General features: G+C 62.8%; 47 protein-coding genes (1 of these 47 running past the window's edge). 13 read left to right on the top strand and 34 right to left on the bottom strand.

Going from position 1 to position 57,671, the window contains the following annotated elements; translation table 11 throughout:
• A partial coding sequence (locus AQ12_RS14490; protein WP_152682810.1) for an Ig-like domain-containing protein occupies positions 1-2,982 on the top strand: 2,982 nt, incomplete at its 5' end.
• A gap of 34 nt (positions 2,983-3,016) precedes the next feature.
• On the opposite strand, the gene AQ12_RS14495 is transcribed toward AQ12_RS14490, so the two are convergent.
• Both AQ12_RS14495 and AQ12_RS14500 read right to left on the bottom strand, forming a co-directional pair.
• A complete protein-coding gene (locus AQ12_RS14495; protein ID WP_048440651.1) occupies positions 3,017-3,379 on the bottom strand; it encodes a hypothetical protein in 363 nt (120 codons plus the stop codon).
• Between the two features lie 119 nt (positions 3,380-3,498).
• Complete coding sequence (locus tag AQ12_RS14500; RefSeq protein ID WP_048440652.1) at positions 3,499-3,990, bottom strand: YqaA family protein; 492 nt, start codon at positions 3,988-3,990, stop codon at positions 3,499-3,501.
• A 216-nt stretch (positions 3,991-4,206) separates the two neighbouring features.
• On the opposite strand from AQ12_RS14500, the gene AQ12_RS14505 reads away from it, so the two are divergent.
• The 3 genes from AQ12_RS14505 (at position 4,207) to AQ12_RS14515 (ending at position 6,812) form a co-directional block, all read left to right on the top strand.
• The gene (locus AQ12_RS14505) at positions 4,207-5,109 is read left to right on the top strand and encodes a hypothetical protein (protein ID WP_048440653.1); all 903 of its coding nucleotides are present in this window, start codon (positions 4,207-4,209) and stop codon (positions 5,107-5,109) included.
• 137 nt (positions 5,110-5,246) lie between these two features.
• A complete protein-coding gene (locus AQ12_RS14510; protein ID WP_048440654.1) occupies positions 5,247-5,579 on the top strand; it encodes a hypothetical protein in 333 nt (110 codons plus the stop codon).
• A gap of 492 nt (positions 5,580-6,071) precedes the next feature.
• A complete protein-coding gene (locus AQ12_RS14515; RefSeq protein WP_152682811.1) occupies positions 6,072-6,812 on the top strand; it encodes a hypothetical protein in 741 nt (246 codons plus the stop codon).
• Positions 6,813-6,832: 20 nt separating this feature from the next.
• Here AQ12_RS14515 and AQ12_RS14520 read toward each other — a convergent pair whose 3' ends face one another.
• The 8 genes from AQ12_RS14520 to mltG all read right to left on the bottom strand — a co-directional run bounded on the left by AQ12_RS14520 (position 6,833) and on the right by mltG (position 13,405).
• Positions 6,833-7,186 (bottom strand): hypothetical protein, encoded by a 354-nt coding sequence (locus tag AQ12_RS14520; protein WP_048440656.1) that lies wholly within the window; start codon positions 7,184-7,186, stop codon positions 6,833-6,835.
• 16 nt (positions 7,187-7,202) lie between these two features.
• Complete coding sequence (locus AQ12_RS14525) at positions 7,203-8,717, bottom strand: MerR family transcriptional regulator (RefSeq protein ID WP_048440657.1); 1,515 nt, start codon at positions 8,715-8,717, stop codon at positions 7,203-7,205.
• A 174-nt stretch (positions 8,718-8,891) separates the two neighbouring features.
• Complete coding sequence (locus tag AQ12_RS14530) at positions 8,892-9,551, bottom strand: ankyrin repeat domain-containing protein (protein WP_048440658.1); 660 nt, start codon at positions 9,549-9,551, stop codon at positions 8,892-8,894.
• Positions 9,551-10,354 (bottom strand): TatD family hydrolase, encoded by an 804-nt coding sequence (locus AQ12_RS14535; RefSeq protein ID WP_048440659.1) that lies wholly within the window; start codon positions 10,352-10,354, stop codon positions 9,551-9,553. The genes AQ12_RS14530 and AQ12_RS14535 overlap by 1 nt, the downstream gene beginning before the upstream one ends.
• A gap of 27 nt (positions 10,355-10,381) precedes the next feature.
• On the bottom strand, positions 10,382-10,744 hold the full coding sequence (locus tag AQ12_RS14540; protein ID WP_048440660.1) for a PilZ domain-containing protein: 363 nt from the start codon (positions 10,742-10,744) through the stop codon (positions 10,382-10,384).
• The gene (locus AQ12_RS14545) at positions 10,741-11,742 is read right to left on the bottom strand and encodes a DNA polymerase (RefSeq protein ID WP_048440661.1); all 1,002 of its coding nucleotides are present in this window, start codon (positions 11,740-11,742) and stop codon (positions 10,741-10,743) included. Before AQ12_RS14545 ends, AQ12_RS14540 begins: the two co-directional genes overlap by 4 nt.
• Positions 11,730-12,359 carry a dTMP kinase gene (gene tmk / locus AQ12_RS14550; RefSeq protein ID WP_369799026.1) on the bottom strand — a complete coding sequence of 210 codons (630 nt, stop codon included), beginning with the start codon at positions 12,357-12,359 and terminating at the stop codon, positions 11,730-11,732. The genes AQ12_RS14545 and tmk overlap by 13 nt, the downstream gene beginning before the upstream one ends.
• 26 nt (positions 12,360-12,385) lie before the next feature.
• Entirely contained in the window at positions 12,386-13,405 is a 1,020-nt protein-coding gene (gene mltG / locus AQ12_RS14555; protein ID WP_048440663.1) for an endolytic transglycosylase MltG, read from the bottom strand.
• A gap of 54 nt (positions 13,406-13,459) precedes the next feature.
• Between mltG and AQ12_RS14560 the strand changes: the two genes are divergently transcribed.
• Positions 13,460-14,389 carry a folate-binding protein YgfZ gene (locus AQ12_RS14560; protein WP_048440664.1) on the top strand — a complete coding sequence of 310 codons (930 nt, stop codon included), beginning with the start codon at positions 13,460-13,462 and terminating at the stop codon, positions 14,387-14,389.
• Here the strand turns inward: AQ12_RS14560 and AQ12_RS14565 are convergent.
• The 3 genes from AQ12_RS14565 to AQ12_RS14575 are packed head-to-tail and all read right to left on the bottom strand — an operon-like array spanning position 14,365 to position 18,198.
• A complete protein-coding gene (locus tag AQ12_RS14565; protein WP_048440665.1) occupies positions 14,365-16,380 on the bottom strand; it encodes an O-antigen ligase family protein in 2,016 nt (671 codons plus the stop codon). The two genes, AQ12_RS14560 and AQ12_RS14565, sit on opposite strands and share 25 nt — an antisense overlap.
• A gap of 5 nt (positions 16,381-16,385) precedes the next feature.
• Entirely contained in the window at positions 16,386-17,252 is an 867-nt protein-coding gene (locus tag AQ12_RS14570; protein ID WP_048440666.1) for a YbgC/FadM family acyl-CoA thioesterase, read from the bottom strand.
• Between the two features lie 4 nt (positions 17,253-17,256).
• The gene (locus AQ12_RS14575; RefSeq protein ID WP_048440667.1) at positions 17,257-18,198 is read right to left on the bottom strand and encodes an alpha/beta hydrolase; all 942 of its coding nucleotides are present in this window, start codon (positions 18,196-18,198) and stop codon (positions 17,257-17,259) included.
• 211 nt (positions 18,199-18,409) lie between these two features.
• Here AQ12_RS14575 and AQ12_RS14580 point away from each other — a divergent pair, with 211 nt between their 5' ends.
• Together AQ12_RS14580 and AQ12_RS14585 are read left to right on the top strand one after the other, a co-directional pair.
• Positions 18,410-19,546: an iron-containing alcohol dehydrogenase gene (locus AQ12_RS14580; RefSeq protein WP_048440668.1), complete on the top strand. Its 1,137-nt coding sequence runs from the start codon at positions 18,410-18,412 to the stop codon at positions 19,544-19,546.
• Between the two features lie 167 nt (positions 19,547-19,713).
• Positions 19,714-20,685 carry a hypothetical protein gene (locus AQ12_RS14585; RefSeq protein WP_048440669.1) on the top strand — a complete coding sequence of 324 codons (972 nt, stop codon included), beginning with the start codon at positions 19,714-19,716 and terminating at the stop codon, positions 20,683-20,685.
• Here AQ12_RS14585 and AQ12_RS14590 read toward each other — a convergent pair whose 3' ends face one another.
• Both AQ12_RS14590 and AQ12_RS14595 read right to left on the bottom strand, forming a co-directional pair.
• Positions 20,686-21,759, bottom strand: coding sequence for a phospholipase (locus AQ12_RS14590; RefSeq protein WP_048440883.1), 1,074 nt, complete (start codon positions 21,757-21,759; stop codon positions 20,686-20,688).
• Between the two features lie 5 nt (positions 21,760-21,764).
• The gene (locus tag AQ12_RS14595) at positions 21,765-24,104 is read right to left on the bottom strand and encodes a Tex family protein (RefSeq protein WP_048440670.1); all 2,340 of its coding nucleotides are present in this window, start codon (positions 24,102-24,104) and stop codon (positions 21,765-21,767) included.
• A gap of 158 nt (positions 24,105-24,262) precedes the next feature.
• On the opposite strand from AQ12_RS14595, the gene AQ12_RS14600 reads away from it, so the two are divergent.
• A complete protein-coding gene (locus AQ12_RS14600; RefSeq protein WP_048440671.1) occupies positions 24,263-24,706 on the top strand; it encodes a hypothetical protein in 444 nt (147 codons plus the stop codon).
• On the opposite strand, the gene AQ12_RS14605 is transcribed toward AQ12_RS14600, so the two are convergent.
• From AQ12_RS14605 to AQ12_RS14620, 4 genes are all read right to left on the bottom strand, one after another.
• Positions 24,691-25,656: a hypothetical protein gene (locus AQ12_RS14605; protein WP_152682814.1), complete on the bottom strand. Its 966-nt coding sequence runs from the start codon at positions 25,654-25,656 to the stop codon at positions 24,691-24,693. The two genes, AQ12_RS14600 and AQ12_RS14605, sit on opposite strands and share 16 nt — an antisense overlap.
• A gap of 96 nt (positions 25,657-25,752) precedes the next feature.
• Positions 25,753-26,718, bottom strand: a complete 966-nt coding sequence (locus tag AQ12_RS14610) for a glutathione S-transferase family protein (protein WP_048440673.1) — start codon at positions 26,716-26,718, stop codon at positions 25,753-25,755.
• 21 nt (positions 26,719-26,739) lie between these two features.
• Positions 26,740-28,362 (bottom strand): isovaleryl-CoA dehydrogenase, encoded by a 1,623-nt coding sequence (locus tag AQ12_RS14615; RefSeq protein WP_048440674.1) that lies wholly within the window; start codon positions 28,360-28,362, stop codon positions 26,740-26,742.
• Between the two features lie 57 nt (positions 28,363-28,419).
• The gene (locus AQ12_RS14620) at positions 28,420-29,061 is read right to left on the bottom strand and encodes a hypothetical protein (RefSeq protein ID WP_152682815.1); all 642 of its coding nucleotides are present in this window, start codon (positions 29,059-29,061) and stop codon (positions 28,420-28,422) included.
• 385 nt (positions 29,062-29,446) lie between these two features.
• Here AQ12_RS14620 and AQ12_RS23175 point away from each other — a divergent pair, with 385 nt between their 5' ends.
• Positions 29,447-29,884: a hypothetical protein gene (locus AQ12_RS23175; RefSeq protein ID WP_048440676.1), complete on the top strand. Its 438-nt coding sequence runs from the start codon at positions 29,447-29,449 to the stop codon at positions 29,882-29,884.
• Positions 29,885-29,929: 45 nt separating this feature from the next.
• Here the strand turns inward: AQ12_RS23175 and AQ12_RS14630 are convergent, their stop codons facing one another.
• The 8 genes from AQ12_RS14630 to AQ12_RS14665 all read right to left on the bottom strand — a co-directional run bounded on the left by AQ12_RS14630 (position 29,930) and on the right by AQ12_RS14665 (position 39,577).
• Positions 29,930-30,946 carry an NADP-dependent oxidoreductase gene (locus AQ12_RS14630; RefSeq protein WP_048440677.1) on the bottom strand — a complete coding sequence of 339 codons (1,017 nt, stop codon included), beginning with the start codon at positions 30,944-30,946 and terminating at the stop codon, positions 29,930-29,932.
• A gap of 33 nt (positions 30,947-30,979) precedes the next feature.
• Positions 30,980-31,408, bottom strand: a complete 429-nt coding sequence (locus AQ12_RS14635) for a PaaI family thioesterase (protein ID WP_048440678.1) — start codon at positions 31,406-31,408, stop codon at positions 30,980-30,982.
• 12 nt (positions 31,409-31,420) lie between these two features.
• Entirely contained in the window at positions 31,421-32,212 is a 792-nt protein-coding gene (locus tag AQ12_RS14640; RefSeq protein ID WP_048440679.1) for an SDR family oxidoreductase, read from the bottom strand.
• Positions 32,209-32,448: a hypothetical protein gene (locus tag AQ12_RS14645; RefSeq protein WP_048440680.1), complete on the bottom strand. Its 240-nt coding sequence runs from the start codon at positions 32,446-32,448 to the stop codon at positions 32,209-32,211. The genes AQ12_RS14640 and AQ12_RS14645 overlap by 4 nt, the downstream gene beginning before the upstream one ends.
• Positions 32,449-34,266, bottom strand: coding sequence for an acyl-CoA dehydrogenase (locus AQ12_RS14650; RefSeq protein WP_048440884.1), 1,818 nt, complete (start codon positions 34,264-34,266; stop codon positions 32,449-32,451).
• Positions 34,267-34,368: 102 nt separating this feature from the next.
• A complete protein-coding gene (locus tag AQ12_RS14655) occupies positions 34,369-35,814 on the bottom strand; it encodes a hypothetical protein (RefSeq protein WP_048440681.1) in 1,446 nt (481 codons plus the stop codon).
• A gap of 454 nt (positions 35,815-36,268) precedes the next feature.
• Positions 36,269-37,444, bottom strand: a complete 1,176-nt coding sequence (locus AQ12_RS14660; protein WP_048440682.1) for an acetyl-CoA C-acyltransferase — start codon at positions 37,442-37,444, stop codon at positions 36,269-36,271.
• 33 nt (positions 37,445-37,477) lie between these two features.
• Positions 37,478-39,577: a 3-hydroxyacyl-CoA dehydrogenase NAD-binding domain-containing protein gene (locus AQ12_RS14665; protein ID WP_048440683.1), complete on the bottom strand. Its 2,100-nt coding sequence runs from the start codon at positions 39,575-39,577 to the stop codon at positions 37,478-37,480.
• Positions 39,578-39,933: 356 nt separating this feature from the next.
• Between AQ12_RS14665 and AQ12_RS14670 the strand changes: the two genes are divergently transcribed.
• The 3 genes from AQ12_RS14670 (at position 39,934) to AQ12_RS14680 (ending at position 44,710) form a co-directional block, all read left to right on the top strand.
• A complete protein-coding gene (locus AQ12_RS14670; RefSeq protein ID WP_048440684.1) occupies positions 39,934-41,412 on the top strand; it encodes a hypothetical protein in 1,479 nt (492 codons plus the stop codon).
• A gap of 244 nt (positions 41,413-41,656) precedes the next feature.
• Positions 41,657-43,003, top strand: coding sequence for a hypothetical protein (locus AQ12_RS14675; RefSeq protein ID WP_152682816.1), 1,347 nt, complete (start codon positions 41,657-41,659; stop codon positions 43,001-43,003).
• 120 nt (positions 43,004-43,123) lie between these two features.
• Positions 43,124-44,710, top strand: a complete 1,587-nt coding sequence (locus AQ12_RS14680) for a hypothetical protein (RefSeq protein ID WP_152682817.1) — start codon at positions 43,124-43,126, stop codon at positions 44,708-44,710.
• A 3-nt stretch (positions 44,711-44,713) separates the two neighbouring features.
• Here the strand turns inward: AQ12_RS14680 and AQ12_RS14685 are convergent, their stop codons facing one another.
• From AQ12_RS14685 to AQ12_RS14710, 6 genes are all read right to left on the bottom strand, one after another.
• Positions 44,714-45,409: an ABC transporter ATP-binding protein gene (locus tag AQ12_RS14685; protein ID WP_048440687.1), complete on the bottom strand. Its 696-nt coding sequence runs from the start codon at positions 45,407-45,409 to the stop codon at positions 44,714-44,716.
• Positions 45,409-46,182 carry an ABC transporter ATP-binding protein gene (locus tag AQ12_RS14690; RefSeq protein WP_048440688.1) on the bottom strand — a complete coding sequence of 258 codons (774 nt, stop codon included), beginning with the start codon at positions 46,180-46,182 and terminating at the stop codon, positions 45,409-45,411. The genes AQ12_RS14685 and AQ12_RS14690 overlap by 1 nt, the downstream gene beginning before the upstream one ends.
• 85 nt (positions 46,183-46,267) lie before the next feature.
• Positions 46,268-47,584 (bottom strand): branched-chain amino acid ABC transporter permease, encoded by a 1,317-nt coding sequence (locus AQ12_RS14695; RefSeq protein WP_048440689.1) that lies wholly within the window; start codon positions 47,582-47,584, stop codon positions 46,268-46,270.
• A 2-nt stretch (positions 47,585-47,586) separates the two neighbouring features.
• A complete protein-coding gene (locus AQ12_RS14700) occupies positions 47,587-48,534 on the bottom strand; it encodes a branched-chain amino acid ABC transporter permease (RefSeq protein ID WP_048440690.1) in 948 nt (315 codons plus the stop codon).
• A 264-nt stretch (positions 48,535-48,798) separates the two neighbouring features.
• On the bottom strand, positions 48,799-50,031 hold the full coding sequence (locus tag AQ12_RS14705) for a branched-chain amino acid ABC transporter substrate-binding protein (protein ID WP_048440691.1): 1,233 nt from the start codon (positions 50,029-50,031) through the stop codon (positions 48,799-48,801).
• A 107-nt stretch (positions 50,032-50,138) separates the two neighbouring features.
• Complete coding sequence (locus AQ12_RS14710) at positions 50,139-51,395, bottom strand: branched-chain amino acid ABC transporter substrate-binding protein (RefSeq protein WP_048440692.1); 1,257 nt, start codon at positions 51,393-51,395, stop codon at positions 50,139-50,141.
• A 151-nt stretch (positions 51,396-51,546) separates the two neighbouring features.
• Between AQ12_RS14710 and AQ12_RS14715 the strand changes: the two genes are divergently transcribed.
• The gene (locus tag AQ12_RS14715; RefSeq protein WP_053076750.1) at positions 51,547-56,859 is read left to right on the top strand and encodes an AAA family ATPase; all 5,313 of its coding nucleotides are present in this window, start codon (positions 51,547-51,549) and stop codon (positions 56,857-56,859) included.
• Here AQ12_RS14715 and AQ12_RS14720 read toward each other — a convergent pair.
• Positions 56,856-57,671, bottom strand: the 3' portion of a protein-coding gene (locus AQ12_RS14720) for a 3-(methylthio)propionyl-CoA ligase (RefSeq protein WP_048440693.1). It continues 813 nt past the right edge of the window; the window shows 816 of its 1,629 coding nt (coding positions 814-1,629); its start codon lies beyond the right edge, outside the window; the stop codon is at positions 56,856-56,858. The two genes, AQ12_RS14715 and AQ12_RS14720, sit on opposite strands and share 4 nt — an antisense overlap.

The raw sequence follows: 57,671 nt of genomic DNA on the forward strand, positions 1-57,671 counted from the left end.
GCCGCGCAGCCCGTCACCGGCACGCTGGTGGTCACCGATGCCAACGGGCTGACCGACGGCAGTGTGTTTCTGGTGGAGGCGCAGCCTGCGCACGGACTAGCGAGCATCGACCCCGTGACAGGGGCCTGGAGCTACACGCCCCATGCCGACTTCAACGGCAGCGACGTCTTCACGATTTCCATCACCGACGACTTGGGCAACAAGACCTTGCAGGCGATCAGCCTGCTGACAACGGCGCAGGTCGATGTGGTGACCGACACCATCACCACAACCCAGGACACGATTGCAGCCTTCAACGTTCTGACCGGCTTGCCCGCCGGCAATGCGGACAACTTCGAAGACGCGGGCCGTGCAGTGACAGCCCACACCCATCCCTTGCACGGCAGCGTCGAGGTCGCTTCCGATGGAAGTGCGGTGTACACACCGGCCAGCGGCTATAGCGGCCCGGACTCGTTCACCTACACGGTCACATCGGGCGGTGTCACCGAAACAGCGGTGGTCAATGTTCAGGTCGAAAGCGCGCCTCCAGTCGATGTGCCCGCCATCGTCAGTGGCGCAACGACAGGCACAGGCACCGAAGATGCCGCGCAGCCCGTCACCGGCACGCTGGTGGTCACCGATGCCAACGGGCTGACCGACGGCAGTGTGTTTCTGGTGGAGGCACAGCCGGCTCACGGAGTAGCGAGCATCGACCCCGCGACCGGGGCCTGGAGCTACACGCCTCATGCCGACTTCAACGGCAGCGACGTCTTCACGATTTCCATCACGGACGACGCGGGCAACAAGACCTTGCCGGCGATCAACCTGCTGACAACGGCGCAGGTCGATGTGGTGACCGACACCATCACCACAACCCAGGACACGATTGCAGCCTTCAACGTGCTGACCGGCTTGCCCGCCGGGAATGCGGACAACTTCGAAGATGCGGGCCGTGCGGTGACAGCCCACACCCATCCCCTGCACGGCAGCGTCGAGGTCGCTTCCGATGGAAGTGCGGTGTACACACCGGCCAGCGGGTACAGCGGCCCGGATTCGTTCACCTACACGGTCACATCGGGCGGTGTCACCGAAACAGGATCGGTCGTCATCACGGTCACTGCAGACGCGCCGGAGCCGCAAAACGAGCCACCGTCCAACGTGTTCCTGGCCACCGTCGTTGCCACTGAAGACCTGGTCTTCAGCTTTACCGGCGTCAATGCGATTGGCGTAGCCGATGCAGACAACAACGTGACCCGCGTGGCATTGACCGTCACCCACGGCACGATCCAGGTGACGCCCGCAGGCGCTGCCGTCATATCTTCGGGCGCCAATGGCAGCGCGGCGTTTGCGATCAGCGGTAGCCAGGCCGATATCAACAGCACCCTGGCAAGCCTGGGGTATGCACCAGATGCCGATTACTACGGCATGGGCAGTGCGAGCGCCGCGCTTGTGATGACCACCACCGATTCAGCCAACGCGGCGGCGGTCAGTACGGTCAATATCGCGGTTGAACCGGTCACCGACATCGTCGCTGACACATTGGTCACCCAGTCGGGCGCACCCGTCACGGCCAACCTGCTGACGGGCGACAACGGATCAGGTGCCGATAGCTTCGAAGGCTCGCCGGTCATCAGCGCTGTCACGCAGGGCGCACATGGCGGCGTGACGATAGCGCAAGGCGGCGCAGTCACCTATACCCCTGAGCCCGGCTATAGCGGCGCGGACAGTTTCAGCTATACCGTGACCTCGGGCGGCGTCAGCGAGACGGCCCTGGTCGACGTCGCGGTGAATCCGCTTGTGCCATCGGTGCCGGTCAACAGTTCGCCAATCAACATCGTGGCGTTGGCAGTGGCCTCGAACGAAGACACGGCTTTCAATTTCATGCAGGCCCACACGATCCGGGTCGCCGACACCGACGGCAACGTGACGTCCGTGCGTCTGACCGTCACGCACGGCACGCTCGAGCTCACGCTGGCCGGCGGCGCGCGTGTCTCGGCCGGCAGCAGTGGCAGCGCCGTGCTCACCGTCAGCGGCACCCAGGGCGATATCAACGCCAGCCTGACCAGCCTTGGCTTTTTGCCGACCGCCGACGACAACCGCAACGCCACGCTGTCCATACTGACCACTGACGCCGGCGGCTTGACCGCCGAGAGCACCGTGGACATCGCGCTCGCACCAGTTGTCGATATCGCGCCCGATTCGCTATTGACCCCCGAGGGTGTCGCCATCGAGGCAAATCTGCTGCAGGGTGTGAACGGCGCGGGCGCAGACAGTTTTGAAGGCTCGCCGGTCGTCAGTGCGGTCACCCAGGGCGCTCATGGCAGCGTGACGACAGGCGAGGGCGGCAGTGTCATCTACACGCCCCATGCAGGCTTCAGCGGTGTCGACAGCTTCTCGTACACCGTGACCTCTGGTGGCGTGACCGAAACGACGACGGTCACTGTGACGGTCACTGTCAATTCCATCGCGCAGACAACAGCCACGGGCACAGGCACGGGCACGAGCCTTACCAGGTTGACGCCAGCCGGGACGGCAGCGCGCGCCGATCAACACCCCTTGCACAGCGGGTTGCACGGTGACCCGGTGCCCTTTGACCCGCAGCTGTTCGTGCTCCCTGCGGTCGAGCGTTCGCAGGAAGCCGCCATGCTGCAGGCGCAACACCAAAACGACGCGCTTGCGCCAGAGGCCGGCAGTCCGCTGGCCGATCCGTTTGGCCTGTCGGCACCGCAGACCTCGTTTGTCTCTCCTGTGCAGCAGGCCATGCAGGCGGCGATGGAGGCGTCAGAGAAATCCGCAGCAGAAAAATCCTCGCCAGTCGCGCGACCGCCTGCAACGCAGCTACCCGCGCATCGCGGGGCCGAAGGATTCACAACGCAATTGCGCAGCAGCAGCCAGTCGCTGCGAACCGCTGGTCATGCAAACGATTCAAAGTCGCAGCGAACGGTCCAGAACCTGACTGGCAGAAGTGAAAACACCATGAACATGCCTTCGAGGAAGCCGTAGCCGCGCTCTCAGGCACAACCTGTCATCTGTCAGCTCATTTCGGCGCGCATGCGCTCGCCAGCTTCACGCCCAGCGACATGCTCGAATTGGCCCTGGTGCAAGCGGCCATGTCGGCATAGTGGCCCACGACGTCCATGCCCGGCGGCTCGAATCGCAGGGTGGCTCGCGCCATCAATTGCGCCCCGGCCGAACTGGACTGGCAGCGCACATCGCCGGTCGCGATCGCCTCTGTCTTGCGGCAGAAATCCGCCGTCGGGTAGTCGAACTGCATGTAGGGTGCACCGGATGAGTTGCGATAGACCAGGTGCGTGCCTTCGCCCACTGGCTTGGTGGCACATCCGACGGCTGTAAATGCCGCTGCGACGCATGCAGCGACAAGGATCGATTGTTTGGACATGTCCAGGCTCCAGCTATGAATTCAGGATTGCGAATAAGTGGAACGACCATATCGCAGGTGTAAGCAAAGCAGGTGCCGGTGTAACTTTGTGTGGAGGAGGGCGGCGCGACCCTCGTGCTTCACGCGCCGTGCAGCGAAATGGTTCCGGGGAACAGTTGCATGAGCACGGTGGTCATGAAGAGATACCTGGCCGCCTTGCCCACCAGCATGTAGAGCGCGCATGGCCAGAACGGCAGGCGCAGCCAGCCCGCCACGGCGCAAAGCGGATCGCCGACCAGGGGAAGCCACGACAGCAGGCAGGCCTTCGGGCCCAGCCGCTCCAGCAGCTCGAGCGCCTTCAGCCGGGCGCGGCCCGCCGTCGCGCGCTGCGTGGCCACCTGCGCGCAACGGCCCATCCACCAGTCCACCATGCCGCCAACGGTGTTGCCCAGGGTCGCTACGGCGATCGCCGGCCAGAACAGGCTCGGATCGAGCTTGAGCAGCCCGAACAGGGCGGGCTCGGAGCCCACCGGCACGAGCGTTGCCGAAACGAACGAGACAATGAAAAGCGAAGACAAGCCAAACTCGGGAACGGCGAGTACGGTCAGCAGGGACGTTAACCAGGTTGGCAATGGGTTGGCTCAGGAAGTGAAGGGTGGTGACGGGTCCATCGGACCCAATTTAAAACGTCCATGCGCCGCGCTTTTGACATGGCGCAAAGGCGGCCCAAATTAACCGCGCGCCGCGCTTGATCTGGGTCAGCGCACGGCTTACCGTGTCTTTCCTGATTGGGTATTGATTCATTCGGAAAGAGACACCTGATGAAAAACGTTCATCAACATCAAGCCATGGCGCGGCGCGTCGCGCGCATCGCACGGGTTGCGCTGTGCCTGCTGGTGCCCGTGGCCGCGTGGGCGCAGACCACGGCCCCGGCATCGGCACCCAGCGGCGCCTCACTGCGCCAGCGCTATGCGACGCTGCAGCCCGCACTGGAGCGAAGCCAGTTTCGCGGGCCGGTGCACCTCGCATCGGTGGAGGGCGATCGCACGATACAGGGCGACGTCCACGCGGTCGTCGCGCAGCCGTTCGCCGCGGTGAGTGGGGCGCTTTCCAGGCCCGAGCAGTGGTGTGAAGTCTTGATCCTGCACCTCAATACCAAGTACTGCCGCGCCGCAAGCGATACCGGGGCGCCGCAGCTGGACTTGCGGCTGGGCAAGAAGTTCGACCAGCCGCTCAGCTCTGCAACGGCCGTCAAGTTCGCGTTTCGCACGGTGAGTTCAACGCCGGATTACCTCGCAGTGGAAATGCAGGCGCCCGATGGGCCATTCGACACCCGCGACTACCGCATCGTGCTGGAGGCGACGCCTCTGGACGGCGGGCGCACCTTCATCCACATGGGCTACTCGTTCACCTACGGCACGATGAGCCGGATGGCCATGCAGGTGTATCTCTCGACCATCGCGCGTGACAAGGTCGGGTTCACGCTGTCTGACAAGCAGGAGCCGGGCGCGACGCCGCGGCATATCGGCGGCATCCGGGGCCTGGTCGAACGCAACACGATGCGCTACTACCTGGCTATCGACAGCTATCTCGGCTCGCTGACATTGCCGCCCGCCGAGCAGCCTGAAAAGCGTTTTCGCAACTGGTTCGATGCCACGGAGAAATTTCCGGCGCAGCTGCACGAGATTGACCGCGAGCCGTATCTGGCGATGAAGCGGTCCGAGTACCAGCGCCAGCAGACGGCCCGTTGAACCGTTGTTGTCGACCGCATTCGTTTCAGTTGATTTGAATCAAGCCCGGAGCCCCAGCTCGATGAAATACTGCTCATCAGGATATGCAGTAACGATATCCCGCAACGAATGAAACCAACTTTCCAGGAGTAATTGCCATGTACAAGATCCTCGTTCCAGCCGGTATCGTGCTCGCACAAATGCTGGCCGTCGGCGCCTATGCACAACCCAAGGGCGAAGCCGATCCGGCCCAGTCCAAGGCAGCGCCTTCCAAGCCTGCTACGCCAGCTGAAAAGGCTGTGGCCAAGGCTGACCGCAAGGCCGAAGGCACTGCAGCTGCCAAATCCAAGCCAAGAGAAGATGCCGCCAACGCCAGCAAGGGCACTGCCAAGGCTGCCACGAAGGAAGAGCGCGCAGCAGCCAAGGCCAAGCGCAAGGCTGAAGCAGCGTCCGCCGTCAAGAAGGGCGAAATCAAGTCCGGCGAAAAGTGATCAGCAGGCAACTGCGAGACAAAGGCCCTTCGGGGCCTTTTTTTATGGGCGCGTGAACGCACGGTCGAGGTTTGATCGATTCCGTGTTCCGATGTTAGTTGACATAATATACATCGTATCAAGTGCAAAAGGCAGCAGAACAGAGACGTCTGTACAGATTGCCACGCCCCATCGTTGCGCATTTGATTCCTGCTCCCAACAATCGGCGGAGGCAATGCCATCGTGAAGTGCTGCAGGTCAAATAAGCCACCGGTGAAGCCACCGGTGCACCCGGTCGTTCAAGCAAATCAGGTGCTCGACAACATGGAACGCGGGGCGCTTCAATTGGGCCGGCCGAACACATCACCGCTGAATCAAGCACCGCCGCTGTCCCTTTCAACCGCACCGGCCACGCCGTATTACGGGCCGATGCGAAGCCGCGGCGCCCACGCAGAGCCGCGCGGGGACGCCATCTTGCTGGAGCAGCTTTTTTTGCAGCGATTCGAGATCCTGATGGACGAATGGGCCGAGGCCAATGCGGCCGCCTTGATCAGGATGATCCAGGCGTATCCAGGCATGCCCGACAAGGAAGCCGTTTTCCTGCGGCGACGGCATGTGGCGGGTGCCGCGCTCGAACGGATCAAGGACGACTTATGCCGCAAGGCCGATCCCCACCTTTTCAGCGTGTGCAAGGCGATCGAACAGACGCTGCTGGACCGACACGCACCGTTGGCCCCATCGCGCGAATCGGCGCACCTCGAATTCACCAGGAGGCTGGAAGCCCTGACCAGCGGGGCGAATCTCGATGAAGCGGTGGTCAATGCCAGAAAATCGCACCCGGACTGGAGCCGGGAGCAAGCCGTGAAATGCTGCGAGTGGTCGGCGACGTTCCACGCGTTAAAAGAAGTCAGGACCGCATGCTTGCTTCGCGGGGACCGCGAAGACCTTCGCAGCCTGGAAGCACTCGTCTTCCGTCAGATCGACTTGCATCCCCGCACCGATCCGTCCGTCACGTTCGCCTACGGCCTGCGGGTTGAATACGAGTGGTGCCATCGCTTCAGGCTGGGATGTCTCAAGCTGGTTCACGATCTCCATACGTCCAGGGAACAGGCCAACCCGGCCAGTGCTGAGGCCTACGACAGACTCGCCGCCGAGGGTCTCGTACGACTAAAACGGGACATCATCCGGACATTGCTGATCGAGGCGGGCGAAGACCAGGCGTTGCGGCAAGCGATCATGCGACATCCGCAGTAGTGAAGCGCCCTTTCAGCCGCTCAGCCGCCCAGCGGACTCGGCCGCGACCGGAGTCCCTCGGGCACCAGCCCGTCGAACAGCTGCGACACTTCGCCGATCAGCTCCCGCGCCACAGTCTCGCCGTGCAAATTGGCCAGCACTGCCATCAGTTCACCGCGAAGAAACCACAGGCCCTGGATTTCGCCGGCATACGCTATCCGGCGCCTGAGGCTGGGCACCCTCTCACCCTCCGCGCCGTCCAGCAGCGCCAGCATCTCTGCCCGAACGACTTCCATGTCGACCACATCGATGCGAGTCACTGACGGACCTTCCGGTAGCCCCGAGCCGAAGATCGCGTAGATGCTGCTCCTGAGGTTTGGTTTGAACCAACGCATGGGGTGCCTTTCAGATTCAAGCAGGGCTGGGACCGGCTGCGCGGTCGGTGTCCGGGACGCTGATCGCAATCAGCTCAGCGACCAGCGCGTCCGTGCCGCCGGCATATTCGACGCGCGCGAAAGTCGATGCCACCAGCACCATCTCGCCGGTTTCTGTTCGGTGACGCACGCCGAACTTCAGGCGCTCGCGGGTGGCGGCAGGTAGTTTTTCGACGAGGTTCTTGGTCAGCCAGACAGCGCCGTCCCGGGCAAATGCCGAGATTCGCAGCGCCCGGTGGACCGATTCGCCCAGCATCGAGAAGCCGGCGTCCGACCCTGCGCGAAGGCGCCCTCTCCACTCCTGGCCTTCGTCAATGCCGGTGTTCAGGTGCAGGTCGCGGACCCAGCCCTTGCGCAAGCGCCACTGACGGCTGATGTTCTCCACGGCAACGCGGATTTCCTGCGCTGCGGCGACCGCGCTCCAGAGGTGCGCGGGGCTCTCCTGCGCCAGGAAGTAGCAAACCAGACCCTCGCCGGGGTGCTTGCCGGTGGTGCCGCCATGCCTGCGAAAAATCGGCTCGACGGTGAGCCAGACCTCGTTGACCAGCTCGAAATATTCCCCGGCCGGAAGCTCGGCCCACAGGCCGCGTGCGTCCTGCAGATCGCAGGCCAGCACGGCCACATCGGTGAGCATCGGTGCGGCCTGGGCGGCAGGTTCCGGCGGTAGCCATTGCCCGAGGCTGAAGTGGCTGCCTTCGTCGGGCACATAAATGAAGAGCGTCGCCTTGGCGAAGGTCAGCGCGTACAGGTAAGCGTCACCGGGCGAGGGGCTTGTCGGTGCGGTCAGGTCGGCAGGGTCCACGCGGACACGCACGACCATGGGCAATTCCAGGGTGGTGGCCCTGTCGTACAGACTGGCGAGCAACGCGCCCTGCTCCGTCCGCACGCCCCGGCAGACATCGGCTACGGCCAAGCCACGCTGCCGGGCCAGGCCCAGGTGCAAGCCCAGGACCGCATCCGCAGCCTTGTCTGCCGCATCCCGCATCAGGAACTTGAAGACATTGGGCGCCTCCGGGCCGGCCGACAGCGGCACATGGTTCGGCCAGGTCCGGGCCCGCGCGCCTTCGTTGGCCCACACGACTTCAAACCGGCTGTTCACAAGGTAAGCCGGATGCGTGATCTCTTCCAGCGGCAAGGCCGGTGTGGCCGGGGCGGCGAATGAAATCGGTGCAGGCTGGCGCGGCGGGCGCGTCGGCTCGGGTGCGGGCTGTGCTGTCGGCAACGCAGTGGTCAGCGCAGGAACGGCCTGGGCGGGCTTGCCCGCAAACCGCGCGCTGATCTGGCTGATGCTCAGGCCGTCGCGCTTGAGCTGTTGAACCTGGGCGATCCGCTCGAGGATGTCGTCTGGAAAGTAACCGATGCGGGGCGCCGCCCCATCGTTGGCCTGGGGCGGCAAAACCTGTGGCTTCGGCACGAGCCCCCAACTGATGTAGTTGTTGAGCGTCGCGCGCGAAATCCCGGTTTTTTCCAATACCTCTTTGCTGGTGAACAAGTGGGCCTCGGCGTTTATCTGTCCAATCAATGTAATGGACAGACCGCCAGACTGTCTAATTTAAATTGGACATATGACCGCGAGCGCTGCAAATACGCCACACGAGAGCACTTAACAGATGGACAGACGACTTGGACAGTTATTTGGACAGTGGGTCCGAATCGCCGGGGTGCTCTACCACTTGCCCTTGGGTTGCCCTGCCCTGATGGCCGCCGCGACCAGCTCGGCCATGTCTTTTCGGTTCGCGCGATTGGCGAAATCCACAGCCGTCATGCCCAGCTGGTTCTTCAGCGACGGGTCAGCGCCGGCCTCCAGCAGGTGCTTGACCGCTTCCGCCGAGCCGTAATGCACCGCCATCATCAAGGGCGTCGTCTTGTTGGGCGACTCCGCATCGATGTACGCGTGATGCTCCAGCAACAACGCAATGATGGGCACATGCCCGCTCGTGGCGGCGTAATGAAGCGGTGTCCAGCCCGGTTTGTTGACATCGGCGCCCCGGTCGATCAGCTTGCGCACGACTTCCAGGTGGCCCCTGAGCGCCGCGATCATGAGCGGGCTCTCGTCCTGGGGCGTGCGCGACTCCACATTCGTCTTGGGCCAGTCGATCAGCGCCTGGGCGGCTTTCATGTTGGACTCTTGCAGCGCCAGGTAGAGGCCGTCCAGTTTCTCCGGATTGGGCGTATTGGGGTCGAATCCGCGGCTCAGCAGGGACGTGATGGTCTTGCCGTCATCGCGCTTGATCGCGGTGAAAAAGTCGTCATACGATCCGGCCTGAGCCACAGAAAAACCAATGGCGACAACCAGTAATGGGAGTTTCTTTATCCAGTTTCTCATCATCGAGCCTGCGGAAATAGTCGCTCGAAATTGGCGCTGGTGACGGCGGCGACCTCTTCCACCGGCAACTGGCGCAACTGCGCAATCTGCTTGGCCACGAACGGCACATACGACGGATTGTTGGTCTTGCCGCGATACGGCATGGGCGCCAGATAGGGACTGTCGGTCTCGATGAGCATCCGGTCCATGGGCACAAAAGCGGCCACATCCCGCAGGTCCTGTGCACTCTTGAAGGTCAGGATGCCCGAAAACGAAATGTAGAAACCCAGGTCCAGCGCCGCCCGTGCGACTGCGGCGGTTTCGGTGAAGCAGTGAAAAACACCGCCTGCGGAACCCGGCGAGCCGTCTTCACCCTCGTCCTTCAAGATGGCGACCGTGTCGGCGGATGACGCCCGCGTATGGATCACCATCGGCTTTTTCACCGCCTGCGCCGCACGGATGTGCGTGCGAAACCGGTCGCGCTGCCATTCCATGTCACTGATGGACCGTCCGCCCTTGCGCTCTTGCATCTGGTAGTAGTCCAGGCCGGTCTCGCCGATCGCCACCACGCGCGGCAATTTCGATCGCGACACCAGATCGTCAAAACTGGGCTCGGCGACGCCTTCGTTGTCGGGGTGGACACCGACCGTGCACCAGAAGTTGTCGTAAGAAGTGGCCAGCGCATGGACCGACTCGAACTCTTCGAGCGTGGTGCAGATGCAAAGGGCGCGGTCAACCTGCGCGTCGGCCATCGCCTGCCGGATTTCGGGCAGTCGCTCGGCGAGCTCAGGAAAACTCAGGTGGCAATGGGAATCGACAAACACTTCGAAAAGTGTAGCCGGTCCATCGCCTCAAATGGTCTGGGTAGGCCGCTCGGATGCGAGATGCGCGCCAAGAATCTCTTCGATCTTGATCTTGAGCAGGCGCGATTTCTCATCAGCAGGAAACCGGACGCCGACGCCTTGTGTGCGATTGGCAGCGGCACGCGCCGGTGTGACCCAGGCAACTTTGCCCGCCACCGGATAGCGTTGGGGATCGTCGGGCAAGGACAGCAGCACGTAGATGTCGTCGCCGATCTTGTATTCGCGTGTGGTGGGGATGAAGACGCCACCGTCGGCAAAAAGCGGGATGTACGCGGCGTACAGGGCCGCCTTCTCCTTGATGGCGAGCTGGATGACGCTCGGGCGTGGCGTGGAAGGCGCGGCAGTGCTCATGACTTCGAGTTTAGGGCTTGCCGAGCCTGGCTCACAAGCGACTCGTGCATGAGCCCGGCGTTGAGCGGATGCTCGGCAGTGCGCGCGGCACGCATGAGTTCGCGCGCCCATGCATTGAGCGCCTGGAACGTCGGCGGCACCGGCAAATCCCCCGGGCTGAAAAATCGCGGCTGCGCACCGGCTTTGACGGCCAGCAGGTCATGGCAGATCTTGGTCAGCGCGTCGATCGCCTGCGCCGGATGCCAGCCCGAGATCGCACCTCCATCGCCACGAGCAATCGCCTTGGGCAGCGACGCCCACATCTTCGGGTCGCCACCCGCGCGCGCAAAGCCCAACGCGTCTTCGGGCCGACCGCCTGCCGCCTGCAGCAGAGCGGGAATATCGGCACGAGGAACCTCCTGCGCCGCAAGCCACGCCGTCGCCTCCTCGTCGGACGGCCAGGCCATCGTGTGCGCGATGCACCGGCTGCGAATGGTTGGCAGCAGCAGATGCGCGGCGTCGGTGGCCAGCACAAACCGTGTGTCGCCGGCCGGCTCTTCCAGTGTCTTGAGCAAGGCGTTCGCCGTGACGTGGTTCATGCGCTCGGCCGGATAGACCAGCACCGCCTTGCCGCGCCCGCGTCCACTGGTGCGTTGCGCAAACTCGATCGCGTCGCGCATCGCCTCGACCCGGATCTCCTTGCTGGGCTTGCGCTTTTTGTCGTCGATTTCGGACTGGGCCTTTTCTGCCAGCGGCCAGCCGAGCTCCATCATCACCGTCTCGGGCATCAGCATGCACAGGTCGGTATGGGAGTGCACGTCGATCTGGTGGCAACTCTCGCAACTGCCGCAGGCACCTTGCGGCGTCGCCCGCTCGCACAGCCAGGCGCGAACGATATCCATCGCCAGCGTGAATTGGCCCAGGCCCGACGGCCCCTGCAGCAACCAGGCATGGCCGCGCTGGGCCAACAGTTGTTCGGCCTGTGCGGCGATCCAGGGCTGGGCACTCATGACAGCCATCCTCGTGCCCGCACGGCCGACAGCACTTCATCCCAGACGGACTCGCGCGGCTGGTCGGCGTGGATGCGTGCAAAGCGCCGGGGGTCTTGCAGGGCGCGCCTGTCATACCCCTGGGCGACTGCGCGAAAAAATTCAACGGGCTGCGACTCGAACTTGTCCGGCACACGGGCACCGGCAAGTCGCTCGGCAGCAATCGACGGGTCGAGTTCGAACAGCAGCGTCATGTCGGGTTGCCGGATGCCGACAGCGGTCTGCTGCACCCACTGCTCCAGTTGCGACAGCACGTTCCAGTCGAAGCCGCGGCCACCGCCCTGATACGCAAACGTGGCATCGGTGAAGCGGTCGCACAGCACCACATCACCGCGAGCCAGCGCAGGCTCGATGACCTGCACCAGGTGGTCGCGCCGTGCCGCAAACATCAGGAGTGCCTCGGTCAGCGGGTCCATGGCGTCATTGAGCGCCATGGCTCGCAGCTTCTCGGCCAGCGGGGTGCCGCCCGGCTCGCGGGTCATGGTCACCGACCTGCCGGCTGCGCGAAACTGCGCGGCCAGCGTCTCGATGTGACTGGACTTGCCCGCGCCGTCTATGCCTTCGAAGCTGATGAAAAGCGCACCCATGGTTGCCATGTTCTATTGCGTCTTCTCTATTGAGTCTTCGCAGAAGGGTCGGCCCTGCCGCGCTGGTACTTGTTCACGGCCCGGTTGTGCTCATCCAGGTTCGCGCTGAACTGGCTGGTGCCGTCGCCCCGCGCTACGAAGTACAGCGCCTTGCTGGGCGCCGGATTCACGGCGGCAAGAAGGGAGGCTTTTCCAGGCATCGCAATCGGCGTCGGCGGCAGGCCGGGGCGCATGTAGGTGTTCCAGGGCGTGTCGGTCTGCAGGTCTTTTTTGCGCAGGTTGCCGTCGAAAGAAGCGCCCATGCCGTAGATCACCGTGGGATCGGTCTGTAGCGGCATGCCGATGCGCAGCCGATTGCTGAATACCGAGCCGATCAGCGGCCTGTCCTCGGGCTTGCCAGTTTCCTTTTCGATGATGCTGGCGAGAACCAGCGCTTCATCAGGGGTCTTGACGACAGCGTCGGGCGACTTCTGCGTCCATGCAGCTGCGAGGCGTTTGTCCATGCCACGAAGCGCGCGCTTGAGCACCGCAACGTCGCTCGACCCCTTGGCATAGGTGTAGGTATCGGGAAAGAAGCGGCCTTCGGGATGCTGGCCTTCGCGGCCCAGCAGCTTCATCAGGGCCTCATCGGTGAGCGCCTTGGTGTCGGGCTTCAAGACGTCTTCCTTTGCCAGCGCCGCGCGAACCTGCCTGAAGTTCCAGCCTTCGACCAGCGTGACCGCGCGTAGCGATTCCTCGCCACGTGCGAGCTTGGCCATCAACCGGTGCGGGGTGATGCCGGTCTCGAGTTCGTAGCTGCCCGCCTTGATGAGCCTGTCCTGCCCGGACACACGAAACCACAGGTAAAGGAAGTCAGGTCGCACATCGACGCCCGCGTCCGCGACGGCCTGTGCCACACCACGCGGCAAGGTGCCGGGCTCGATGGAAAGATCGACTGTCGGGGTTGCAAGGCGCAATGGCTGGTACACCCACCAAAGCGCCCATCCACCCGCGCCAAGCGCCGCGCCAGAAAGAAGCAGGAAAACTGCCAGTAAGAATCGACGCACCCGTTCTCCGTCCCTAAGCCGCAAAGTGAATTGACCAATCATGATAATTGACCCATGACCGATCACACGAACGCATCTCTCAACGGCATCGCCGCATTGCAGCACCTGGGCGTGATTCGCGTCGAAGGCGATGATTCGGCGAGTTTTCTGCAGGGCCAGCTCACCCATGACTTCGTGTTGCTCAACCAGGACGAAGCCAGGCTGGCGGCCTACTGCACGCCCAAGGGCCGCATGCAGGCGAGCTTCATCGGGTTCAAGCTCGCGAGCAACGACATCGTGCTGGTGATGAGCCGGGACATCCTGGCGCCCACGCTCAAGCGGCTGTCGATGTTCGTGATGCGGGCGAAAGCCAAACTGCGCGATGCCACGGCTGAGTTCAATCTGTACGGGATCGCCGGAAGTGCAGTGGCGCAACTGGCACCCGGTCTGCAGGGTCCGTGGAGCCGCCGCACGGTTGGCGATGCGAGTGTCGTGGGCTTGTATCCGGCCGATGGCACGCCGCGCGCGTTGTGGGTTGCGCCTTCGGGCTCGGCCCCACCTGCCGGTGCCACACTCGATGAGGCCGCATGGCTGTGGAGCGAGGTGCGCAGCGGCATTGCGACGATCACGGCGCCGCTGGTCGAAGCATTGGTGCCGCAGATGCTCAACTACGAATCGGTAGACGGCGTGAATTTCAAGAAGGGTTGCTATCCCGGCCAGGAAGTCGTCGCCCGCAGCCAGTTTCGCGGAACGCTGAAACGCCGCGCTTATCTGGCGCAGGCCGACAGCGAAATGCGTGCCGGCGATGAAGTCTTCCATGAGTCGGATGCGACCCAGCCCTGCGGCATCGTTGCGCAGGCAGCGGCGAATCCGGACGGCGGTTGGGACGCGATCGTGTCGATGCAGATCGCGGCATCGCAGCAGGGCGCCCTGGCTGTTGGCAAAGCCGATGGTCCAGCGATTCGAGTCGAACCGCCGCCCTACCCCTTGCTCGCGGACATCTGAGGTGGGGAAGCCGCGGGTGCAGTGGGCTGTGCCATCTGCGGCCAGCCCTGCGCGCGAAGCCTGAATGCCTGTTGTGCCAGTTCCTGGTCGCCTGCACGCACGGCAATCGCGTAACCGAAATTGACCAGGTCGAAGTCGTAGTTGTTGTCTGCGATGGCGGTGCGCACCACGTCCAGCGCTCGCCGGTCCTGCCCCGTGTAGCCCAGCAGCAGCACTTGTAGCGACAGCACCGATTTGGCCTTGGGCTGGATCGCGAGCGCCTTGTCCAGCCAGGCCTGTGCCCGGTTGACGTTGCCCATGACGAGATGGCCGCGCGCCGCATTGGTCATGATCACGACGATGTTCGGGCGCGACGCGAGAACACTCTCCCAGATCGTCACGGCTTCGCGCCAGTGGCCCCAACGTCCCAGCTCGTCGCCAATCAGGGGCGTGATCTTGCGGTAGTGCGGATTGAGTGCAATGCCTTCCCGAGCCAGATTGAGCATCTCCTGCTTGCGCCCGTTCCAGCGCGCATCGTTGGGCGCGCCCGACGCTGATATCTCGAATGCAATCAGGGTTGCCGTGACCAGCTTTTGTTCTGCTTGCGCAGCACGCAGGCTGATGTAGGCCGCGAGAGCGGCGGCCAGTGACAGCGATGCGATCGCGCCATACGCCACGCCACGGGAAAGCACTTTCTCCCTGGGCACAAGCCCTATGCGAAGCCGGTTATCCGACGCCGCCAGCACGCCCAGGCAAATCGCAAACAGCGCACCCGTCGCCGCCATGCGCCATGGAAATCCAACCTGGCTCACCACCATGAACGACGCCAGGCTGCACAGGACCATCGAGCGCCACGGACCCTCTGCCGCGCCGGCTTCAGTGCGGTCCAGCACGCTTGATTTCAGCGCGAGATAGAACCATGCCAACAGCCCCGCCAGGAAGGCCCAACCGATGAGCCCGTACTCCGCGATGAGTTGCAGGAACTCGTTGTGGACATAGAAATCGGTCTCCAGTTGCGCGCCCGGCTCCTGGTACAGCGGCACTTCGCTTTCCCATGCGCCGGCACCGACACCCGACAGTGGGCGGGCTTCGATGACCCGCAGCGTCGCTTTCCACATGACCATCCGCAGCGCCAGCGAAGGATCGCCCGGCGCGATGGATGCGGTCCGGCCCAGTCCACGCTCCAGCGCCGTCAACCCGCGCCCTTCGCGCTCGATGGCCGGATTACCCGTGGGCAGCATGCCCAGCCCAAGCACGGTCGTGAAAAGAAGCCCGATGGCAACCACGCGCGACACATCGCTCCACTTGTCGAACGCAAACTGCTCGCGGAACCGGATCGCGACATACGGAAACAACACCAGCAGCTGCAACCAAAGCGCGATCAACGCCGCACGCGTGCCCGTCATCAACACCGCGACGATGACGACCGCATTGGCGACTGCCAGCAACGCAATCAGCTGGCTCTTGCGCGCGCGCGCCAGCAGCATTGCGCCGAACGGCAAGGTGCAGATCGCGAACTCGGCGAAGAAGTTGCGGTTGATGAATGTTGATGCAGGCGCAGGTCCTTGCGGGAACCAGGTCACATCGAACCAGAACTGCATCGCCGCCCAGACCGATGCGACCAGCCCACCGCCGAAGACGCCCCAGGCCAGCCACGGCAATCGCTCGCGCGTGAAGCTGTTGATGCCTACGAACACGATCAGTGCAAAGAGAAACCAGCGGATCGCTTCGACGCCTGCAAGATAGGTATGCGACCAGGTCATGCTGCCCAGCGCATACGCCATGAGGGCCAGTGGCAGCCACATCGCCGAGTGCCACTTCGGTGACTCGTGTCTGCGAGCGAACGGCCAGAAGCAAGCGATTCCCGCTGCCAGCGCGCCGAAGGCAACCACGATGGATTTCAGCGTGTCCTGCAGCATCAGCTCGTCGCGCGCGCCAAGCGCAGGTGCCAGGAAGATCGTGGCGGCCAGCATGGTCGCAGCAGCAACGGCTGCGTCGTTGCGCTCGCCCATGCCTGTCACGCGTTGCGCAACCGGTAACTCATCTCTATGTGTGGGATGCCGGCTTCTTCGAACTCATCACCGCTGATGGCATAGCCCAGACCCCGGTAGAACGATTCGGCGCTTCGCTGGGCGTGCAGCACGACCTCGTGATCGCCGCGTGCCCTGGCCTGATTCATCAGCGTCTGCAGCACCTGCGCGCCGACACCCGATCCGCGCAGCACACGGTCCACGGCCATGCGTCCGATCTTGCTCACGCCCGGCGCGTGCTGCAGCAAGCGTCCCGTTGCAATGGCCTGGCCCAGGCGGTTGTAGGCGACTGCATGGAGCGCGGTGGTATCGGCTTCGTCCCATTCAAGTTCGGCCGGAATCTTCTGTTCCTGCACAAATACTTCGGTGCGGATTTGCTGTGCGTCCTTGCCGAGCGTCGCCCAGTTGCCGGTTTCCACGCGCACCATAGCCTCGCCTGCTTCGAACCCCAGGAGGATGTCGCGTAGCGCCTGCGGCACCGGACGGGAGGTCTGGGTCGCCGGGTCGGCAAACACATAGACCAGCTCAACCGTCACCAGCAGCTCATCGCCCCGAAAAATGCCAGAGGTGAAGTTCATCGACGAATTGCCGATGCGCGAGCACTTCAGGCCAATATCGAGCTTGTCGTCGATGCGTGCGGATGCGTTGAATTCCACCGTGGCCTTGCGCGCGTACAGATCGCCGTCCAGCAAGTGCATCGCAGATTCATAAGGCATGGCCAGCGCGCGCCAATAGGCAGCGACCGCGGTATCGACGTACATCAGGTAATGCGCGTTGAAGACGATCTTCTGCATGTCGATCTCGGCCCAGCGGACACGCAGGCTGTGGAAGAAGCGGAAGTCGTTTCGTTTCATGGCGTCAGTGCGTTGAAAAAGCGGTTGAGAGGGCAAGAGCCGCATCGGCGTGAGCCTTGCGGGCTTCAGGGATGACGCGCCCCATCTTGATGAATTCGTGGGTGACGCCGCGATAGATTTCCAGATCGACCGCCACGCCGGCGGCCCTCAGTTTATCTGCGTAGGCCAGGCCGTCATCGACCAGCGGATCGCATTCGGCCAGGCCAAACCAGGCGGGCGCGACACCTTCGACATCGGGTGCATTCAGGGGCGCAAATCGCCAGTCCTGCCGCTGTTCGGCAGCGATGTAGTTCGAGAAGAAATATTCGATGTGCGCCTGCTCCAGCACCAGGCCTTCGCCGTAGCGCTTGTGGGATGGCGCGTCGGTGGTGGCTGCGCATCCGGGGTAGAACAGCAGTTGCAGTGCGATGGGCAGACCGGCGTCGCGTGCCTTGATTGCACAGACGGCCGCAAGCGTTCCGCCTGCGCTGTCGCCGCCCAATGCCAGGCGCATCGGGTCGAGCCCGAGGTCGCCGCCATGTTGTGCGAGCCACTGCGTTGCATCCCATGCGTCGTTCACGGCGACGGGAAACCGGTGCTCGGGTGCGAGGCGATAGTCCAGCGAGACCACCGCGCAGTCGCTCAGGCGACACAACTCGCGGCACAGGATGTCATGCGAGGCCACGCTGCCAATGGTGAATCCGCCGCCGTGGAAGTACAGCAGCACGGGTTGCCTTTCGTGGTCTGGCGCATAGAGCCGCGCTGGCAAGGCATGGCCGTCGCGCGCAGGGATGAGCAGGTCTTCGACTCGTGCGAGCTCGGCTTTGGGCACTTCGAGAACGCCGGCGCCGGCTTCGTAGGCGGCCTTGGCTTGCATCGGCGCGAGCGTATGCAGCGGCGGAAACTGCGCGCGCGCCATGCGATCGAGCACCGATCGCATCTGCGGGGTCAGCGCAATGGATGTCATTGCGGGCTCGATGCGCAATTCATGCGGCGCTTGATCGGAGATGGATGCCGGATCAAGTCCGGCATGACAGCCACGGTATTTGGCATCGCGCGCCTGATGTCCTCGTTATTTGTCATTGCAGGCTTGACCCGCAATCCAGACGGCGCTTGATCGGACATAAGTGTGTTTGCAAGTACAGTGTTGCTTTCAATCGTACCCCGGCAGGCGAGACATGGCATTCATCTACTACGTCACCCAGATCCAGTTCGACTTCGGAGCCGTCAAGCTGCTCAAGCAGGAATGCGAGCGCGTGGGCATCACCCGCCCGCTCATCGTCACCGACGCGGGCGTCAAGGCGGCAGGCGTGTTGCAAAAAGCGCTCGATGCGCTGCCCGCCATGCCGGTCGCCATCTTCGACCAGACGCCCTCCAACCCCACCGAAGCCGCAGTGCGCGCAGCCGTCGCGGTCTACAAGGCCAACAACTGCGACGGCCTCATCGCAGTGGGCGGCGGCTCGGCGATCGACTGCGCCAAAGGCGTCGCGATCGCCGCCACGCACGAAGGCCCCCTCACCCACTACGCCACCATCGAAGGCGGCTCACCCCGCATCACCGACAAGGTTGCGCCGCTCATCGCAGTACCCACCACCAGCGGCACCGGCAGCGAAGTTGCGCGCGGCGCGATCATCATCGTGGACGACCACCGCAAGCTCGGTTTCCACTCGTGGCACATCGTCCCCAAGGCCGCGATCTGCGATCCGGAACTCACGCTGGGCCTGCCGCCCAAACTCACCGCCGCCACCGGCATGGACGCGATCGCGCACTGCATGGAAACCTTCATGTCGGCCGCCTTCAATCCCCCGGCAGATGGCATCGCCCTCGACGGCCTGGAGCGCGGCTGGGCCAGCATAGAGCGCGCCACCAAACAGGGTGACGACCGCGAGGCTCGCTCCAACATGATGAGCGCTTCGATGCAAGGCGCGATGGCGTTCCAGAAGGGGCTGGGTGCTGTGCACTCGCTCAGTCACAGCCTGGGTGGCGTCGATCCGCGCCTGCATCACGGCACCTTGAACGCGATGTTCCTGCCCGCCATCGTCCGGTTCAACGCATCGGCTGAATCGGTGCAAAAAGATAGACGCCTGGAGCGCATGGCGCATGCGATGGGCTTGAAGTCGGCGGGTGATATTCCCGAAGCGATCAAGGACATGAACGCCCGCCTCGACCTGCCCACCGGACTGGCTGCCATGGGCGTGCAGCGCGACTGGTTCGACAACATCATCAAGGGTGCGATGGCCGATCATTGCCACAAGACCAATCCGCGGATTGCGACTGCGCAGGAATACGCGCAGATCCTTGAGCAATCGCTCTAGCAAGCGCATGACTGTGGGCGCCGCAGGCGCTGGAACGAATGGCTACGGGGGGTTACCAAATCTCCATGAAGCCCATCTCTCCAGCATCCTCGGTTCATCGCACTGCCCCGCTCTCGCCTCAGCCCGCAACCCTTCTTGAAAGCCTCCCGACGGAGCTCTTTTCACATGTGGCCGGATTTTTTGAACCCGCCGACTTTGGTGCCCTTGCGCCAAATTCCAGGGAGGTCCATGCACTGGCCGAGGCGGCTATCGAAGCGGACCCCGATCTCGCGCAGGTGGCTGCGAAGGCTGCAATCTTGCGTGCGCGCGACCTCGCAGGGCGCGCGGCCGCGACCTCCATCGACCGGATGGATGACCTGCATGTTCTAGTCGCAAACAGTTGCCTTGAAATCTGCGTCGCCATCTCCCGGCGTAGACAGGATGCGTGGCCCAACGCCCAGCGCCTGGCGAACCTGGCAGCCGACGCAGGCCATGCCCTGCGCGACTTTGAAAACAACCCCGGCGCGGCGCTTCAAGAGCTCGTTTCCGTCTCCATGAAGCTGGGACGCTGCGAGCAGGCTATCGAACTTGTGCGGTTGACCCCTGACGCGAATCCCGACCTGGAACCCCACTACAACAGCCGGGCGTTGGCACACCTGCAGCTCATGGCGAGGCAATTTCCCCAGGCCGTCGTTACCGCCACCCATGCGCTTGAAATCATCGGCGCCGATGACATCGATTCCCGTCGATTGTTCTTGCAGGTCATCGTCGCGGCCAACCTATGCCAGGGACAGTTTGCAGAAGCCAGAAAGTTCCTGGACCAGCTCACGGCCGATGGACAGCCTGCATTCGGGCTGCAGGCCATGCTCGCGCACTCCAGGGGCGACAAGCCGGCATGCGACAAGGCATTGGAAGCGTTCCTCGAAACCGACCCGCCACACGCGGAGCTGGCCGAGCTGTATGGCTGGCAGGGCCATGTTGACCTTGCCTTGCACCATTTGAAATTCGCGGTTGCTGACGAGGGCGAACAGATCGTTCACTCGCCGATGCTCGATCCGATCCGCCACAACGAGTACTTCCAGATGACGCTCAGGCAACTGAAGCTGTCGCCGGCGGACCTCGCAGGCATCACGTTCGACCTGCAACTGCCTGCGACCTGACTACAGCGTCTCGATCCGCGACAGGTCTGGCCGCGCAAGCCACTGCCCGAATTCATCGGCCAGCTGGCGGCTCGCGCTGGCCGCTTGGGTCCACGCCTTCACGCGTGACTGCAAGTCGGTGCCGTAGCGCGTGAAATCCGTTCGGTCTGGCAGCTTGCCGTTGGGCAGGCTCTTCACCCACTGCGGATCAGGCGCAAGCACGAGGGTGTTGTCCAGAAAGTGGGTTGAGCCGTGCCGCCACTTCAAGCCCTTGTCCAGCCATCCCGGCACCACGGATTTCTGGAAGTGCGGATAGACCACCAGCCCCTGGGTCATCGCGGCGTTGTAGTTCAGGTGCAGGTGATAGTCGGTGATGCCGCCATCCCAGTAGGCACCTCGCGGCGCGCCGGGAATGTCATGGATCGCATTGAGCACGAACGGGATCGAGCAACTCGCCTGCAGGGCCGCATAGAAGTTGTCATCGTGCAGGGCCACGCGGCGCGTGCGGTAGTCCGACGTGGCGAAGGGCAGCTCGCCTCCGCTGGAGAAAACCACCCGCTCCAGCCACGCGCCCATCGCCTTGCGATGAACCGAATTGGTCACAAAGGCACCGAGATAGCCCAGCGGCGTGGTGAAGCCGTGTTCGCGGCGCATCAGGTGGCGGCCGCGTGAAGTCAGGATGTGCAGCCGGTAACGCCGGTTGGCCAGCACCTGCGAAATGCGTCCGCCGTAAAAAGATTCGAGGTTCTGGCCGAACCGCTCGCTGACATGGGCGGCTGTCGGTGTCTTGCGGCCGGGCAGCAACTCGTAGTCCTGGGCGATGTAGTCGCGCTCCAGGCGCTCGAAGGCGGTCACAGCCTCATCAAGGCAGGCCGTCGCCATCCGCCACGCGCCAATCGATGCGCCGACCAGATGCACCGGCTGCGAACTTTGCGTGAGCCATTCACCGAAGATGAATCGATCGAGCGGCCCGAGGATCAGTCCCTTGGGACCACCGGCAGCGCCCGGCACCACGCCCACATCTTGCGCACGCAGTCCGTGTCGCTCGATGTGCGCGCGGGCCTTGGGTCCAGCGTAGAGGCGCAGCGCCGGCATCGCCATTACTTTCTCAGGCCCTGCAGCTTGGCGAATGCACCGGCCATCGCGGTGTTCACGGGTGCCGAATCACGAGCCACTCGTTGGCCGCGCGCCGCGCCTTCAAAGCGGTTCTGCCCAGCGCCACCCTGCCGGGGCGGCGCATCGCCAAGCTTCATCGACAGCGCGATCCGCTTTCTCGCGACGTCCACCTCGACCACCCTGACCTTCACGATGTCGCCGGCCTTTACCACCTCTCGCGCATCGTTCACGAACTTGTGCGCGAGCTGGCTCACGTGGACCAACCCGTCCTGGTGCACGCCCAGGTCAATGAACGCCCCGAATGCGGCGACGTTGCTCACGGTGCCTTCCAGCACCATGCCCTCGCGCAGGTCGGCGATGTCTTCGACACCGTCATTGAAGCGCGCGACCTTGAAGTCGGGGCGTGGATCGCGGCCCGGCTTTTCCAGCTCGGCCAGGATGTCCTTCACGGTGATGACGCCGAACTTTTCATTCGCGAAAAGTTCGGGCCGCAGCGTCTTGAGCATTTCGGCCCGACCCATGACTTCGGCAACCGGCTTGCCCGCGGTCGCGAGCATCTTCTCGACCACCGGATAAGTTTCTGGATGCACGCCTGTCATGTCGAGCGGGTTGGTCCCGCCGCGAATTCGCAGGAAGCCCGCGCTCTGCTCGAAGGTCTTGCCGCCCAGGCCGCTGACCTCCATCAGCTGCAGGCGGTTGTTGAAAGCACCGTTTGCCTCGCGCCAACGCACGATGGCCTTGGCCACACTGCCCGACAGACCAGACACGCGCGACAGCAGCGGCACGCTCGCCGTATTGAGGTCCACGCCGACCGAGTTCACGCAATCTTCGACGACCGCCTCCAGTGAGCGCGCCAGTTCGCTCTGGTTCACATCGTGCTGGTACTGGCCAACGCCAATGGACTTCGGATCGATCTTCACCAGCTCGGCCAACGGGTCCTGCAGCCGCCGCGCAATACTCGCAGCGCCGCGCAGGCTCACATCGACCGTCGGCATTTCCTGCGACGCGAATTCGCTGGCCGAATAGACCGATGCGCCCGCCTCGCTCACGACGACGCGTTGAATGGCATGACCCGGATCGACGGCCTCCAGCCGCTTCATCAGGTCGGCAGCCAGCTTGTCGGTCTCGCGGCTCGCTGTTCCGTTGCCAATCGCGATCAGGTCAACGCCATGCTTGCGGCACAAGAGGCCCAACTGGTGCAGCGATCCTTCCCAGTCGCGGCGGGGCTCGTGCGGGAACACCGTGGCGGTTTCGACCAGCTTGCCGGTCGCGTCGACCACTGCGACCTTCACGCCCGTACGAATGCCGGGGTCCAGGCCCATCACCACGCGCGGGCCGGCAGGAGCCGCCAGCAGCAGGTCGCGCACGTTGTCTGCAAAGACCTTGATCGCGACCTTCTCGGCTTCTTCGCGCAGACGGGCAAAGAGATCGCGCTCGGTAGAAAGGGACAGCTTCACGCGCCAGGTCCAGGCCACGCACTTGCGGATCAGGTCATCGGCGGCGCGCTTGGCGTGGCTCCATCCCAAATAGAGCGCGATCTTGCCCTCGGCCAGCGATGGTTGACCCGGCTCCGGCTCGACTGGCAAGACGAGCTTGGCATCCAGCACTTCGAGTTGCCTGCCGCGAAACACGGCGAGCGCACGATGCGAGGGCACGCGGCCAATCGGTTCGTCGTAGTCGAAGTAGTCGCGGAACTTGGCGACCTCCGGGTTGTTCTCGTCCTTGCCTGCCATGAGCTTGGAGCGAAAAAGCCCCTCGGTCCAAAGCCATTCACGCAGCTGCTGCACCAGCGCCGGCGTCTCGGCCCAGCGCTCCGACAGGATGTCGCGCACGCCGTCGAGCACCGCAGGCACGGTGGTGAAGTCTTCACCGCCCTCGCCCTTTTCTGCCTTGACGAAAGCCGCCGCTTCCTCGCTCGGGTTGAGGCTCGGATCGGCAAAGAGCTTGTCGGCCAGTGGCTCGATGCCGAACTCGCGCGCGATCTGGCCCTTGGTGCGGCGCTTGGGTTTGTAGGGCAGGTACAGGTCTTCAACCTCCTGCTTGGTCGGCGCGGCTTCGATGGCGGCGCGCAGCGCCGGTGTCAGCTTGCCCTGCTCCTCGATGCTCTTGAGCACGGCTTCACGGCGCTGCTCCAGCTCGCGGATATACGAAAGCCGCGCTTCCAGTTCGCGCAGCTGGATGTCATCCAGGCCATTGGTTGCTTCCTTGCGATAGCGCGCGATGAACGGCACGGTGGCACCGCCGTCGAGCAGGTCAATGGCAGCCTGTACCTGCTGTTCCTGAACCTTGAGTTCTGCGGCGATCTGCCGGGTAATCTTTTGCATGCTGAAACTGGAAATCCGTGGGTCTTTGAGGCGGTGCATGTGGCACGAAGGGCGCGAGTTTGCCACACGGGCGGACACCGTCTCGGCGCGTTCACTGACACAAGCTGGGCCGTGGCCTGCCCAGAATCGCATCAAGCCAAACACTCGGAGAAAAGCATATGCGCGGACGTCTCATCCTCATCATTGTCCTGAGCGCGCTCGCGTTCGGATTCGCAGGCCTGAACTGGTCGGAAGTCACCCGCACCGCCCCCTTGAGCTTCGGCCTGGTGGTGAGCGAAGGCTCGGTGGGCCTCGTGCTTCTGACACTGCTGGCAGTCACGCTGATCTGCTTTCTGATTTCCAGTGGCGCGCAGGAAACCCGTCACCAGATCGACTACGGCAAGAACCAGCGCACCTTGCAGGTCCAGCGCGATCTCGCCGACAAAGCTGAAACCTCGCGTTACATAGAACTTCAAAAACAGCTCGAAGCGATGAGTCAATCGCTGGCTACGCGTCTGCGCGACATCGAAACCCGTATCGATGATCGCGTCACAAGGGTGCAGGGTGTCCCCGTCGCCACAACTTACGACCCGGACGCAACCCGGCCTCACGTCAAACTGTAAGCGCCTGGGTCACGGCCTGGCTCGTCGAGTGCCGCGGGCTGATCGTCCAGCGAATCTGGGTCATCTGGGTCGCGCGCCGTTAACGTGATGGGCTCAGAGGCGACAAACACTGGCGTCAACTCAATCTGCCTGAACTCGCGCGCTGCATCGGCGCGAATTTGCAGCGCGTTTTGCAGCCCCGGCCGCGCAAGGTTCATTGCCTGTTGCGCATCGCCCAGCTCGATGCCGCGCCGTACGTGTTGCCGCAAGTTGGACCGCGCCTGGCACCAGGCCACCCAGCACATCGCATTGCACAGCAACGTCAATGCACACATGCTGTTGTAGACCAGGGCGCCGGCATGTTCTTCCGGGCTTGACGCGATGGCCGCGCCAATAAACCCCGGGATCGCGGTTATCACCAACCATGCCGTCAACACCTTCAGCAACTGGACGTCGTTATGGGCGGGGTTGTGCATGATTCGGTCGGCGGTTGTGAAGAAATCGAGCCGCACACGCAATCCCTGATCCAGTCGCGGCGCATAGTCACGCATTGCCTGCGTCGCCACACGATGGGCCGCCAGGTAAGTCATTGCAGGATGGCTGGCTCTGATGACCGCGAGAACCTGACGACTCGACGCTTCGAAACGCTGGAGGTCCGTTGCCGACAGAAAGCGCGACACATGCAGGACAGCGTCTTGCGGAAAGTGAAAGGCCTGCGCAGCACGGCAACGGGCTGCCGTATGCACAACGACTTCGGTGAGCGCATCTCGGTCGGCATCATCCTGGGTTTGCGGGCTGGAGATATCCGACGCGCTCAATGCGCAAAGCTGTGATCCGGGGACCAGCGGCCAGTGAGCCTGCCTGCCCAGGTGCAACGTCGTCGGTTGTTGAAGTTGCTCTGGCCGCTCGTCAACAGTCCCCGTTGAGGGTAATTTGCTGCTTTTGCGAATAGGTGCCTGATTGCCGATCATGTGTGCCTTGTCTGGATGACCGCAGCGTAAGGCGTGCATCGCAATTGGCGACAAGCATCGTGGTCTCGAAGACCTCTGTCTGATCCCTGGCCGCGCTCAGCCCACGGCTTCCACCGCGCGCAGTACGTAACCCACGCGCGGAAAGTGCACATGCACAGCGCCTGTGAGCGGACCTTCACGTCGAAGCGTGTAGTGCGTACGCGTGGCTGCCATCAGCGTGCCTTCGGTGGGCTCGGGTCCGAATGATTCGGCGGTGATCGTCACGCGCGAGCCCAGCGCGATACCGTGGTCGTCCTGGAATGCACTGTCGATCAACAGGTTGGCGCCTGGTGGCAGCGGCTCCGATTTGTTGGCGACGGTGATCGCGCTCTGCGAATCGAAGGCCTCCAGGCGGCCATGACCGATGGCCGCCATGCGATCCATCCATTCGAGCACTGCCGGCGTCGCATTGAGGATGTCGGCCAGCGGCTTGACCTGCACACGCGTGTACCAAAGCGCGTGATACGCCGCAAAGTCGGCGACGCAAGGCTCGATACCGAACAGGAAGTCGTGCTCCTCGGCCATGTGCGCGATGCGGCGCAGGTACGAGCGATAGGCCGATGTCGCATCGCCGGAGCGCAGGCGAATCATGTTGGCGCTCATGGCCTTGCGGTCTTCGCCGAAAGCCTTGCCCACCTCGGGCGGTGCGCTGCCGAAGACATGCGCAGCGCCCTTGGGCTGCAGGTTGTACGCCATCGCTGCCCAGAACAGCGTGGAGTCGGCCCATTGCGCAAAGACGCGCGAAACGCCCTTGAGGTGCGGCGGATACAAGGGCGGCTCGGGCTGCACGTGTTCGAGCACGTCGCAGATGAGCGCACTGTCGCAATAGATGTCGGCACCGACCTGCAGGAAAGGCGTCTTGCGATAGCCGCCCGTGAGCGTCAGCACATCGGGCTTGGGCATGATGGCGGGTATCACCACTGACTTCCATGCGAGCTTCTTGTTGCCCAGCACCAGCCGGATTTTTTCGGAGAACGGCGAGCGCGGATAGTGATGCAGGATGAGATCGGTGACGGGAGTCATTGGTTGTCTTTCTTGGTGTGTTCAGCGAGGCATCGCCCGCGCGATGATGGCGTCGAAATCGGTGGCCGCAGCTAGCGTGCCGAAGGCGTGGCCCCAATTGCCGGCCAGGCGCGAATCGCAGAATGCATTGAACACCGAAGCCGGTGCGCCCTGATGCAGCAAGGCAGCCTGCACGGCGAGCGCAACATCCTGCGCAAGCCGCCGTGCTTCGATCTCGCCGCTCAACTGCTCGATGCGCACCGGCAGCGCGGCGAGCATGCGGTCGAAAGCCGGGTGCGCGCCCCTGGCCGGTGCGAGTTCGTGCGCCAGGGCAGCAGCAACATCCGCCTTGCGAAGCGCACGCATCAGGTCCAGCGCCATGATGTTGCCTGCGCCCTCCCAGATGGAATTGAGCGGCATCTCGCGGTAGATGCGGGCCATGATGCCTTCGCCGCCCTCCTCCACGTAGCCGTTGCCGCCCAGGCACTCCATCGCCTCCTGCGCGAAGTGCGAGCCGCGCTTGCAGATCCAGAATTTGGCGATGGGGGTGAGTACGCGCGCCATGACGCGCTCATGCTCGTCGCCTGCACCATCAAAGGCGCGTGCGAGGCGAATCGCCAGTGCAGTTGCCGCTTCGGATTCGAGCGCGAGGTCGGCCAGCACATTGCGCATCAGCGGCTGGTCGATGAGGCGCTTGCCGAAAGCCTCGCGCTGCGAGCAGTGATCGAGCGCAATCGACAACGCCTGCCGCATGAGACCGCTGGTGCCCAGTGCGCAATCGAGGCGCGTCATCGTGCCCATCTCGAGAATCTGCGGAACGCCGCGGCCTTCGTCGCCCACGAGCCATGCCGTCGCCGAGTGAAACTCAACCTCGGAACTGGCATTGGCCTTGTTGCCCAGCTTGTCCTTGAGCCGCTGGATTTGGATGGCGTTGAGGCTGCCGTCGGGCAACACGCGCGGCAGGAAGAAGCATGAGAGCCCCGTTGGTGCCTGCGCGAGCACCAGGAACGCGTCGCACATCGGGGCGGAGAAAAACCACTTGTGGCCGGTGATGCGAAAACGCTGGCCCCAGTCGTCCTGACCCTCGGCGACGGCCAGCGTGGTGTTCGCGCGCACGTCCGAGCCGCCCTGCTTTTCGGTCATGCCCATGCCCATCGTCAGGCCGGACTTGTTGCTCCACAACCTGAGGGATGGGTCGTAGGCGCGGCTGGTGAGCCGGGGCGCCAGGTCCTTGAAGATGGCAGCGTTGCCGCGCAAGGCAGGCATCACCGCGTAGGTCATGGAGATCGGGCAGAGGATGGACGGCTCAAGCTCGGTAAACAGCATGAACCCGGCCGCGCGCAGCGTATGGCCGTGCGTACCCGCATGCAGCCCCGCCCCCACCGCAGCTTCCATCAGCGCGTGATAGCTGGGATGAAACTCGACACGATCCACTCGCCTGCCGAACCGGTCGTGCGACTGCAGTTGTGGCGGGTTGACGTTGGCGAGCCGCGCATGCGCCTGCATGTCCGCACTCCCGAGCTTGCGGCCCAAGGCCGAAAGCTCGGCCGTATCGAGCGACGGCGCATTGAACTTCAACGCATCGCGCAGCGCCTGGTTGCTATCAAACAGGTTGTAGTCCACCAGCGGCTGCGGCTGGTTGGTGACTTCGTGCGTGCTGTGCATGCTTTGTCTCCTGTGCGCACTTTAACGGCAACAGGGCCAACGGCATCACCTTCACGGTCAATCCCCAAGCAACTCCTGCTTCAAGGCCTGCAGTGCCGGCGTCTGCGGTTGGGTCCTGCGAATTGCAGGCATGAGCTGTTCCCTGAAAAGCGCTCTGGCAAATGACTTTGAATCGCTTTTGTTTTTGCGCGATGGAGTCTTCAAGCCATGGTAGATCCTGTCAAACGCGTTGAGCTGGGACTTTTGATCGGGCAGATGCGAAATCTCCCTGATGAGAGCGTAAAAACGGCCAGCGGTCTCGATGCTTTTCTTTTTGGCCTCACCTGACGCAAACTCGGCCAGGCAGTATTCGAGTTCCAGGTTCAAGGCCAGAGGCAGGCCGCCCTGCGGTTCGCGCGGGTACATCAATTGCAGTTCAGCGGCAGCGGGCGGTGGCGGTGGAATTTCGTCGTCCATTTCCGGAAGCACTGCGATGCCATCGATCAACCCACGCGCGGAAAGCTGGACCTGCACAAGCGATGACGGCGCGGCGCCAGCCGGCGGGACCGGATCTTCTTCATAGCAAGGTGGAGGCTCGTACGGCGGCGGATCACTTTCGCGCCTGACATCTGCGGCTCGTGATCCGGAATTGAGCAACTGCTCGCTATGTGGGACCGGAGGAACCGGGCGGGCGCTGTTTCGGGCCGATTCAAGCTTCATGATTTCCTTTCGTGGGGTTCTAAAGTGACGCCAGACCCATGTGTCAACGGTCTAGTTAAATAGCATTGTCTTCGTAACTTTATAGATCCAAAGGTTCAAATAACTGCACAGGCGTGTAGCGGCATTCAGCAGGGTGGAACCTTCTGGCTCGGGCTGTTCCCTAGGGTGTGGGGGGTACGACAGCTCAACGAGCAATTCCGGAGTTCCACGCATGAAGGTTTCTTCAAATCAAGCGCCCCGACCGCCTTCGCGGCCGGCGCCGACCCGCCCCACGACCATCGCGAACGCCGCCGTGAAATCCGGTGCAGAGCTCCCGTCCGGGGCTTCCCCAGTGCAAGCAGAAGAGCCGCCCCCACCCCCACCGCAGGACCACGGACCTTCCGACATGGGGCTGCATGACATGCGGCATGTCGTTGCACAAAGGTATGCGCAGGTGAGACAGGACGGACAGTTGAGGGGACGGGACACCGCATTTCCGATGGGAAACCCAGCTTGGGAGGGATGCCCAACGACTGGCGCGGGTATCGTTCCAGCCAACGACGGGAGCATCCAATGGGGATTTGTTGCGATCATGGGCGCGAGCCAGACTGGCAACACCGCCAGCATGAGCATTCAAAGATCCGTCGCCCACAAGGACACCCCTCGATTTCGGGCCGTCGTGGCCAAGTGGCTGGGCGTGAGCAAGGATCTGTCGAAGGAAGGTCTTCTCGGTGTCTTGTCAGGAAAAGCGAGTGATCCGAAGACAGCGGCCAAATACAGCATGGCGGCGCTCGAAAAACTGCTCGTTGCCAATAAGGTGCCCTTTACGGAGAAGGAGCTATAGCGGCAAAGTCCCTCAGACGCCGGATACGGCGCCTGGTTTTTGCTGTCAAACCAGCTTGACCAGCTGCTTGCCGAAGTTGCGCCCCTTCAACAGGCCCAGGAAGGCCTCGGGCGCAGCTTCGATCCCCTGCGCTACCGACTCGCGCGGACGCAGCTTGCCCGTACCCACCAGCGTGCCCAGTTCCTTGAGCGCCTCGGGCCACACTTCCATGTGCTCGCTGACGATGAAGCCCTGCAGCTTGAGGCGATTGGTGAGCAGCAATTGCGGGAATGCCATCGGCACCGGCTTGCCGTCATAGCCCGCGATCATTCCGCACAGGGCGATGCGCCCGAATGCATTCATGCGTGTCATCACCGCGTCCATCACCGCGCCGCCGACGTTCTCGAAGTAGCCGTCGATGCCATCGGGGCAAGCTTCTTTCAGCGCCTTCGACAGCGATCCCACATCCTTGTGCTGCTTGTAGTCGATGCAGGCGTCGAAGCCGAGTTCCTCGACTGCGTACTTGCACTTCTGTGCACCACCGGCAATGCCGACCGTGCGGCAGCCGCGCGCCTTTGCCAGCGCACCAAACGCGCTGCCCACGGCACCCGTGGCGGCGCTGACGACCATGGTTTCTCCTGCCTTGGGTTCGATGATCTTGACCAGGCCGTACCACGCGGTCACGCCTGGCATGCCGACCGCGCCCAGGTAATGAGACAGGGGCACATGCGTCGTGTCCACCTTGCGCAGCGCGCCGGGCTGTTCCACGTTCACAACCGAGTATTCCTGCCAGCCGCCCATGCCCACGACCTTGTCGCCCGGCTTGTATTTGTCTGACTTGCTTTCCACGATTTCACCGGCCGTGCCGCCACCCATCACCTGCCCGAGCGGCTGCGGCGCGGCGTAGCTTTTGGCGTCATTCATGCGGCCGCGCATGTAAGGGTCCAGGCTCATGAAGTGGTGCTTCACCAGTACCTGGCCGTCTTGCAGGGCCGGTGTTTCCACAGTCACGAGCTTGAAGTTGGATGCGGTCGCTTCGCCCTGCGGGCGGTTGTCCAGGTGGATCTGTTTGTTCTGGGGCATGGTGTTCTCCTGTTATCGGTATCGGTATTGGTTTCAGTCTGTCGAAATCACATTGAGCGGATTGGCGCTGGAAGGCCCGGTCGGCAATCGCTTCACGTATTTGAAAGTGCCGGTCGAGTGCGCGCAGGCACGGCCTTCGCTGTCGTAGACGGTGGCTTCAACGAATGCCATCGTCGCGGTGCGATGCATCAGCCGCCCCTTGCCCGACAGCTTGCCGCGCGACGGCTGCATGAAGGTCGTCTTCATCTCGATGGTGACCACGCCCATCTCTTTTTGCACGCTGCGCGCAGCCACGGCCATGGTCACGTCCATCAGCGTCATCACCGCACCGCCGTGCGTGACGTTGAACGAATTGAGGTGCTCGGGCCGGGTCAGGTAATCGATCTGTGACTCGCCGCCTTCAAACTTCACCAGCTCGAATCCGAGGTGGTGGACAAAGGGAATATCAACGCCGAATTCCATTGATGACCTTCTTCAGCCGCCCGTGATGACGCTGACCCCGCCATCGACCGCGATCCACTGCCCCGTGATGTGCTTGCCCGCGTCGCTGGCAAACAGGACGGTGATGCCCTTGAGGTCCTCGTCATCGCCCAGCCGCTTGAGCGGCGCGTGGCTGGCGAGCTTGTCTTGGCCGATGGTGTCGAGCGTGTGCTGCGTCATCTTGCTCGGAAAGAACCCCGGGCAGATCGCGTTCACGGTGATGTTGTACTTGCCCCATTCGCAACCGAGAGCTTCAGTGAAACTGATGACTGCGCCCTTGGACGTGTTGTAGGCCAGCGTCTGTATCTCGGGTGGATTGCCGCCCAGCCCGGCGATGGATGCGATGTTGATGATGCGGCCGTACTTGTTGGGGATCATCGACTTCTTGGCCAGATGCTGCGACAGGATGAAATAGCCGCGCACGTTCAGGTTCATGAGCTTGTCCCAGGCCTCGACCGGATGGTCTTCGGCCGGTGCCCCCCATGCAGCGCCTGCGTTGTTCACCAGGATGTGAACGTCGCCCATGCGCTCCAGCGTTTCATCGGCCAGGCGGCGAATGTCTTCTTCCTTGCCGCAATCGGCCGCGATCCAGCGCGCGTCGATGCCCGCCGACTGCAGATCGGCGACCGCCACTTCGAGGTCGGCTGCCTTGCGCGAGGTCAGCATGATGCGGGCGCCCTGCTCGCCCAGCGCGTGCGCCATCTGCAAGCCAAGCCCGCGCGAGCCGCCGGTGACGAGTGCAGTCTTGCCGGTGAGGTCGAACAGTTGCGGTGCGGTGCGAATCATTTGTCTGGGGTTCCTTGTGTTTTGTTATCGGGGATTTTGCTCTCGTCCATGCGCGACCGGACCCAGATCAGCACGACGCCTGTGACCACGAGGACGGTCCCCACCGCGATCAGTGTCCACGCGCCGGCGGGGCTGGCCTGACGCACTGCAACGCCAGTGATGGCCATGATCAGGCCGGCGTAGATGAGTATCCAGATCAGCCGCTCGATGCGTTCGATGGTTTGCGGCGCCGTCATTTAAAACGCATCCTCCGGCACATCGGCGCAGGTGGGGTCGCGCGAGACGACCACGTTGAGCCATGCGCCGATCTTGGGCAATTCGTAGCGGAAGAAAAATCGCGTCGCGGCCAGCCGTCCGACATGTGCGGGTTCGTGGGCGGCGTCGGCGGGAATCGACAACGCCACATCCAGCCATATCCACGCAATCACCATGTGACCGAAAGCCTGCATGTACGGCACGGCATTGGCCAGCGCCTCGCGCGCATCGCCGGTGGCCCATGCCGATTTGGTCGCCGAGCCGACCTGCTCCAGTGCCTTGCCCAGCGCGTTGGCGTCCTGCGCAAATTCCGGACGCTGTATGGCCCGTTCAATGGTGGCGTTGACGCGGGCAGCCAGCAGCTTCAGCCCTTCGCCACCCGACATGAGCACCTTGCGGCCCAGCAGGTCCGCAGCCTGTATGCCGTGCGTGCCTTCGTGGATCATGTTCAGGCGGTTGTCGCGCCAGTACTGCTCGACCGGAAAGTCGCGCGTGTAGCCGTAGCCGCCGTGAATCTGGATCGCCAGCGAATTCGCCTCCAGGCACCACTCGCTCGGCCAGCTCTTGGCGATCGGCGTCAGCACTTCGAGCAGCAGGCGCGCTTCGTTGGCCGAAGCGGGCTGGCCGGTGTGCTGCTCATCGACCAGGCGCGCGCAGTACAGCTCCAGTGCCAGTGCGCCTTCGCAGTAGGACTTCTGCGCGAGCAGCATGCGCTTGACGTCGGCGTGTTCGATGATGCGCACTTGCGGCTGCGCGGGGTCCTTGCCGGCGGGTCCCACCAGTCGCCCTTGCGGCCGGTTCTTCGCGTAATCGAGCGATGCGTGATAGCCCGCCATGCCCAGCATCGTCGCGGCCATGCCGACACCGATGCGGGCCTCGTTCATCATGTGGAACATGCACGACAGGCCCTCGTGCGGACGACCCACCAGGTAGCCGATGGCGCCAGGGGTTCCGTACTTGCCTTCGCCAAAGTTGAGCAAGGTATTGGTTGTGCCGCGCCATCCCAGCTTGTGGTTCAAGCCTGCCAGCGCCACATCGTTGCGCTCACCGGTCAGTTGCCCATCGGTATCGACCATGCGCTTGGGCACGATGAAAAGCGAGATCCCCCGAGTCCCCGGAATCAGCTTGCCATCGGGCCCCGGAATCTTCGCCAGCACCAGATGAATGATGTTCTCGGTGAGTTCATGCTCGCCCGCCGAGATCCACATCTTGTTGCCCTTGATGCGGTAGCGCGGCCCGAGCGGATCACTCTCGAAGTCAGCGCCATCGGGCACGGCGCGCGTCACGATGTCGGACAGCGATGACCCCGCCTGCGGCTCCGACAGGCACATCGTCCCCGACCATCGACCCGAAAATTCATTGAGCGCAAATACCTTCTTTTGCAGCTCGGTGCCATGCACCATCAAGAGGTTCGCATTGCCCACGGTGAGCATGCCCGAGCCCATGCTGACCGACGCCATCGCAAAAAAAGTATGAGCCGCCGACTCGACGGTGTACGGCAACTGCATGCCGCCAATGTCGTAGTCCTGCGCGGCGCTGAGCATGCCCGATGCGGCGAATGCGTCGTAGGCGTCCTTCGACGCCTTGGGCAGGATCACCTTCTCGCCGTCAAAGCGCGGCTCTTCGTTGTCCAGGGTGCGATTGAACGGCGCGTACTTTTCGCGCGCGATGCGCTCGCAGGTGTCGAACACCGCATCGAAGGTTTCACGCGAGTGATCGGCGAACCGGCTGCGAGCGGTCAGCTCATCGGCGTCGAGCCATTCGTAGAGAAGAAAAGCGAGCGTTTGGCGAAGACCCATGACGATGCGGTGCGCTTGGCGTTTGCTGAGATAGCGCAGCATACGCCAGCGACCCGCAGCCGGATGTCAATCATGCGACGCCACCGGCCGCGCCAGGCCTTGTCAGGCCGCCTCGCGCTCCAGAAAGCTGGCGTCACGCAAATCTTGCTCCAGGTTGCCCAGGCCCCAAATGAAAGCCGCTTTCACTTTGTCATCCGCCATCTTCAGTGAGAAGTCCAGCTCGCGCTTCACCTCGCGAGCGGCGCCCTGGACGAATCGGGCGATTTGCTCTTGCGAGCTCAGCGCATTGCGCACGCCGGTCATGTAGCTCAACAGGGTGGGGGTATGTCCATTGAGCAGCGCGAAATACAGGCCGGGGGTTTGACTGTCGTCCCGGGCCGCGACGATTTCCTGAAGCTGCGCCGGTTCCAGTCCGAGCGTGAGCAGTGCCTCCATGAACTTGCGAACGGCCTCTGCATTCCCCCGTGCGAGCGCGTGGTACAAGCCGCAGACCCTGAGTTCGCACCTGGCGGCAGCGATGGTCGCAAGCTGTGAGCGCGTGAAGCCGCGAAGCGCGGTGAGGTTCTTCATGAACGTTCCGATCACACGGGCATGTCCGTTCACCAGCGCGTGATAGAGGCCGTCGCCCAGGCGTTGAGCTGCAGCATCGCTGCTGAAGGGCCAGGGGCCCTGCCCCAGGTTTGAAAGGCACTTTTCTACTTCCCACGCGTTGCCGTCCGCAATCGCCTGGCACAGGCTCACGAATTGATCCAACGCGTCGGCCGCCACGAACGCGCCTGCGCAGCTGCGCGCCATCCAGGCGTCGTCCACCGCGAGCGACAGCACTTGCGGCGCATCGGAATCCTGCACGCTGTCGAAATGATCGAAGTCGAGTCGGGCCAGATGCTCGGGCAGCAGCGACAGATGATGGATATTGCCGGTGACGCCCGGATCGTAGTGGCCCACCCAGATGCGTCCGTTCGACTCTCGCCTGAGAAACAGGCGCATCGAATGCGACTCACGCGCCAGCCATCCCACGTAAAACGAACAGGCCTGTCCCGGTTCCAGGCGAAGCGCGAGGCGCTGCACCAGTGCGCCGAATCGGTCGCGGCTGAAATTGATGGTGGGCGCAACCGCAGCGTGACTCGCGTAACGCGCCTCGAGCGCATCGCGATCAAGGCCCGTCACATCGCTGCAAGTGATCCGGCGCAGGAACTGCTTGGTTGGCATCGCATCGGTCCCCGCGGCCGCCTGCTGCAAGTGCCGGCACTCCAGAACCTTTGCATTGGATGCGACGAGTTCACAGTTGCGATCTTCGAGGCTGTAACGCGTGCCGGCATAAAAGTACGGTACCCGCAGATGCCGGCCGTGGTCGTCATGCAAGCCATGCTTTTCGCACTTGAATTCCCAGTGGTCATCGTCAAGTTCGCGGCGCTCGCGCAGCAACTCCTGGACGTCCTCGCACATCGGTCCAGGCGCAAGTTCGAAGCCCGCCTCCAGATGGCACAGGGCGAGCGCCGCCTGCTGGCCGGGTTCGGCTGTCGCGCCGTGCCCGAGCAGGTCTGCCACTGCTTGCCGGACATTGCTGTTGACGTACAGGATGCGCTTGACCTGCTCGGGATGGTGCAGGGCGTGTGTCAGACAGAGCGACGCGACTTGCGCGGCCTGTTCGTCGTCAACCTGCCTGCATTCAAGCAGGGTGGATTTTCGCGAACAGATGAGGTCCTCCCAGGAATCCTCTCGCCATGCCCTTCGGGCCGTGGTGATGGATTTGGGTGGTGCCGTGGAGACCGGAGAGCGAGGAGCGTTGGTGACGCTGGAGGGAGTTACTACGGGTGATGGTGAAACGGAACGCGTGTGAAACCGGACTTGCATTTTCTTCTTGGGTGATGAACAACAGCGCACTTGGTAACCGTGCGCGCTGTATCTATCCCCAGGAATGCCATCTCAAGACGATGGTCTGCACCCGCCGCGGCAAGTCATGGATTGCGGGTCGAGCCCGCAATGACAGACACCGCCCGCTTTAGAGGACTTCGAACACCCCTGCCGCGCCCATGCCGCCACCGATGCACATCGTCACGCAGACCTTCTTCGCACCACGTCGCTTGCCTTCGATCAGGGCGTGGCCCGTCAGGCGCTGACCCGACACACCATATGGATGGCCCAGCGCAATCGCGCCGCCGTTCACATTGAGCCTGTCGTTCGGAATGCCCAGCGTGTCGCGGCTGTAAATCACCTGCACCGCGAAGGCTTCGTTCAGTTCCCACAGGTCGATGTCATCCACCGTCAGGCCGAGCTTCTTCAAGACCTTGGGCACGGCAAACACAGGGCCAATGCCCATCTCGTCAGGCTCGCAACCCGCGACCGCGAAGCCCAGGAACCGGCCGATCGGCTTCAAGTTGTTCCGGGCAGCGTATTGCTCGCTCACCACGACGCAGGCACCCGCGCCGTCGGAGAACTGGCTCGCGTTGCCCGCCGTGACGACACCGCCTGGAAGCGCCGGGCGAATGCCACTGATGCCTTCCTTGGTCGTGCCTTCGCGCGTGCCTTCGTCCTTGCTGCAGGTCACTTCCTTGGTGCGCAGACCCATCACCGCGTCGGCCACACCGGCCTTGACAGTGATCGGGGCGATTTCGTCATCGAAGCGCCCTGCTGCTTGTGCCGCGCAGGCCTTCTGCTGGCTGGCAGCGCCGTACTCGTCCATCACATCGCGGCCGATGTTGTAGCGCTTGGCGACCTGCTCGGCGGTCTGCAGCATCGACCAGTAGATCTCGGGCTTCATCTTGTCGAGGTCGGGGTCCTTCATCATGTGCGTGTTCATTTCCTGCTGCACGCAGGAGATGCTCTCGACACCACCGGCCACAAAAACCTCGGCCTCACCCGCAATCACGCGTTGCGCTGCCAGTGCAATCGTCTGCAGGCCCGACGAACAGAAGCGATTGACCGTGACGCCCGACACCGTGATCGGCAGGCCGGCCATCAGCGCGATCTGGCGCGCGATATTCGCACCGGTGGCGCCTTCGGGGTTGGCGCATCCCATGATGACGTCCTCGACCTCAGCGCCGTCGATGCCTGCGCGCATCAGTGCGTGCTTGACGGCGTGGCCGCCCAGCGTCGCGCCGTGGGTCATGTTGAAAGCGCCCTTCCAGCTTTTGGCCAGGGGTGTGCGGGCGGTAGAGACGATGACTGCATTGCTCATTTGAAATTCCTTGAATGGGGTTGCTGGCTCGGATCAGCTGAACGATTTGCCTTCGGCGGCCAGGCGCGCCAGCAGCGGTGCGGGCTCCCAGAAGCTCGCGTCGTCGCGCGGGTTCTGCTGGAAACGCTTCATTGCCTGCACGACGTTGAACAGGCCCACCTGGTCGGCGTAGAGCATGGGGCCGCCGCGGTGCATCGGGAAGCCATAGCCGGTGAGGTACACCATGTCGATATCGCTGGCACGCGATGCAATGCCGTCTTCGACGATATGCGCGCCTTCATTGACCAGCGAGAACACCAGGCGCTGCACGATTTCTTCATCGGAAATTTTGCGCGGCGTGATGCCGAGTTCCTTGCGATGGTCCTCGATCATCTTGTTGACCAGCTCCGACGGGATCGCATCGCGCTTGCCCGCCTGGTAGTCGTACCAGCCTGCTCCGGTCTTCTGGCCGAAGCGGCCCAGTTCGCACAGCTTGTCGGCGGTGCGGCTGTAGAGCATGTTGGGCCGCTCCAGCGCACGCCGCTTGCGGATCGCCCAGCCGATGTCGTTGCCGGCCAGGTCACCCATGCGAAACGGACCCATCGCGAAGCCGAATTTTTCGATCGCCCTGTCCACCTGCTGCGGCGTTGCGCCCTCGTCCAGCAAAAAGCCCGCCTGGCGGCTGTACTGCTCGATCATGCGGTTACCGATGAAGCCATCGCAGACGCCCGAGACGACGGCCGTCTTCTTGATCTTCTTGGCAACCGACATCACGGTGGCCATCACGTCCTTGCCGGTCTTGGCACCGCGAACGACTTCCAGCAGACGCATCACGTTGGCGGGGCTGAAGAAGTGCAGGCCCACCACGTCCTGCGGACGCTTGGTGAAAGACGCGATCTTGTCCACGTCGAGGGTCGAGGTGTTGGAAGCCAGGATCGCACCTGGCTTCATCACTTCGTCGAGCTTCTCGAACACCTTCTGCTTGACGCCCATCTCTTCGAACACCGCCTCGATCACGAGGTCCGCGTCTTTCAGGTCGTTGTAGTCGAGCGTGGTGGTGAGCAGCGCCATGCGCTGGTCGTACTTGTCCTGCTTGAGCTTGCCCTTTTTCAGCTGCGACTCGTAGTTCTTGCGAATGGTCGCAAGGCCTCGGTCGAGCGCTTCCTGCTTCATCTCGAGCATCTTGACGGGGATGCCGGCATTGAGGAAGTTCATCGCGATGCCACCGCCCATCGTGCCCGCACCGATCACGGCGACGGTCTTGATCTCGCGCTGCGGCGTGTCTTCCGGCACATCCGGAATCTTGGAGGCTGCGCGCTCGGCCACGAACAGGTGACGCAGTGCGCGGCTCTCGGGCGTGAACATCAGCGCGGTGAAAATTTCGCGCTCATAAGCCATGCCGTCGTCGAACTTCTTTTGGGTCGAGGCTTCGACCGCATCCACGCACTTCTCGGGCGCGGGGAAATTCTTCGACATGCCCTTGACCATGTTGCGGGCGAACTGGAAGTAGGCGTCGCCCAGCGGGTGGCTGGACGGCAGGTTGCGCACCAGCGGCAAGGGACGCGCGTCGGCGACCGAGCGGGCATAGGCCAGCGCTTCTTCAGCGAGGGCTTCTGGCGATGAGGCCATCTTGTCGAACAGTTTCTGGCCGGGTTGCTGCGCGAGCAATTCGCTCTTGACCGGCTCACCGCTCACGATCATGTTCAGTGCCGTCTCGACGCCCAGAACACGCGGCAGGCGCATGGTGCCGCCCGCGCCGGGGATCAGGCCCAGCTTGACTTCAGGCAGCGCGATGTTGGTGCCGGGCGCGGCAATGCGGTAGTGGCAGCCGAGCGCCAGCTCCAGGCCGCCGCCCATGGCCACGCTGTGCATGGCAGCCACGATGGGCTTGGGCGATGCTTCGAGCGCGAGGATGACCGACAGCAGGTTGGGTTCTGCGGTGGCCTTGGGCGAGCCGAACTCCTTGATGTCCGCGCCGCCCGAGAACGCCTTGCCGGCGCCGGTGATGACGATGGACTTGACGGCAGGATCGGCAATGGCTTTCGACAAGCCGTCGGTGATGCCGACGCGGGTGGCGTAACCCAGGCCATTGACAGGCGGGTTGTTCATCGTGATCACGGCGACATCGCCATGAACCTTGTATTCAGCGGTCATGCTGTTTGTCCTTGAATTGAGAGAGATGTTCGGGTGAACAGCCAGAAAAAGAACGGTCGTTCGATTTTGGATTGTAGGCAACTTATGTTGCGCCGGAACAGGCGATGTCGCGACAGGGACAACCCGGGAAGTGAAACGGTCACTGGCGACGGTACCGGTGCGCTCCACTCACCGACGCTCAACAAAGCCTGAGCATCTGCCCGATGCCAGACATTCATCCTTATAATTCTTTTGTACTACCAAAAAGAGACTGAATCGTAGATTCGGCAAGAAGATCTCGCTTCAGACGAATGCATTGTTGACCTCTTCGGGCACTGCTGCGTTCGACGAAATTCAAACCAACCCGATATCCCTTGATGAACATTTCCCGAACCGGCGGCGCCGCCCTGGTGATGCACATACCCGTCACGCAGCCTGTTGCAGCAGATCCCGAACCGCTGACCACCGACGAGCAAAACCTGCTGAAAACCATACGCGGCCTCGCGTCCACGGGTCAAAGCGGCGACCTGTGGGCTGCACTCAGCGCCGCAGGCGGATTCAAAAGACAGGCCAACGCCAAGTTCCGGGCACTGGCCGCCGAATTGATCGGCGTCATACCCGACAGGGCAATCGTCAACGACGGTACAGTCTGGCCGCACCTGGCGCAGTGCGTGGTCAACATTTCCGACTCCGAATCGATGGGCCGTCTGGTTGCTGCGCTGCTTCGCCGGGACGGCCGGGCTGTTGATGTTGCCATCGAGCTCATCGCAGCCATGTGGAAGCACAAGCCGCATGAAGCAGACTTGCCGACGCTGACAGACCTTGTCATCGACACGGCATGCCGGGGCGAACCCACTGCCGCAAGACTCCACAAAAGCATCGACCTGGTGCGAGTGATTGAAGACCCCGACTTCAGGTCGCGGACGGCTCAACCGCTGAAACTGCAGTTGTTCGCGCGAATCGAACAGGCTGCTCGCACCGCTGCGTCCGACTCGTCAGCGGAAGTCCAGTGGCACACGCAAGATCTGGTCTCCATCCTGGACCCACGCCTTGGCCGCAACGACGAACTGGTCGAGCGCTTGTTGCAGCTGCTGCCTGGACTCCTGGAACCCCCCGTCATTGCAGGCAACCTCCGCTTTTGCCACGGCAGCGCCGGCACGGTAGATGCGTTGTGCCTGGCCGCCCTTCGCCTGGCCGATCACCACAAGGCCCGGCTGGCGCAAACGCTGCTGTCCCTTACGTTGACCAGCGGCAACCTTTTGCAAATGGCGAAGATGGTCAGGTCCATTTCGGACGAGCAGATCCGCGATGGCGTGCAGGCGGCGCTGTATCCCCAACTCGTTGCCCGGGCCCGCCCCAAGCACGCCGGCGACAGCGTCACCGCACTTTTCGCCGAAGCCATCTACATCGACCAGGGGCAACACCCCGAATTGCTGGCGCCGATGCTGCAACAAGTCATCGAGGTACTTGGCCCGGGCGAGCAGGACCGGATTGCTCTGCTCACCTTGCAGATCGATCCCGATGGACTTGTTGTGCAACCGGGCACGCAGGTCAGGGATTCACAAAACGCACGGAACCCCGATCGACTCGTGGGCGGCAGGCTTTTCTTTTACATCTCTGAGCTGGCGCAAAGGAGAGAGTTCTTGCAAGAGGCGTGCAGGCGTCGGTCCGGGCCGCAGCAGCTGGACGCAATTTCTCAGGCGCTCGGCGGGGTGCGTGACCTTGCGCTCACGACCCAAGCCTACGTCGGTACTTCCATCCATCCGTCAGATTGGCTCCGGCTGCGTGAGATGTTGGACGCCGCCCGCAACCAGGCACCTGCGCTGCAGGGCAACCCGCCGCACTGCAACGCTTAACTACCGAGATCATCCGATGAACATGTCCCGAGCCGGCTGCGCCGCCCGAGTTGTACCCATGCCTGTGAGGCAGCCTGCGGCCACTGCCGCGCAAGCGCGCACTGCTGACGATCGACCTGAGCACAAGAGTACGAGCGAAGCCGTCGACCCTGCAGAAGATGAAGCAGATCCCGAAGGACCGCCGGTCATATTCCACTACGCAGTTCCCATCGGGGAATGGGATGGGACCACCGCAGCCGACTTGATGGACGCACTTGCGATGGCGGACATTGATGCGTGGCCAGAGGATGACGACTTTCCGCCAGTGAGCAGCACGTGGCCAATGACAGGCTCATTCGCGCAGTGCTGCGCCAGGTGGGGTCCGCAATGGGCCCATGCCGTTGCCCGCATTTCCGATTCGGACCCAGAGTCGCTGCACGGTGTTGTCCGGGCATTGCTTCGCTCTGATGATCGCACCGCGCACAAGGCGGCAATCCGCCTGGTCCAAACCATGTGGTGGTATCAGCTCCATGAAAATGACTTGCCGCAGCTGACAGCAGACGTCATCAACGCTGCATGCGGGCCAAGGCCGATTGCCGGGCTGCGCTGGGTGCTGCCCGAACTATTGGCCCGCATTGACGATGCCGACATCAGGGCGCGCGCGGCTCTCCCGATGAAGCTGATGTTGCTGAGCCAAGCCGAGCAATACCAGGCGCAGGGCCATGAAACAAGCTATGACTGTTCGCCCGTCGAGCAACTGATCGAAGCGCTGGATACATGCCCCGGCGAGGACGCGGCATTGGTGGAGCGGCTGTCTCGAAAGCTGCCCGGCATCCTGGCGACCCTGAGCGGCAATTTCACAGATGATGATTTACGCCAGAGCCTGGGGATGATTCGCCTCTTTTTCCATCACCCTGCCATCGCGCTTGATTTGAAGGAGCAATTGGCGAGTGCGCTTGCGCACACGTTCTGCAGCGCGGCTCTTGAGGCACGCAGAGCCGGTTGGGGTCAGATGCACGAATTTGTCCATCTGGTCTGCTTGTCCGCCCTCTATCTGTCCTGCGACACCGGTTTGAGGCGTCTCGCGCAGGTGCTGCCAGGGTTGGCGGCCGCCGAAGACCTTCTGATGGCACCCGGCATCGTCAGGTTGATCATCGAGGAGCAAGCCCAGGACCCTGAGCAAACGGGTTTGTTGCTCGCGAAAATTCTCAAACGCTACGGGATGAGTGTCAGAGGTCAGGACGATCGGACCGACAAAACGGCTCTGCTGACCTTTCTGATCGACCCTGATGGGCTCGCAGTGCAGCCGGACACGCAGGTGAGAGATAGCCAGAACGCGCTGAACCCCGATCGGCTGGTAGGCGGCGTGCCGGTCTCTTATCTCGCTGAGCTGGCCGCGCGGAGAGAGGTCTTGCACGATGCCTGTGCGCGCCAGACGACCCCGCCACATGCCCAAGCGACCGCTGCGGCGCTACCGCAAGTCTTGGCGCTGATTTCGCAGGGCTACGTGGGCACTTCGGTGCAGATGTCCGACTGGCCCGGGTTGCTTCAAACCCTGTTCGCCGCCCGTGCAGCCATGCCAGAAATACCGTGGAGGCTTCCCAGCTTCTAGATCCCCACCCGTCGGTCAATCGCAGGAGCGACCGACTTTGAATTGCTCAGCTGTGTTGGGCAGCCCTTAACTTGCGAGATCACACTGATGAACACTTCCCGATACGCACGATTTGTACCCATGCCTTCCCCGCACCATGCAGGCGTTGCGCCTGAATCGCGGGCTGTTGACGGGCGCCCTGAGCAGAACGTAACAAGCGAAGCCGTCCACCGAGAGGAAGCACAGGCCCAGTCAGTGGTGCTCCATTTAGGGCGTGAATTTGTTGATGAATACGATGCAATTGCTGCTTCGTTGATCGAAGCCTATCCGCGAAATGGGTGCTATTGCTGGCCAGGGGTCGATGACTTTCCGCTGGTTGACGGTATTCCCTGGCCAGTTCCTGGCTTTTCTGAACAGTGCGCCTATAAATGGGGGCCGGAGTGGGCGAAGTTAATTGTCCGATTAGCAGGTATGGATTCGGTTCGTGGCGTCCTCGCAGCCCTGCTTCGCAGGGACGGCATCGCACATGAGGTAGCAAGTCTTCTGATCGAAAACTTGTGTGACTACGAGCTGCACACAGGTGATTGCCCTGAGATGGCCAAAGACGTCATCAACGCCGCGTGCGTGGCTGGGCCGTCGGTTCGACCACCCTACAGCTTGCTCCCGACGCTGCAGCGCATTCGTGATGCAGACCTCAGAACGAGCGCTGCTCGCCCCCTGAAGCTTGCGCTGTTCGGAGAAATCGACAGCTATGTGCCTCGATTGGGTGAAATGAGCTACGACTGGGTTTCCAACCTCATCTTAGTCTTGGACACCTGTCCGGACACCGACCAGGAATTGGTCCGCCGCATGTTACAAAGACTGCCCCAGATCTTGGTCACCTTGGGTTCCAACTTCTCGCATGGTGAACTACGCAAAGTAATGGGGGAGATTCGCCTCTTCTTTCATCACACTGAAGTTCCGCACGATCAGAAACAGCAGTTGGCGGGCGCAGTTGCAACGAGTTTCAGTAAGGCGGCTCGTCAGCCTGAACTTGCGAATAGACATCAATGGCGTGAATTTGCCCACGTCACCTGCCTGTCCTTTCCATACCTGTCCTCCGACGATCAAAAAGGCTCACTCGGGGAAGTTCTCCCAAGTTTTGCAGCTGGGGACGATCTGCTCCTCGTTGCCCACATGGCCAATTCGATTTCTGCGAGACAAACTCGGACTGCGGTTCAAACTGGGCTCTACCCAAAGCTCCTTGCCGCTGCGGAACACGGATCTGCTCTGGAACTTCTCACCGAAGCAATTCGAATAAGGCCCGAGAAAAATGCTAATTTGTTGCCTGAAATTCTCAAAGCCTACGGGCACCTTTTCCCCGGCAACGTCGAGGACATTGACACTGCCGCTCTACTCACCTTCCAGATCGATCCGGATGGACATGCAATCGAGCCAGGCAGTCGGGTGGAACATGACCAAACCGCGCAGGGCGTTAATGAAACGCCCATTTGCTATCCGCCTCCATTGGCCGCGCGCAGAACAGTTTTGCAGGCTGCCTGGAAGCAGGCCTTCAGCAAACAGCGAGTGGATGCGATTTGGACCACTCTAGGCGGTGAGCGCGGTGTGGCGGCGCTGACTCGCGCACACGCTGGCACTTCCGTCCATCCGTCCGACTGGCCGCACCTGCATCAAGCGTTGGTTGCCGCTAGGGCGTCGTTCCCTCAGATTCCGGTTTTTTTCCCCTAAACCCTAAACCTCCAGCCACTCCTTGCGGATATACGCATCCGCACGGAGCGTGTCTGGCGTGCCCTGGAACACGATGGAGCCATGTCCCATCACCAGGGCGCGATCTGAAATCGCCATCGCAATGGTCAGCTTCTGCTCGATCAGCAGCACCGAGATGCCCTTTTCTTTCAGCTTCTGAAGGTACTGCGCGACCAGCTCGACGATCTTGGGTGCGAGGCCTTCGGTGGGCTCATCGATGATGATCAGTTCAGGGTCGCCCATCAGCGTGCGGCACAGCGTCAGCATCTGCTGCTCGCCCCCTGACAAGACGCCCGCCTCGGTGTGCTGGCGCTCCTTCAGGCGAGGGAACATTTCGTACATATCGTCGAACGACCAGCGTCCGGTTTGCTTGGCGCTCTTTTGCCCCAGCATCAGGTTCTGGTGCACCGTCAAATTCGGAAAGATGTCGCGGTTCTCGGGCACGTAGCCGATTCCCAGATGCGCGACTTCGTAGGGCTTCATGCCCAGGGTGTGCTTGCCCTTCCAGTCCACCGTGCCGGTGCATTCGACCATGCCCATGATGGCCTTGGCAGTGGTGGAACGGCCCGAGCCGTTGCGGCCCAGAAGCGCGACGATTTCGCCCTGCCCCACATCGAAGTGAACGCCGTGCAGCACATGGCTCTTGCCGTAGAAGGCGTGGAGATTTTCGACCTTCAGCATCAATGGCTCCCTGCCGCCTGGGCGTCCGCCACATGTGAGCCGAGATAGGCCTCCTGCACGCGCTGGTTGGCCCGCACCCGCTCGGGTGTATCAAATGCAATGACCTCGCCGTAGACCACCACGGCAATCTTGTCCGCGAGGCCGAACACCACGCCCATGTCGTGTTCGACGGTCAGCAGGGTCTTGCCCACGGTGACTTCCTTGATGAGTTCGATGAAGCGGCGCGTCTCGCTCTTACTCATGCCTGCTGTCGGCTCGTCGAGCAGGATCACGTTGGCGCCGCCCGCAATCGTGATGCCGATCTCCAGCGCGCGCTGTTCTGCGTAAGTGAGGTTGATGGCCAGCACGTCGCGCTTGCGGTCGAGCTTGATCATTTCCATCAACTGCTCGGCGCGCTCGTTGGCGTCGTCCAGATCAGCCAGAAATTTCAGGAAGGTGTACTTGTAGCCCAGGCTCCACAGCACGCCGCAGCGCAGGTTCTCGAACACCGACAGCTTGGGAAAGATGTTGGTGATCTGGAAGCTGCGCGACAGCCCCATGCGGTTGATCTCGAACGGCTTCTTGCCGTCGATGCGCTGGCCGCCCAGCAGCACTTCACCGCTGGTGGGCGCGAACCGGCCGCTGATCAGGTTGAAGAGCGTGGACTTGCCCGCCCCGTTCGGCCCGATCACGGCGATGCGCTCACCCGCATCGACTGCGAGGTTCACCCCGCGAATGATCTCGGTCTTGCCGAAGCTCTTGCGCAGGTCCTTGAGTTCTAGCGCGTAGGTCATAGCGTGGTCCTCCGACGGGCCGCCCCTAGGAGGACCGAGCCCCCTTGGGGGGCAGCGCGTACACGAAGTGATAAAGCGTGGGGGTTCACAGTGACTCCCTCCGCTTCACTTCTTTCTCGATGAATTCCTGGATGTCACCCCACTGGCGAACAAAGGTCCGGCGTGCAACCTCGAACAGGCCCAGACCGGTGAACATCACGAACGCGCAGCCGAACCAGCTGTCCAGGCCATGCGCGTTGAGTTTTGCGCCCAGGAATTTCAGCTCAGGGCCGAGCGCTGCATTGAGCTTGAGGTGATAGACCATCTCGATCATTCCGGCCGCACCCAGCAGCACGATCAGCGCGGTGACCGCCAGCGCAAGGTAACTCACCCACAGCTCTTTCAAGCGCCCGAAAGCCGCTACCCGCAGGTTCATCATGATCAGGCTGGCAAAACCGCCGGGCGCATACATCACCATGAACAGGAACACCAGGCCCAGGTATAGCAGCCAGGCCTTGGTGATTTCCGACAACAGCACAAAGGCCAGCACCATCAGGATGCCGCCCAGGATGGGGCCGAAGAAGAATGTTGCGCCACCCAGAAAGGTGAACAGCAGGTACGCGCCTGAACGCGGACCGCTCACCACTTCAGACGTGACGATCTCGAAATTCAAGGCAGCCAGGCCACCCGAGATGCCCGCAAAGAACGCCGCGATGATGAACGCGATGTAGCGCACCTTCTGCGTGTCGTAGCCCACGAACTCCACCCGCTCCGGGTTGTCACGCACGGCGTTCAACATGCGGCCCAGCGGCGTGCGCGTGAACGCGAACATCAACCCGGTGCAGATGAAGGTGTAGATCGCGATCAGGTAGTACAGCTGGATCTGCGGCCCGAAGGTGATGCCCAGCGGCTTGGGTCCCGCGACGCGATTGCTGGAGATGCCGCCTTCGCCGCCGAAGAATTCGGGGAACATCAGCGACATCGCCCACACCAGCTCGCCAATGCCCAGCGTGATCATGGCGAATGGCGTCGCGGCCTTCTTGGTGGTTACCCAGCCGAAAACAACGGCGAACAACATCGACGAGATGCCGCCGACGATGGGAATCAGGCTGACGGGTATCGGCCAGTTGCCCTTGCTCACCAGGTTGAGCGTGTGGATCGCCAGGAACGAACCCAGGCCCGAATACACCGCATGGCCGAAACTGAGCATGCCGCCCTGCCCCAGAAGCATGTTGTACGACAGGCACACGATGATGGCGATGCCCATCTGGCTGAGCATCGTCTGCGAAAGGCTGCTCTTGAAAAACAGCGGCGCAACGATCAGGATGATCGCGAAGACGCCCCACACGATGAACCGCCCGACGTTGAGCGGCTTGAACTGGTAGTAGCTGACTGGCGCAGCGCTGGAAGTTGTGTTGCTCATGTTCAGCCTTCCCGCGTTCCGAGGAGGCCCTTGGGCCGGAAGATCAGGATGAGCACCAGAAACAGGTACGGCAGGATCGGTGCGATCTGGCTGATCTTGAGTTTCCACAGCGCAAAGCCGAAGGTTTGCGGCGTGATGTTCAGGCCGAACATGGAAGCCGCGCCCATCAGCGAGCTGTCAACGCCCACCGCAAATGTCTGGATGATGCCGATCCCCAGAGACGCGACGAACGCGCCAGACAGCGACCCCATGCCCCCCACCACCACCACGACGAAGATCACCGACCCCACCGTTGCCGCCATGCCGGGTTCCGTCACGAAGGCGTTGCCGCCAATGACCCCCGCAAGTCCCGCCAGCGCAGCGCCTCCGCCAAACACGAGCATGAACACGCGCGGCACGTTGTGTCCGAGCGATTCGACCGTCTCGGGGTGCGTCAGCGCTGCCTGGATCACCAGGCCGATGCGGGTGCGTGTGAGCAGCAGCCAGATGGCAATCAGCATCAGGATCGCGACCAGCATCATGAAGCCGCGATACGCCGGGAACTGCGTGCCGAAAATCGTGAAGAGCGGCCCACTGAGTTCAGCAGGCACGCGGTAGTCAACCGAACTGGTGCCCCAGACCAGCTGCACCATCTCCAGGATGATGAAAGACAGGCCGAACGTGATGAGCAGCTCGGGCACGTGACCGAACTTGTGCACACGGCGCAGGCAATATTTTTCGAACCCGGCGCCCAGGGCTGCCACCAGCAGCGGCGCGACGATCAGGGCCGGCCAGAAGCCGATCAGCTGCGTGGTCGTGTACGCAAAGTAGGCGCCCAGCATGTAGAAGCTGGCGTGCGCGAAATTGAGCACACCCATCATGCTGAAAATCAGCGTGAGGCCAGAACTCAGCATGAACAGCAGCAGCCCGTAGCTGATGCCGTTCAGGAGCGAGATGGTGAAAAACTCCATTTGCTAACCCGTTCGATTTGGGGACTCACCCCGAAGAGAAGTCGCGCAAGGCACAAAAAAGCCGGGTGGCCCTGGAAAGCGTGACCCGGCTCTGGCTGTCGGTGGTTGGCTGTCGATTGGCGGCTGTTGGGTATTGGCCGTTGGCTGTTGGCTGTCATGCCGGACTCGATCCGGCATCGACCGCGAAGCGGCGACGGCCGTCGAAGTCATGGATTGCGGATCAAGTCCGCAATGACAACCAATACCCCCATCCGCACTCTTGACTTACCCCGGCCGCTTCATCTGGCAGCTGGTCGGCGTGCTGGCCACATACGGGTCCATCTGCTTGATCGGCACGAAGGTGTAGCCGGTCTTCTCGACGCTGTACTCGCCCTTCTTGGCCTTTTGCCACTTGGTGACGAACATCGACTGTTGCAGTTGGTGATCCGATGCGCGCATCGTGACGTCGCCGGCAAAGCTCTTGAACGACAGGCCTTCCAGCGCCTTGGCAACTGCCACCGGGTTGGTCGACTTGGCCTTGGCCATCGCAGCGCCTAGCAGGTTGATGCCGTTGTAGGTGGCGAAGGTGTAGTAGTCGTCGCTGAACTTCTTGAAGAAGTCCGCGCCGATGCCGCCGATCTCGCCGGTGTGGTTCGAATGGCCGTAGGCAATGACATACACCTCGCCTTCGCCGCCGGCAGCCAGTGCAGTGGGGGTGCCGGTCACGCCCGAGTAGTAGGTGTACATCGGAATCTTCAGGCCGGCGTCGTTCATGGCCTTGACCAGCAGCGTCAGGTCGGCGCCCCAGTTGCCGGTGACGATGGTGTCGGCGCCCGATTGCTTGATCTTGGCGACGTAGGGCGAAAAGTCCTTGACCTGGCCGATCGGGTGCAGGTCTTCACCGACGATCTTCACGTCGGGACGCTTGCGGGTCATGCCTTCCTTGAAATAGCGGGCAACCTGCTGGCCGTGCGAATAGTTCTGGTTGAGCAGGTACACCTTGCTCACCTTCGGCTGGTCCTTCATGAAGGTGGTCAGCGCTTCCATCTTCATGGTGGTGTCGGCGTCCAGGCGGAAGTGCCAGTAGTCGCACTTCTCGTTGGTCAGGGCGGGATCCACAGCCGCGTAGTTCAGGTAGATGACTTCCTTGCCGGGATTGCGCTCGTTGTGCTTGGCCACGGCGTCCAGGATGGCCATGGCGGCGCCCGATCCGTTGCCTTGGGTTACGTAGCGAAAGCCCTGGTCAATGGCGGCCTTGAGCGTGTTCAGGCTTTCCTGGGGCGAGCCCTTGTTGTCGAAACCGACAACCTCGAACTTCACGCCTGCAGGGTTCTTGGCGCCAGAAAAACGCTCGGCCACGAACTGCCAGCTCTTGAGCTGGTTCTGGCCGACGTTGGCGAACGGACCCGACAGCGGGTCCATGAATGCGATGCGGACGGTCTCGCCCTTTTGTGCGAATGCTGCGCCGGATGCAGCGACGATGGCTGCAACCGCGATGGACTTCATGGCGAATTTCATTGATGTCTCCAAGTAGAACGGACAGCGGCAGGGTAGCGTTTTTGTGCGCTGCAACGCTCAGGGATTGCACCTAAGGCAAGCCCTGCGTTATCGCAAAGGCGACAGCATCAGCCAGCAGGCCGCTTCATCTGGCAACTGGTGGGCGTGCTCGAAACATAAGGGTCCATTTGCTTGATCGGCACGAAGGTGTACCCGGTCTTCTCCACGGAGTACTCACCTGCCTTGGCCTTTTGCCACTTGGTCATGAACATCGACTGCTGCAACTGGTGATCGGATGCGCGCATCTTCACCTCACCGGCAAAGCTTTTGATCGTGAGGTCTTCCATCGCGCGCGCAACCCGCACGGGTTCGGTCGATTTCGCCTTGGTCATGGCAGCCGACAGCATGTGAATGGCGTTCCAGGTCGCGTAGCCGTAGTAGTCGTCCGAGAATTTCTTCTGGAAGTCGCGCGCGACTTCCCCGATCTCGCCCGTGTGGTTGGTGTGTCCGTAAGCGACCATGTACACGTCGCCATCGCCGCTGCCGGCCAGCGCGGTCGGCGTACCGGTCACCACCGCGTAGTAGGTGTACATGGGCAGCTTGAGACCTGCGTCGTTCATCGCCTTGACCAGCAGCGTGAGGTCCGCGCCCCAGTTGCCGGTCACGACCGAGTCCGCACCCGAAGCCTTGATCTTGGCGACATAGGGCGCAAAGTCCTTGACCTGCCCGATCGGATGCAGTTCGTCACCCACGATCTGCACGTCGGGCCGCTTGCGCTTGATGGCGTCCTTGAAGTAGCGCGACACCTGCTGGCCGTGCGAATAGTTCTGGCCGATGATGAAGACCTTCTTGACGGCCGGCTGCTCTTTCATGAAGGACGACAGCGCTTCCATCTTCATGGACGTATCGGCATCGAAGCGAAAGTGCCAGAAGCTGCACGAGGGCGTACCGTCTCTTTCGGGTGCGTTGGTGAGCGCCGGATCCACCGCGGCGTAGTTCAGGTAGATCAGTTCCTTGCCGGGATTGCGCTCGTTGTGCTTGTTGATCGCATCCAGGATGGCCCATGCTGCGCCGGAACCATTACCCTGCGTGACATAGCGAAAGCCCTGGTCGATGGCGGACTTCAGGGTATTGAGGCTCTCTTGAGGAGTGCCCTTGTTATCGAAGCCCACCACCTCGAATTTCACGCCGGCCGCATTTTTGGCGCCGGAGTATCGGTCGGCGACGAACTGCCAGCTGCGCAGCTGGTTTTGCCCCACGTTCGCAAAAGGCCCCGACAGCGGGTCCATGAATGCGATGCGGACTGTTTCGCCCTTTTGTGCAAAAGCAGCGCCTGCCGCAAGAAGCATCGCGGTCGCTGCGATTGCCTGAAGCTTGAAGCCCATTGCCGATCTCCCTTGGTTATGGATGAGCTAAAGCCTAGCGAGGATTTCACACGAGCTCATCAGGGCTTACCTCAGCAAACCTGCTCCCAGTGCCGATTGCGCAGTCGTCTGGCTACGAGTACGCTACTCAGCCATAGGCAACAACGAATTCATGCGACACCAACCCCTGGACCGTTCGGCTCTCGAAGACGCACGGCACGGTACGCGGGGGCGCGCCACCGTTGTTCGCAAAGTTCGCAAGCCGCTGGACGATGCCGGCAAGCCCGTCGTGCTCAAGCAGTTCCTGGGCGTCCACGCGGGAAACCTGTGCAGGCACGAGGCATTCATACTCGCGCGGCTTTCACATCTCGAAGGCGTTGCAAGGCTGGCCGGCCCGCAGGAAACCGATCACCAGCTGGCGTTGCATAACTGCGGCGGCCAGGCGCTGGCAGAGCTGATCGAGACCCGTTCATTCACCCCAGACGCAGTGGTGAGGTTTGCATGCCAGCTTGCCCGCATTCTTGCGGACGTGCATGGCGCCGGGGTGGTCCATCGCAACATCAATCCCGACGCGATCGTCTTGTCGCCAGACGGCGTTGCGGTGCTGACTGACTTTGAATTTGCAGACCTGGCCGAACACCATGCGGGTGATGCAGCCGCTGGCGACATGTCCGCCACCGTGCCTTACCTTGCACCAGAGCAGACTGGCCGCACCGGCAACGCCGTCGGCACGCGTGCAGACCTCTATTGCCTGGGAACGCTTCTTTATCGCATGGCCACCGGGCGCCTGCCATTCATGGCACCGGATCCGCTTCAGTTCATCCATGAACTCCTGGTGGTCGATCCGGTCGCACCGTCGCAACTCGATGCGGGTATACCCGCAGGCCTGTCGCTCATCATCCTGCGGTTGCTGGCCAAATCCCCGGCCCGGCGCTATCAGAGCGCCGAGGGGCTCTTGCACGATCTGCTTCGACTCGCTGCGGAGATGGATCACGGCGACGGTGTTTTCGTTCTGGGCGATCGCGACTTTCCTGCACGGCTGGTTGCGCCCGCTCGCGCTATCGGGCGCGGGGACCAGCTCGCCGTGCTGCGCGCGGCATTCGATCAGGCGCGGCTGGGGCGCGGCCACACCCTGCTGGTCGAAGGCCCCGCCGGTGTCGGCAAAACCGCGCTCATCGATGAGCTTCGGGCTGTCGCGGCCCGTTCGGGCGGCTGGTTCGTGCAGGGCAAGTTCGATCAATACCAGAAAGATTCGGCCACCGCTGGCGCGCTGACGCAGGCGCTTCGCGCATTGGGGCAACTGCTGCTTGCGCTGCCGCATGACGATCTGCTGCTCCAGCGAGCGCGTATCGTGAAGCGCCTGGGGCCGGGTGCAGGTCTCATCACGCGACTGCTGCCTGAATTTGCGGTGCTGCTGGGCCCGCAGCCCGAGGCCCCCGAGGTTGACCTGCGGCAGGCCGAACTCCAGCTGCAGGAAGCCACGCTAAGCCTGTTGCTGGCTGTCGCCTCCCGCGAGCGTCCGGTCGTCCTGGCCCTCGATGACCTGCAGTGGGCCGCAGCGCTGCACCTTCGCAGCTTCGAGCGGCTGATGATGGAGCCGGGACTGGAGGGCCTGCTCCTGGTGGGTGCCTGCCGCAGCGGCGATGCGCGGTCCGGGGACGCGTTGTGGCTGATGCTCGACAAGTGGCGCGAACGGTCCGCCCCGATCACGCGAGTTCCGGTCACGAACCTCGCTGTGCCCCAACTGGGCGAGATGGTCGGCCAGATGCTGCGCCTGGACGAGCAACCGGCCCAGGACCTCGCCGGTGAGCTGCATGCGATCACCGGCGGCAATCCACTGGACACGGTGGAACTGCTCAACGCGTTGCGCCGCGATGGCGTGCTGCGGCTCCTGGAGTCGGGATGGCACTGGGCAGAACTTGCCATTCGCCAGTTTGTCGGGCGCGGAAATGTGGTGGATTTGCTCGCCGTGCGCGTTGGGCGTCTGCCACCCGCGTCACGCGAAGTGATCGAGTGCATGAGCTGTCTGGGCAACTCCATCGAGATGGCGCTGCTGGAGGCTGCGATGGGCCAGCCTGGGCAGGTGCTGCGCGAGCGCATGGCCGCGCCGATGGACGACGGGCTTCTGGTCGAAATCGCATCAGGCGCGGGGCCGGCGTTTGCCTTTCGGCATGACCGGGTGCAGCAGGCGGTGATGGATGCGATGGGTGAGGCGCGGGTCCTGCACTGGCGCTCGCTCATCGCGAGAAAACTATCCCGGACACAGTCGTTTGGGGAGCCGGCAGCGCAGCAGTATCTGGAGTGCGCCCATTTACTCGACATCCAGGAAGAACGTCTGCAGGCGGCACGCCTCCTGGTGGCGCTGGGCGTCAAGCTCGCCCACACGGCCGACTACACGCTGGCTGACCGCTACCTGAGCACAGCCGATGCGCTCGTGTCAGATGCGGGCGATGCGCTCGATCACGAGTTGCGGCTGGCGATTGACACGGGGCGCCACGCGGTGTTGTACCCGCTGGGCCGGCTGGACGAGGCAGACCTGCTGTTCGAGGCCATGCAAACCTCGAGCGCGGAGCCCCTGGCCCTGGTGGATGCCACCTGTCGGCAGATGCGCAGCCTGGATGTGCGCGGCAGGATGGAAGATGCCAAGGCGCTGGGCCTGCTCATGCTGGGTCGCCTTGGGCTGCATGCACCGCCGGGTTTCCTGACCGATGACACGGACCAGCGCCTGGACGCACTGCAGCAATGGGTGCGCGAGGATCAGCAGCTCGATCCGGCCAGCCGCCAGCAGATGCAGGACCGCGGCCTTCTGGCCGTCGCCAAGCTGCTCGGGCGCACGGTGCGTTCTGCGCTGGTCAGGTTCGACGCGGACGCCATCGTGTGGCTGCTGCTGGAGAGTCATCGCCTGTGGGTTACTCATGGGCCTTGTCCGGAACTCGTCGCCAACCTCGGACGCATGAGTGCGATGCTGATCGCGCTCAGGGGCAACCACAAGGCTGCCTACGAGTTTTCGCGCCACATCCTTTCGGTGGGTGAGGCCCTGGGCTACGAGCAGCAGTCGTCTGAAGCGCGCTTTGTCTTCGTCACCTACGCGGCGCACTGGTTCGAGCCGCTGGAGACCGTTTTTCAGGACGGGAAACGTGCTTACGAAGAGATTCGCGCGCGCGGCGATGCGTCGTATGCGTGCTTCGTGCACATGAACATGATCCTGACGCAGCTGGAGATGGCCCCGACCGCCGAAGTGTGCCTGCTCGAGGTGGAATCGGGCATCGCCCTGTGCCATCGCACGGGGAACAAGCTTGCACACATGCACCACCTGGGCGAGCGGCAGCTGCTGCGCGCACTTCAGGGGCAGACCCGATCGGCCACCAGCTTCGACGACGCGCAGTACGACGAGCAGGCCATGCTTCCCCTGATAGAGAGCCTGCCCAACCTGGAGCAGACCCATCGGGCATGCCGTGCGGTCAACGGCCTTCTGATGGGCGATGCGTCGGTTCTCATTGCCAACGCCAATCGAGCCGTCGCGATCACCCGCAGCATCACAGGCTATTACCTCACCACTTATGCGTATCTGACCGGCGCTGTGGCGCGTGCATGGGAACTGCGGCAGGCGCTGGCAACACCAGGCCAGGACATGGCGGCGATCGAAGCCGGACTTGCGCATTGCCGTCAATGGCTTGCCGCACGCGCAGCCGACCAGCCGTACAACTTCATGCACCTGCTGGCACTGGTCGATGCCGAGAGCGCCTGGGCAAGAGGCGACATGAACGCGGCCGTGGAGACATTCGACCGCGCGCTTGTACTTGCGCAGACCCGCCAGCGACCGTGGCATTGCGCACTCATTACCGAGCGTGCCGGCATCTTTCATCTGGAGGCCGGCCTTCAGTACACCGGGCGCAAACTGCTGGCCGAGGCGCGCGACCGCTACGAGCGATGGGGTGCGAGCGCCAAGGTAGCCCGCATGGTTAGCGAGCATGCGTTCCTGCGCAGCGAGGAAGACTCGCAGGACCGCTGGGGCGGACAGAACCTGTCGCAGGGCAGCGATGGCAGCGCCCTGTCCGGCGAAGCACTGGACCTTCTGGGGCTGCTGCGCGCGTCGCAGGCCCTCAGCTCCGAGCGCAGCCTGCCCGCACTGATAGCGCGGGTGGTTCGGGTTCTGCAAGCGTTGAGCGGTGCAACCCAGGTGCGGGTGCTGTCGTGGCACGACGACGGGTGGCGGCTGCTGGGCGCCGACGACGCGGCACCCGCGTCTGGCTCGATCACGGCGGCGCAGGGAGTCGTTCCCATGTCGGCGGTGACCTATGTCGAGCGCACCGGCGAAACCGTGCTGGTTGACGACGCGTGCAGTGACGACAGATTTGCACGCGATCCGTACTTCAACGGGGTGCTGGTGTGTTCGCTGCTTGTGATGCCGATCGCGAGCCAGGGCACTGCCCAGGCCATGCTTGTTCTGGAAAACCGCCAGGGCCGCGCGGCTTTCAGCGCCAGGCGGCTCGATGCGGTGATGCTGATTGCCGGGCAGCTTGCTGTCTCGCTTTCCAACGTGCAGTTGTACGAGCAGCTGGAGGCGCGCGTCCGGTCGCGCACACATGAACTGGAACTGATGCAAGCCCAGCTCATGGACACGGCCAGGCGCGCCGGCAAGGCCGAGATCGCAAACAACGTGCTGCACAACGTCGGCAACCTGCTCAACAGCATCACGGTGCTGGCAAGCGTGGTGCGAAAAGCCCTGGCCGAGTCCCGTTCCGCAAGCCTGTCTCAAGCGGTCGGGCTTCTGAAGCAGCACCAGAGGGACCTGGGTGCATTCCTTGAAAGCGATCCTGCCGGGCAGCTGCTGCTGCCCTACCTCGACCAGGTGGTTGCCGCCATTGATGACGAACGGCAGGACGTGGTGAAAGACCTGGACCGGCTGATCCTGAGCGTGGACCACATCACCAACGTGCTGGCACGCCAGCAGTTGCATGCCGGTCCTTCCAGCGTCGTGGAGCCGGTGCTGCCCGACGAGATCGTCTCCGAAGCCCTGGTGGTGTGCGGTCAGATGATTCGCGAGTCCGATGTGGCTGTCGGCGTCGATGACTCCGGAACCCCCGCGCTCACGGTAGACAGGCAACGCATCCTGCTGATCCTGATGAACCTGATTCGCAACGCCGTCCAGGCAATGGCTGGCACGCCCCGCGCAGCGCGCCGGTTGCAGCTCAAATGCTCACTGGCCGAGGCCCACCATGACGGGCCATCCGGGCAAGCCAGCTTGTGCTTCGAGGTCAGCGACACCGGTGAAGGTATCGCTGACGAACATCTTGAACGGCTGTTCGCACATGGCTTCAGCACGCGCCGCGGGGGCCACGGCTTCGGGCTTCATAGCAGTGCGATTGCCGCCATGGAGATGGGCGGCCGGCTCTCGGTCCACAGTGAAGGTCCAGGCCGTGGCGCGACCTTCACCCTGGAGGTTCCGGTGACGACGCCGACGCTGGGGCTCCCCGGCTCCTAAGCCGAAGGCAAGCTGTAGTCCTTGAGCATTTCCCGCAACCGCGTCTTGAGCATCTTGCCGGTCGCGCCAAGAGGAATGGCATCGACGAACACCACATCATCGGGCACCTGCCATTTGGCGGTCTTGCCTTCGTAGAACTTCAGCAGTTCTTCGCGCGTCACCTCGGCGCCGGGCTTTTTAACCACCGCGACGATGGGGCGCTCGTCCCACTTCGGATGCCGCATGCCGATGCACGCCGCCATCGCGACCGCCGGATGGGCCACTGCAATGTTCTCGATGTCGATCGAGCTGATCCACTCGCCGCCCGACTTGATCACGTCCTTGCTGCGGTCGGTGATCTGCACATAGCCATCAGCGTCTATCGATGCGACGTCGCCGGTCGGGAACCAGCCATTGATGAGCGGATCGCCGCCCTCGCCCTTGAAATATTCACGCACCACCCACGGCCCTTTGACCAGCAGGTCGCCTGGCGTCTTGCCATCCCACGGCAAGGGCTCGCCGTTGTCGCCGGTGATCTTGAAGTCCACGCCGAAGATCGCGCGGCCCTGCTTCATGCGGATCTTCATCTGCTCTTCGGGCGACATGGCCAGGTGCTTGTTCTTGAGTGTGCAGAGCGTGCCCAGCGGGCTCATCTCGGTCATGCCCCAGGCATGCAGCACTTCGACGCCGTAGTCCTCGCGGAAGGCGTTGATCATGGCTGGCGGGCAGGCCGAGCCGCCGATGACGGTTCGCTTGAGGGTGGAAAAGCGCAGGTTGTCGGGCTTCATGTGGCCCAGCAGCATTTGCCAGACCGTCGGCACGCCCGCTGCGTA

The organism is Caenimonas sp. SL110, from assembly GCF_001044395.1.
Classification (GTDB): Bacteria; Pseudomonadota; Gammaproteobacteria; order Burkholderiales; family Burkholderiaceae_C; genus Ramlibacter.

Excerpts from the sequence above, each read along its gene's own strand:
- AQ12_RS14495 (WP_048440651.1), bottom strand. The coding sequence starts at position 3,379 with ATGTCCAAACAATCGATCCTTGTCGCTGCATGCGTCGCAGCGGCATTT.
- AQ12_RS14505 (WP_048440653.1), top strand. The coding sequence starts at position 4,207 with ATGGCGCGGCGCGTCGCGCGCATCGCACGGGTTGCGCTGTGCCTGCTG.
- AQ12_RS14510 (WP_048440654.1), top strand. The coding sequence starts at position 5,247 with ATGTACAAGATCCTCGTTCCAGCCGGTATCGTGCTCGCACAAATGCTG.
- AQ12_RS14515 (WP_152682811.1), top strand. The coding sequence starts at position 6,072 with ATGGACGAATGGGCCGAGGCCAATGCGGCCGCCTTGATCAGGATGATC.
- AQ12_RS14520 (WP_048440656.1), bottom strand. The coding sequence starts at position 7,186 with ATGCGTTGGTTCAAACCAAACCTCAGGAGCAGCATCTACGCGATCTTC.
- AQ12_RS14530 (WP_048440658.1), bottom strand. The coding sequence starts at position 9,551 with ATGAGAAACTGGATAAAGAAACTCCCATTACTGGTTGTCGCCATTGGT.
- AQ12_RS14540 (WP_048440660.1), bottom strand. The coding sequence starts at position 10,744 with ATGAGCACTGCCGCGCCTTCCACGCCACGCCCGAGCGTCATCCAGCTC.
- AQ12_RS14545 (WP_048440661.1), bottom strand. The coding sequence starts at position 11,742 with ATGGCTGTCATGAGTGCCCAGCCCTGGATCGCCGCACAGGCCGAACAA.
- tmk (WP_369799026.1), bottom strand. The coding sequence starts at position 12,359 with ATGGGTGCGCTTTTCATCAGCTTCGAAGGCATAGACGGCGCGGGCAAG.
- AQ12_RS14560 (WP_048440664.1), top strand. The coding sequence starts at position 13,460 with ATGACCGATCACACGAACGCATCTCTCAACGGCATCGCCGCATTGCAG.
- AQ12_RS14565 (WP_048440665.1), bottom strand. The coding sequence starts at position 16,380 with ATGGGCGAGCGCAACGACGCAGCCGTTGCTGCTGCGACCATGCTGGCC.
- AQ12_RS14570 (WP_048440666.1), bottom strand. The coding sequence starts at position 17,252 with ATGAAACGAAACGACTTCCGCTTCTTCCACAGCCTGCGTGTCCGCTGG.
- AQ12_RS14575 (WP_048440667.1), bottom strand. The coding sequence starts at position 18,198 with ATGACATCCATTGCGCTGACCCCGCAGATGCGATCGGTGCTCGATCGC.
- AQ12_RS14580 (WP_048440668.1), top strand. The coding sequence starts at position 18,410 with ATGGCATTCATCTACTACGTCACCCAGATCCAGTTCGACTTCGGAGCC.
- AQ12_RS14590 (WP_048440883.1), bottom strand. The coding sequence starts at position 21,759 with ATGCCGGCGCTGCGCCTCTACGCTGGACCCAAGGCCCGCGCGCACATC.
- AQ12_RS14595 (WP_048440670.1), bottom strand. The coding sequence starts at position 24,104 with ATGCAAAAGATTACCCGGCAGATCGCCGCAGAACTCAAGGTTCAGGAA.
- AQ12_RS14600 (WP_048440671.1), top strand. The coding sequence starts at position 24,263 with ATGCGCGGACGTCTCATCCTCATCATTGTCCTGAGCGCGCTCGCGTTC.
- AQ12_RS14605 (WP_152682814.1), bottom strand. The coding sequence starts at position 25,656 with ATGATCGGCAATCAGGCACCTATTCGCAAAAGCAGCAAATTACCCTCA.
- AQ12_RS14610 (WP_048440673.1), bottom strand. The coding sequence starts at position 26,718 with ATGACTCCCGTCACCGATCTCATCCTGCATCACTATCCGCGCTCGCCG.
- AQ12_RS14615 (WP_048440674.1), bottom strand. The coding sequence starts at position 28,362 with ATGCACAGCACGCACGAAGTCACCAACCAGCCGCAGCCGCTGGTGGAC.
- AQ12_RS14620 (WP_152682815.1), bottom strand. The coding sequence starts at position 29,061 with ATGAAGCTTGAATCGGCCCGAAACAGCGCCCGCCCGGTTCCTCCGGTC.
- AQ12_RS23175 (WP_048440676.1), top strand. The coding sequence starts at position 29,447 with ATGGGGCTGCATGACATGCGGCATGTCGTTGCACAAAGGTATGCGCAG.
- AQ12_RS14630 (WP_048440677.1), bottom strand. The coding sequence starts at position 30,946 with ATGCCCCAGAACAAACAGATCCACCTGGACAACCGCCCGCAGGGCGAA.
- AQ12_RS14635 (WP_048440678.1), bottom strand. The coding sequence starts at position 31,408 with ATGGAATTCGGCGTTGATATTCCCTTTGTCCACCACCTCGGATTCGAG.
- AQ12_RS14640 (WP_048440679.1), bottom strand. The coding sequence starts at position 32,212 with ATGATTCGCACCGCACCGCAACTGTTCGACCTCACCGGCAAGACTGCA.
- AQ12_RS14645 (WP_048440680.1), bottom strand. The coding sequence starts at position 32,448 with ATGACGGCGCCGCAAACCATCGAACGCATCGAGCGGCTGATCTGGATA.
- AQ12_RS14650 (WP_048440884.1), bottom strand. The coding sequence starts at position 34,266 with ATGGGTCTTCGCCAAACGCTCGCTTTTCTTCTCTACGAATGGCTCGAC.
- AQ12_RS14660 (WP_048440682.1), bottom strand. The coding sequence starts at position 37,444 with ATGAGCAATGCAGTCATCGTCTCTACCGCCCGCACACCCCTGGCCAAA.
- AQ12_RS14665 (WP_048440683.1), bottom strand. The coding sequence starts at position 39,577 with ATGACCGCTGAATACAAGGTTCATGGCGATGTCGCCGTGATCACGATG.
- AQ12_RS14670 (WP_048440684.1), top strand. The coding sequence starts at position 39,934 with ATGAACATTTCCCGAACCGGCGGCGCCGCCCTGGTGATGCACATACCC.
- AQ12_RS14675 (WP_152682816.1), top strand. The coding sequence starts at position 41,657 with ATGGACGCACTTGCGATGGCGGACATTGATGCGTGGCCAGAGGATGAC.
- AQ12_RS14680 (WP_152682817.1), top strand. The coding sequence starts at position 43,124 with ATGCCTTCCCCGCACCATGCAGGCGTTGCGCCTGAATCGCGGGCTGTT.
- AQ12_RS14685 (WP_048440687.1), bottom strand. The coding sequence starts at position 45,409 with ATGCTGAAGGTCGAAAATCTCCACGCCTTCTACGGCAAGAGCCATGTG.
- AQ12_RS14690 (WP_048440688.1), bottom strand. The coding sequence starts at position 46,182 with ATGACCTACGCGCTAGAACTCAAGGACCTGCGCAAGAGCTTCGGCAAG.
- AQ12_RS14695 (WP_048440689.1), bottom strand. The coding sequence starts at position 47,584 with ATGAGCAACACAACTTCCAGCGCTGCGCCAGTCAGCTACTACCAGTTC.
- AQ12_RS14700 (WP_048440690.1), bottom strand. The coding sequence starts at position 48,534 with ATGGAGTTTTTCACCATCTCGCTCCTGAACGGCATCAGCTACGGGCTG.
- AQ12_RS14705 (WP_048440691.1), bottom strand. The coding sequence starts at position 50,031 with ATGAAATTCGCCATGAAGTCCATCGCGGTTGCAGCCATCGTCGCTGCA.
- AQ12_RS14710 (WP_048440692.1), bottom strand. The coding sequence starts at position 51,395 with ATGGGCTTCAAGCTTCAGGCAATCGCAGCGACCGCGATGCTTCTTGCG.
- AQ12_RS14715 (WP_053076750.1), top strand. The coding sequence starts at position 51,547 with ATGCGACACCAACCCCTGGACCGTTCGGCTCTCGAAGACGCACGGCAC.